A 55,429-nucleotide genomic window follows, 5' to 3' on the forward strand; every position below is an offset into this window, starting at 1 on the left:
GGAATTGCAAGCAGCATATGTATGTGATCCGGACATGCTTCTGCTTCTATTATTTCTACTCCTTTTTGTTCACATAACCTTCTTAGTATCTTTCCTATATCAGTTTTTATCTGACTATAAATCACCATTCGTCTATACTTCGGTGCAAACACTATATGATACTTGCAATTCCACTTGGAATGTGCTAAACTATTTATATCGTCTCGTTTCATGACGATACCTCCTTTGTTATTTTCAGTTTGGTTGGCAGACCATTACCATTATAACATGGGAGGTTTTCTTTTTCTACTCATAGCTAAAGCTTCTTTGAACCCCTGGCAGAGCCAGGGGTTTTCGGAATACAATAAAATCGGCACAAAAAGTGCCGATTATTTTATGATATTCTTTTTCCTTTGCCCTTTGAACGCTTTTCAATAGGCTTTTCCTTACCGCCCATGTCCTCGAAGATTCGCTCATCCTCATCGGGAGTATCGTCGATAAGCTCGGGGTTTATCTCTCCTATGCTTGTGTAATAAGGATTGATAACGTATTTCTGTATCACTGGATAGCTTATAAAGCAACTGAACAGACACAGGAATGCTGCTGGAAAGAACGGCAGCAGGAGCATGAATACAGGGAATACAAAGAACAAGAACACACCCATAATCGCAAGTGTCAGCAATGAAACGATAAAGATGATGAAATTCTGCTTCAATGCTACAAATGCGAGGGCAAATGAGTTCTTTAACAGATTTTTCAGAGATAATGTTGTTGCTATCATCATCGGGAAAATGTAATAATTCATTATCAATATAACAACGAACAAACTGAAAGCGATAACCATGGGTATGTACATTATCTTAGAGCCTGTCTGTATCGCGATAGCAGGATAGACCTGTAATGAAGAAAATGCCGACGCAAGAATAAGACAGTCAATAAAGCCTACTATAGCGGCGTTTTTGAAGTTGTCCTTGAAAGCTCCCCAGAAATCTCGCCATATAAAGGTGTGCTTTTCAATAACAAAGGCTTTTATTACCTTGGTCAATCCTGCTGTAGCAGGTCCGATGAATATTGCAAAAATTACCAACAAAACCACTGTGGATATTACAAAGCCGTTATAATTGTTCTTGAATATTGCCAGTGCAAATAAAATCAGCAGAAATGGCAAGAAAAATAACATATAAATAAAATTCAGCGCCAGAAGCTTCCAGAATTTTCTGCCAAGTATATCAAAAAACAGTGCAGCTCCTTTCTTTTTAGGAGCGTTTTTGGCTATACCTGAGCCTGCGCTGACATAATCCTTGAAAAAAATGCCCAATTAAAATTCCTCCGTTTTCTATCTGCTGAAAGAGCTGTAAAGATGTATGACAGCTCCGTCAGCCGCAGAAATTAGTATTGAAAATATAATAAGTACGATAAATCTGAGACAATACAGCTTGAAGCTTACGCTGTTTTCACTTTCGTCATATCTGTTCATGCAAAAAGCAAGGATAGCCCTTGAATTACGGACGGATTCCCTTACAGCTACAGCTGCAATAAAAGCTGCAGCAGAAGCTCTTGGCAAAAAGGTAAAAACAACAGGCAGCACAGCAGCTTTGCCGTAAATGACATACATCAGGGCTGCTGACACTCCTATACCTATCCCTCTGTACATGAGCAGAGCAAGTCCGCAGGCTCGTCCGAAAGCAAATAATCCTGCAAGATAGGCTGCGCCTAAAAACAGAAGCAGCGATACAAGAGTATGGAGCGAATCCCTCCATGAAAAGGACTTTGTATAAAGCATCTGATTTATCCATACAGAAGCCGAAAGCCGACTTTTTCCTGCGATAAAAGCTCCTATCGCTATGCCAATGATAACGAATATCATGTAAAAAAGCAAGCTTGTCCCGTCTTTTTTATTGTTGAACGTACTTATTTGTTTCATGCACATCATTCCTTTCACAGAAATATATGCGCATGATAATTATTTTAGACTTATTTTGAAAGCTCGTATGCTCTCTTTGTACAGCTGTCGCAGCAATTCTTTACTACGTCTGTAAGATTGCCCTCATACAGTCTGTCAAGACCTGCAAGAGTAGTTCCTCCCGGTGAAGATACCATTTTGATAAGCTCGTCAATAGTATATCCCGAATCGGTTATCATCTTTGCAGAACCGATAAGGCTCTGAGTAAAGAGCTCCTCAGCTGCTGCCTTGTCGATGCCTACCAAATCTGCATAGTCGATAAATCCCTTTGCAAAGAGGTAAATGAATGCAGGACTGCTGCCATTAATAGCGATTATCTCCTTCATCTTATCCTTTGAGATAACTGCTGCCTTGCCGCATATCCTGAAGATGTTGATAACCACTTCAAACTCTTCATCGGTAACGCGCTCGTTTCTTGAAAGTGCAGAAGCACCTTCGCCTAAAAGGAGAGGTGTGTTCGGCATTACAAGAACTACCTTTGCGTCGGGAATAGTTTTCTTTGCAATAAATTCGTCGCCAATACCTGCGGCAATAGAGATTATAACAGTATCCTTTGTGGTATGAGCGGATATTGCCTCAAGTACTCCCTCGATTATCTGTGGCTTAACTGCGAGAAATACATATTTGCAGTTCTCCATTATCTCCTTTTCTGAAGAACAGCCGCTTACTCCGTATTCAGCAAGAGCAGCAAGCTTTTCTGTACATGGATCAAATGCGAAAAGCTTTACCTCAGCTCCGAGAGTGCTTGTTGAGATTCCTTTCATTATTGCGGTGCCCATGTTTCCTGCACCGATAAAACCTATATTCATCATAGCTATAGCTCCTTATGTAATAATGCACTATTTATTATACATCACTTTGTACAAAAAAGCAAGTGTATTTTTTGCGTTATTCAATGATTAGCGGCGTTTTTTTGCGGCATTTATTGACTTTTTATAATTACAGTGCTAAAATTAGATTATTCAGCTGGCGGAGGAAACAAAAATGGACAGAAAGAAACCCAAAAACAACAAAATAACACGCTATTCCAATAGCGTTATCTATTATAAAAGTCTTTCATGCAGGGCAAGTATTTACGAGGACAGGCTTATAACTGATTTTTGTAAAAAGAACAGGATATCTAAAAGTATCTTTCTTGCTTCTGCGGCTATGTATTGCATAAACAACAATATAAGCGTAAAAGAACTGCTCAACAGTACTGCTACCTCCGAAAACTTTGATTTCAGAGACTATAAGGAAGATGAATATGAATTATGAATGCAAGCTGTGTCCGAGAGAATGCGGCGCTGACAGGACAAAGGAAAAAGGTTTCTGCGGTGCAGGAGATAAAGCTGTAGTCGCAAGAGCTTCTCTGCATAAGTGGGAGGAACCCTGTATTTCCTATAAAAACGGCGCAGGAACTGTTTTCTTTTCGGGTTGCAATCTTCACTGCTGTTTCTGTCAGAACAATAAGATAAGCAACGAGCTTTTCGGAAAAGAGATATCTGACGAAGAATTAGGAGATATTTTCCTGCGATTGCAGGACATGGGAGCAGATAACATAGACCTTGTTACTCCTACGCATTTTGTTCCGAATATTATAAATGCTCTTGATATGGTAAAAAGCAAGCTGTCTGTACCTGTAGTCTACAACTGCGGCGGCTACGAATCAGTTGAGACTCTAAAAATGCTCGACGGATATATTGATATCTATTTGCCCGATATGAAATACTTTTCCTCAGAAATATCTGCAAAGTACTCAAATGCTCCTGATTATTTTGAAAAAGCTTCAGCGGCAGTACTGGCTATGATAAAGCAGACAGGAGAGCTTAAATTCAACGACGAAGGCGGTCTTTTGAAAGGCACTGTAATACGTCATATGGTACTCCCCTCTCACAGACATGATTCCATGGAGATAATCAGGTGGATAGCTGAAAATACGGCTCCGAAAAATGTTCTTGTCAGCATAATGAACCAGTATACTCCCTTTGAATTTATTTCCGACAAATATCCCGAGCTTAAACGCCGCGTTACGAAAATGGAATACAACAGCGTTGTAAATCTTGCGGCTGAGCTTGGTATCAACGGCTTTACCCAGCAAAAAAGCTCGGCTTCACAGGAATATGTGCCTGATTTTGACCTTTCGGGAATATAAAAAGCTCCAAAACGGAGCTTTTTTAATTTTTGTGTCACAAATAGTGCTTCAAATGTGTTATATGTTATGAAACGTTTCAATCGAGGTGATAAAATGACTTATGACGAATCTGAAAAGCTGAAAAAGCTCTATGAAATATACGAGCAGCCCATGTACCGAATAGCCTACGCTGTTCTGCATGACGTGGGACTTGCCGAGGACGCTGTCTCAGAGGCTTTTATTCGTATCATGCATAAAATCGCAAAACTCGGTGACTGTCACAGCGAAAAGACAAAGGCGTATATCGTTAAGGTCATAAAAAGCACTTCCATAAACATCTATCGCAGGAATAAGCGGCGGTACAGCGAGGAAATCCCCATTGACGATGCCTTGCAAGTCGCCGACAAAGCTCAGCAATATTCTGACAACGGCTCAATGAACGAGATATTGGGCGTACTGAGCGAGACCGATAGAAAGATCGTCACTCTTCGATGTATCGAGGAACTGTCATGGAAGGAAGTTGCGGATAAATTATCCCTCACCGAAGCAAATGTAAGAAAACGCTTTGAACGTACGAAAAAGCGCTTAAAATCGAAAGGAGAGATCAACAATGAGAAATAAAGGTATACCTTCCAAAAAAGAATGGGACAAAATAGTTGATGAAGCCTTTTCATCAGACAAAAAGCATGATTTCTCCGTGAGGTATGAACTTCGCAGGGAGGACATACAGAAAGGAAATATTATGAAAAAGACAACAAATCATATCAAAAGGCGTTATATCAGTATGGTAGCAGCTGCGGCAGCCGTTGTTATAGGCGCTCCTATATCGATATATGCTATCTCAAGAGCAATTCCCACTTCGTCACCTATGGCGGAGGTAGAGAACGAGGAAGAGATAGCAACTCAGACAGTAATAACTCCCGAAGAACCTACAGAAGCCGAAGATGAAACAAAAGGTGTACTCCAGCTTGAAAAGAACGGCGAATATCAGTATATCCTTAGATTTACCCCTACTGATGAAGAAGCAAACGACGAGCAGAACTATGATGTTGAGTACACATTTCTGCCCGAGGGAACTTATCAGAGAGAACACGACTTCAAGTATGTTGTAGGAACAGGCGGAGGTATCACTCCTATTAAATACCGTGTATCAGCGGCTACACCTATGATTGAAAAAGTGGGCAGTATAGTAAAGCTTGACGATGTATCCAATGATGAAAAGACAGCTTATATATTCTACCGTCAGGAAAATATGTACTTAGGTGCAGAAGACACAAATTCATTCGGACGAGTTGTATGGATCCATTTCAAGGGAACAAACTTTATGCTTCAGCTGTACCTTACCGATGATATCTCAGACGATGACGTCCGCAGTGTTATTGACGGTGCTAAGCTTGTTCCGTCTGAGGAACAAGCAGCAGGTATATGGTTCAACAGAGAAGAATCTACCGATACCAATAGCGTTCAGCCTGCAACAAGCGGAAAGAGTATTGACGACTTTACTGTAGTAAGCGTTGGCGATACAGTCAAGGAAGAGCGTGAAGACGAAAATAATATCGAGATAACTGTTAATGACGCATGGGTTCAGGATAATTTCGACGGTATAACAACTGACGGCTGCGGCTGGGATGCGGATTACAGCGAATTTCTTGGCGAAGACGGCAAGATATATGAAACCTATTACTACGGTACTGTCGGAGACGGTATAAATACTATTGATGAAATTACAGATACTGTAAAGACACAAAAGAAAGTTATAGTTCTCGATTTGACATACAAAAACGTCGGGGACGAAGATATATTTGAGGATCGCGAAAACTGTAAGCTTGGCTGCAATATATTCCCAAGTCTGATCATAGCTCCCCAATGGGACTGCTACTGGCGTGTTAAAGCAAGCAATACAGATAAAATGCTTCTGAATCACAGCAAGCTTGCCTGCGAGGACTTTTTATCACTTGAATCAGATAATAAATCAGGTAAAAACGCTATAAATATCCCAGCAGGCGGCGAAACTCATGTAAGGATATCGCTTGTCGCTGATGCAGATGACCTTGATGATCTGTATGTAGACTATACAGGTCATGCGATGAATCATTCATACTATAAGAACTCGGAAAAATACCCGATATTACCTGTAAAGGATATCAAATAATATCAAAAGGCGATACATCAGTGTGTATCGCCTTTGTTTTACAAAAAAGCCGTCCGAATGGACGGCTTTTATAATTATACGTTGTAAATGATCTCGGAATAAGCCGGGATAGGCCACTTTGAAGCAGGCATATTGAGCTCTATCTCGTCTGCAATGCTTCTCATGATATCCATTTCAGCAAGCACCTTGTCGTGGAAGAATTCAGCCTGAGCCTGTATCTCCTTGACTGCGTTTGCTTCAGTGATACGAGCTTCGAGACGCTCTATTGAATCGTAGAAGCGGTCAGCAAGTTCATTGAGCTTCTTTGCTATCTTCTCATCTGTATTGCAGGTAAAGCCTATCTGCTTCTTTGTTGCGATAGCTTCACAGAGACTCTGAACGTGTTCCATGGTAGCAGGAAGAAGCTGCTTTCTTGCCATTTCTACCATTGTACGTGCCTCGATACGTACAGTCTTGGAGTACTTTTCAAGGTGTATCTCTGTTCTTGCAGCTACCTCGTTCTGGTTGTATATCTCAAACTTACGGAATATACGGATATTCTTTTCATCTGTGTAGTGAGGCATACAATCAACAGTTGAAGCGTAATTAGGAAGTCCTCTTTTAGCAGCTTCCTTAACCCACTCGGCAGAGTAGCCGTCGCCGTTGAAAATGATCCTTCTGTGATCTTTGATAACGCTCTTGAGAAGCTTTCTTACCTCTGCATCGAAGTTATCCTTGCCCTTGAACGGCTCAAGTATCTCAGTAAACTGGCTGAGCTCCTCACACATGATAGTATTGAGAAGTACATTCGGACAAGCAATATTATCGGAAGAACCAACCATTCTGAACTCAAATCTGTTACCTGTGAATGCAAATGGTGAAGTTCTGTTTCTGTCTGTAGAATCCTTAGGGAATGAAGGCAGTGCATCAACGCCTATTTTGAATGTACGTGTCTTTGTCTTGTACTCGCCGTCGTCCTCGATAGCCTGTAATACAGCTTCGAGCTCTTCACCGAGGAACATTGAAACGATAGCAGGCGGAGCTTCATCTGCACCGAGTCTGTGGTCGTTGCCTGCTGAAGCAGCTGACAGTCTCATAAGGTCAGCGTATTCGTCAACGCCCTTGATAAGAGCACAGAGAATTGTGAGGAACTGGAGGTTATCCATTGGAGTATCGCCGGGATCGAGAAGATTCTGACCGTCGTTTGTAGACATAGACCAGTTATTATGCTTACCTGAGCCGTTTACGCCCTCGAAAGGCTTCTCGTGAAGGAGACAAACAAGACCGTGCTTTAGAGCAACTTTTTCCATTACCTCCATAGCGAGCTCGTTCTGATCTGTACCGAGGTTAGATGTGGTAAAAATAGGAGCCATTTCGTGCTGTGCAGGAGCTACCTCGTTGTGCTTGGTCTTTGAGTAGATGCCAAGCTTCCAGAGCTCTTCGTCAAGGTCTGCCATATAAGCAGCAACTCTCGGACGGAGATTTGCGAAGTACTGATCGTCAAGATCCTGTCCCTTTGGCGGCTTTGCACCAAAAAGTGTTCTTCCTGTAAGGATAAGGTCTTCACGCTGGTCGAACTTTTCCTTATCTATGAGGAAATATTCCTGCTCTGCGCCTACAGTTGATGTTACTCTTGTAACTCTGTCGTTTCCAAAAAGCTTCAAGAAGCGAACAGCTGTCTTGCTGAGCGCCTGCATTGAGCGAAGAAGCGGAGTTTTCTTATCAAGGACTTCGCCTGTGTATGATACGAATACTGTTGGGATATAGAGACTTCCCTCTTTTACGAAGCAGTAGGAAGTAGGATCCCATGCGGTATATCCTCTTGCTGAGCTTGTTCTTCTGAGTCCGCCTGACGGGAATGATGAAGCGTCGGGTTCGCCCTTTACAAGAGCCTTGCCTGAGAACTCCATAATAGCCATACCATTAGGGGCAGGATTTATAAAGCAGTCATGCTTTTCGGCTGTAGAGCCTGTCATTGGCTGGAACCAGTGTGTGTAGTGAGTAGCGCCTCTTTCTATAGCCCATTCCTTGATAGTATTGGCAACAACATCTGCTGTTTCCATATCGGCAAGGGGCTCGTTGTTCTGCATTGTCCTTTTCAGTGCTTTATAGACATTCTTTGGAAGTCTTGTTTTCATTACTTCTTCATTAAAGACATTGCAGGCAAAAATCTCGGGAATATTAACTGACATATTCTTTCCTCCTCAGAGCATATCCGCTCCTAAATACAATACTCCATTATATTTTTCAATTATACCACTATGACGTCAATTTGTCAATATAACATGAACTCGGGCACTGTACTTTTTCTTCTTGATACAAAATATATGTACGCCGATGTTAAAAAAAGTATATTTTGCCATGCTAACACAAAAAATCCTCGGATCTCTCCGAGGATAATTCGTTATATTACAAAGTTAAGAGGCATACCGTTCTTCATTATTGCGTGGAGTTCACCCTGTATAAGGGGCATAAGGTAGTCATATGCAGGAGGAAGAACATTGTTTCCTTCCTCGTTGATCCACTCACGTGGGAAGAACTTTTCAGTATTTGCTGCTTTTGCTGCGTCTACAGTGTCAATTCTGTAGCTGTAGGGCATATTTGATTCTCTTACAAAAGTCATCATACAGCCTGATTTGCCATCAAGTCCTGCATTTACAGCTGCCATGCCAATAGCCTCTGCTGACTGTATATCCTCCAGTGAAGCAATGTGGGAGCTGCATCTCTGCATAACATTGAGCTCTATTGAACGAACCTTGCAGCCTATCTCAGCACCTACAAGCTTTTCAAGGAATTTGCCGATTCCTGCGAGATAGCTGTGACCGAACACGTCTTTCTGACCTGACTGATACTCTTCGGCAGCAAACTTGCCCTCAGCAGTCTTTACTCCCTCAGATACAACAACAATGACTGCACGGTGCTTCTTCATCTGCTCCTTGACATCTCTGAGGAAACCTTCAATACTGAACACAGCTTCAGGAAGATATACCAGATGAGGAGCGCTCTCGCCGTTTGCTCTGATACAGCATGACGCAGCAGCAAGCCAGCCTGCATGACGTCCCATAGTCTCGATAATAGTTACAGACGGTATACTGTAAACGTTACTGTCACGGGTTATCTCCTGAACGGTAGCGGCAACATATTTAGCAGCTGAACCGAATCCCGGGGAATGGTCGGTCTCGCAAAGATCGTTGTCTATTGTTTTTGGGATACCGATTATTTTTATATCATCAATATTGTATGCACGAAGATACTCTGAATACTTGGCAACGGTGTCCATAGAGTCATTACCGCCGATATAGAAAAAAATGCCTATATCACGCCAGCGAAGCACTGCTGTTATCTTTTCATAGATCTCAGTGCTTTCTGTATAGCTCGGAAGCTTTTTTCTGCATGAACCAAGAACAGCAGACGGTGTTCTGAGAAGCAGCTGATAGCTTACATCGCTGTCGATTTTTTCAGAAAGATCGACCATTTGGTCGTTAATGATACCCTCTATACCATTTAGAACGCCAAATATCTTATTTATCTTTCCTGATTTTTTTCCTGCATTGAAAACGCCTGCCAAAGATGCGTTTATCGCGCAGGTCGGACCTCCTGACTGTGCAACTGCAATATTCATATTCGTACATTAGCTCGGCAGTATTTGCCAAGCCGTCCCTCCCATAATATTAGCCATACGGCTTCAATTATATTATATCATGATGAATAGTATTTTTCAATAAGTATAAAATCCAAAAAAACGTAACATATAAGCGCAATATTTGAAAAATACAGCAATTATTGCACAATAGATATACAAAAGGTTATATTAGATTGAAATGCAACAGAGCGTTTTTGATACCGTCCTCTTCGATAGGAGATGTAATATATGAAACATATGGATAGATCTTCTCAGCTCCGCCCATTGCTATGCTGTTAGGTACTGCCTCAAGCATTGGCAGGTCGTTCATACTGTCGCCAATAGCATAGGCGTTATTCATTGATATTCCCAGCTTTTTCAAAACCATTTCTATGCCAGTAGCCTTTGAGTAGCCAAGGGGAACGTTTTCATAAAATCCGCCGCCGCGGTCTATTATCGAGAAGCTCTTTCCGATTTCTCGCGTAAAAAGCTCCATATCACTTTCAGGATTTACCCAGATCACGAATTTATCAAATCCAAAGTCATCGTCCTCTACCCTGCCGCTGATATCTATTCCCGAATCAACGAATACTTCCATAAACTCTTTCAGTCCGTCTGCTATCGGAGCTTTATCATCGAAAAAATAGCCCTCCGAATGCTCGTATACAGGAGTTACCCTGCATTTTCTCATGAGCTCGGCTATACTTCTGCACTCTTCCTGTGGGATAGTTCTTGAAAAAAGCACTTCTCCGCCGTATTCTATATAAGTTCCGCAGCCGCAAATGTAACCGTCAAATCCTAATTCTTTAACTCGCGGACTGATATTGAAAGCCGTTCTGCCCGAATTAATAAACGTTAGATTGCCTTTCCAGCGAGTAAGCTTGATAGCTTCACGGGTACTTTGAGGAATTACTGCTCTTGCGTCCTCAGTTACAAGAGTTCCGTCGATGTCGAAAAATATTATTGAACGCATAAAAACACTCCTTATCCATTAACAATAAACATTATATTACGAAATAAAGGCAATGTCAAGAAATTTCGGAGTTGCAAATAATACTGTAAAATGATATAATATACCTGAGGTGATGAGATATGCTCCACATTTACTATGGCAACGGAAAGGGAAAAACGACTGCCGCTGTCGGTTTAGCTGTTCGAGCAGCCGGTGCAGGCATGAAAGTCGGCTTTTTTCAGTTTTTGAAAAACGGGAGTTCTTCCGAAATAACTGTTTTAAAAAAATTAGATAGTATCGAAGTGTTTTGCTGCGATAAATGCAATAAATTCACTTTTTCAATGAACGAACAGGAGCTTGATGAAATAACGCAGCAGCATACTGAAATGCTCAAAAAAGCGGCTGAGTTACTTGAAAAAGGTGATATAAATCTTCTTATACTCGACGAGTTCCTTGACGCATATAATAAAAAGCTTATTGATATGGAATTTGCCGATTATTTTATCGACAATACAGTAAATAAAGGCGAAATAGTTATGACAGGCCGTACTCCGACTGAAAAGCTTAGAGAAACTGCTGATTATCTAACCGAAATGACAGCTTTAAAGCACCCTTATACCATGGGTATTTCAGCAAGAAAAGGCATAGAATACTAAAAACTGCCGCAATCATGCGGCAGTTTTTTATGTCATGTCTTTTAGCTCTTCAAATAAAGCTATATCCTCCGAATTCACCTTCAGATTAGTTATTATGGTCTTGCTGTCCCCCTCGGGAGGAATCACCTTGATCTCTATAACACTTCCCTCTCTCACTGAACCAACGGCTGCCTTGAAAAAGAGCGGAACCTTCGGGTGGTTTACTTTAAATCTATCGAGAAGAGATTTCAGCTTTATCAGATTCATTGGATTCATTGTTTTCACCTCTACTGTATTATATCACAGTTTCAGATGATTTTCAATCTGTTTTTTCAAGACTTCCTCTTTTGATAAGAAATTGCGCACATAAACCTGTGAATGCGCCTGCGATACAGCCTGCGGCAAGCAAAAAAGGATAAACAGAAAGCACAGCAAATGAACGCATTACCAGAACTGCAACTATCATTTGTCCGGTGTTATGCAGTATAGCACCTAAAATACTGCTAAGCCATATAAAATTCATCGATACGATACGTTTGATAAGAAGCATACCTGCAAGGCACATCACGGCTCCCGCCATACTGTACATGATAGCGGCGATATTTCCGCCAAAAATCGAGCCAAGTACCACTCTTGTGACAACAACTGCGGCTGTTTCTCTTGCAGAATACTTGTAAACCGCATAAACAGTGACAATATTTGCAAGTCCAAGCTTTACTCCTGGTATCGGGATAATATTCGGGATTTGCAGTTCTATTATGAATATAATGAGAGCAACAGCGGTCAAAAGTGCCAGTCTTGCTAATTTTTTTGCTTTCATACTATTCATTCTCCTTATCTGAAAATCTGATAACGAGCTTATGTGGCAGACACACTATCGGGATACTTTCGGAACGCAGAACTCCTGTCTTTACGCAGGTCTTATCCGGACAATCTGCGTCGATTATTGATATTTTGCCGTTTTCTATTTTTATATCATTCCATCCGCCGTCGGGGAATTCTACGCGGAAAGTCATGTTTTCTTCCTGTGACAGGTCAAATCTGTAAATTATCCTGTTATTCTGAACTACCTCTACGCAGGTGCTGTCCGACTTTTTCATGCCTAAAATAATAGCTATGACAGACGCAGAGAAAATCAATGCTATTGCCGCTATAAGAAGCTTATCGCTCTTAGTCATTATTTATCACCTCGGCAGTCATAGAGCTGATGTTCTGGAATTTATCTTTTATTCCGCCTGTATAAAGAATTCTTTCATCATCAGTCACAAAAATAAAGTCGTACCCTTGATAGCCCTTTATTATCTCCTTATATCCGCCTAAACCTGCAACAAAGAGCGCAGTTGACAGACAGTCGCAGTTAAGACCGTTTTCACCTATAACCGTTACTGAAACAAAGCCGTTTTCCGCAGGATAACCGTCGGCAGGATCAATAATGTGCCAGTATCTTTCACCGTCATCTCCTGTAAAGAACCTCTCATAATTTCCTGAGGTTATTACTGCTTTGTCGCTTATTTCCACAACGCACATATCTTTTTCAGGCGAAAACGGATCGCGGACTGCAACTTTCCAGTCACTGCCGTCGGGCTTGCTGCCCAATGTCTGTACATTGCCGCCAAGACTTACTATAGCCGAATCAACATCATGTGACTTGAATATTTTCATTATTTCATCGCCTGTATAGCCTTTTGCAAGAGCGCCAAGGTCGATTTCGGCATTCTCAGGAATAAATACTGTCTTATCATTAAGTTTTATTTGTCTGTAATCGACATTTTCAAGCAGACTTTCAAGCTTATACTCTTCAGGGATATGATATTTCTGTGTTGTGAATCCCCATTCTTTTAAAACAGGAAAGATAGTTATATCAAGAGCTCCGTTTGTGCTCTCCCCTATCTCTAATGCCTTATCAATAAGTACAGCTGTATCATCGCTGACAGCAGTCTCTTTTCCGCAGGAGTGGTTTATCTTCCAGATATCACTTTGATCCGAAGTCGCTGAAAGTTCGTTTTCAAGCTCATGTATGCGTTTTTCAGCTTTTTCAAGAGCAGGTCCAGCGTTTTTTCCGTAAGCTTTCAGCTCCATATATGTATCCATTGCAAATACATCGCGTGTTACTGCAATATTTTTATCATTGTTTGTTTTATCTGCACAGCCGCAAAAGATCGAGATAGCGGCAATTGCTGTGAAAACAAGATTTTTTCTCAAAGACATAAAAGTTCTCCTAATCAAAACTGTGCTAATTATAACACATCTTGTTAGTATTTGCAACCATTTTAGTAAACCAAGTGCAACAAAAAAAGCGGATCATATGATCCGCTTTTAAAATTACTTCTTGAGGAGGCTCTTTCCTGTCATTTCAGCAGGCTGTGGAACTCCCATGATATCGAGCATTGTAGGTGCAAGGTCTGCAAGTACGCCGCCTTCGATTAGCTCGCCCTCAACGCCTACAGCGATAAGAGGAACAGGATTTGTTGTATGAGCTGTGAACGGACTTCCGTCAGGCTCCATCATCTTGTCAGCATTACCGTGATCGGCTGTGATAAGAGCTGCGCCGCCCTTTGCAAGTATCTTGTCAACCATGCGGCCTACGCAGGTATCTGTAGCCTCGACAGCCTTTACAGCAGCGTCAAAGATTCCTGTATGACCAACCATATCGCAGTTTGCATAGTTGAGGATAATAACATCATACTTGTCAGAGTCAATTGCCTCGCATACAGCGTCGCATACTTCATAAGCACTCATTTCAGGCTTGAGGTCAAATGTGGGAACATCAGGAGACTTGATAAGGATCCTGTCCTCGCCCTCGAACTGTTTCTCCTCGCCGCCGTTGAAGAAGAATGTAACGTGTGCATACTTCTGTGTTTCTGCGATACGAAGCTGAGTTTTGCCAAGCTTTGCAAGGTATTCGCCCATTGTCATTTTGAGCTGCTCAGGTGGATAAGCTACAGATACATTAGGCATTGTAGCGTCATACTGAGCCATGCATACGAAGTTGACAGGGAAGAAACCGTTTCTTCTCTCAAATCCGCTGAACTCGGGATCAACGAATGAACGTGTGATCTGTCTTGCTCTGTCAGGACGGAAATTGAAGAAGATAACGCTGTCATCAGCCTTTATCTGAGCGCCGCCCTCGATTACTGTAGGAAGCATGAATTCGTCGGTAACTTCGTTAGCGTAGGAATTCTTGATAGCCTGTACAGGATCAGATTCCTTTACGCCCTCGCCGTAAACGAGAGCTGCATAAGCCTTTTCAACTCTGTCCCATGCATTGTCTCTGTCCATAGCGTAGAAACGTCCTGAGATAGTAGCTATCTTGCCAAGACCGATCTTTTTGAGCTCTGCAACTGCCTCTTCCATATACTCGGCAGCAGATGACGGAGGAACATCACGTCCATCAAGGAATGCGTGGATATAAACCTTGTCGAGACCATTCTTCTTAGCCATTTCAACGATTCCGTACATATGCTCCATGTGGCTGTGAACGCCGCCCGGTGAGAGAAGTCCCATAAGGTGCAGAGCACTGCCCTTTGCCTTACAGTTGTTCATAGCGTCAAGAATAGCCTTGTTATTGAAGAAAGTGCCGTCCTTGATATCCTTTGAGATCTTAACGAGCATCTGATATACGATACGTCCTGCACCGATATTGGTGTGACCTACCTCAGAGTTACCCATCTGTCCGTCAGGCAGACCAACATCAAGTCCGCTTGCGCCGATAATAGTATTAGGGCACTCTGCCATATACTTGTCAATGTTTGGCTTCTTAGCGGCAGCGATAGCGTTGCCGTATGTATCGGGATTATAGCCGAAGCCGTCCATGATGATAAGTGCTACAGGTTTCTTTGACATTCTAATTTTCCTTTCATACATAAGGGCGGAAGATATCCGCCCTCATAATTATAAGTTTTATCAGCCGTTTACAGCAGCCTGAACGATTACGTTGAAGTCCTCAGCCTTGAGTGAAGCACCGCCGATAAGACCACCGTCGATGTTTGGCTTAGCAAGAAGCTCAGCAGCGTTCTTAGCGTTCATTGAACCGCCGTACTGGATAGTTACAGCGTCAGCAGTTGCCTGGTCGAAGAGCTTAGCAAGCTGTGCACGGATAAATCCGCAAACTTCCTCAGCCTGATCAGGAGTAGCTGTAAGACCTGTACCGATAGCCCATACAGGCTCGTAAGCGATAACAACGTTCTTTATCTGCTCAGCAGTAAGTGACCAGAGGTCGAGCTTGATCTGACGAGCGATAACTTCCTCAGTAATGTTGCACTCACGCTCCCACTTGAGCTCGCCAACGCAAACGATAGGCTTGAGACCAGCCTCGAGAGCTGCAATAGTTCTCTTGTTTACAGTCTCATCTGTCTCGCCGAAGTACTGTCTTCTCTCGCTGTGACCGATAACAACGTACTCAACGCCGAGCTCTGTAAGCATATCAGCAGAGATCTCGCCTGTGAAAGCGCCGCTCTTCTCGAAGTGAACGTTCTCAGCACCGATTTTTACGTTGCTGCCTGCTGTTGTGTTGATAGCTGTTTCAAGGTTTGTGAAAGGAACACAAGCGATGACCTCAATCTTGCCTTCAGCGTTAGCAACAAGGGGCTTGATAGCCTCGAGAAGTGCTTTAGCCTCGGGGCGTGTCTTGTTCATCTTCCAGTTTCCTGCGATAATAGCCTTTCTTAATGACTTGTTCATGTTAATTAACTCCTTTGATCAAAATTTTATTTCATCATCATAATAAGGAAGCATATCCGGCTCTTTTTCATAAGTATTGTTTCCGTTATTGCAGCCTATCTTTATGCCTTTCTTTATTGGAGAAAGGAAAAATCCGAAGATGACGCCTGCGAAGAAACTGCAAATCGCAAACAGCCACACAGCGGTATTGCTGTTTCGGATTTCCTCAGTAAATTTGCAGGTGCAATTACATTTTTTCATATTATTTCCCTCTTTTCGGAAATAAAAGCAAGTATTTCTATCCAAAAAACAAAGCAAATTCCAATACAATGATCATCGCGGCTAAAAATAAGCAGGCCAGAGCTGCTGCTGTATCAAGCGGAGGCTTCGGAATAAATTCCTTAACTATTTTGGGATCATTCCGATTCACGTATATAAGAGCTTTGTTTCCGTATATCGTAAAACCACCGATGACAGCCGTATACTCGACATTATCAACGTAATACCGAACCTGATTTCCTTTAACTTCATTATTATCAAGAACATCGGCCTTTGTCCTGAGCCAGCCTGCATGAGAAGGCGGAAGATTGACCGTCTTTTTTAAAATGCTCCTTATGCCGTACCATAGCATCTTGAACATAAATACGTTCAAAGCTACTATTATACCTAAAATAAGCAGCGAACCGATTATATTTTCCATAGGATATTAATTCTGCAACAGAAATACGCTTTATCATATTAGCAATCAAGGGCGAATATCTCTATCCGCCCGATTGTTTAAAAGATTACTTTTCAGCGATAGCTGCAACACCTGGAAGCACCTTACCCTCGAGGTATTCCAGTGAAGCACCGCCGCCTGTTGAGATGTGGCTCATCTTGTCAGCGAAACCGAGCTGGATTGCAGCTGTAGCAGAATCGCCGCCGCCGATGATAGTTGTAGCGTCAGCCTGTGCAAGAGCCTCGCAAACTGCAACTGTACCCTTCTTGAGAGTTGGGTTCTCAAATACGCCCATAGGTCCGTTCCAAACAACAGTCTTAGCTGTCTTAGCAGCCTCAGCGAAGATAGCAGCTGTCTTAGGTCCGATATCAAGTCCCATCTTATCAGCAGGGATCTTGTCAGCGTCAACGTACTCTACGCTGATCTCTGCGTCGATTGGATCAGGGAATGAAGCTGCAACAGCTGTATCAACAGGAAGAAGGATCTTCTTGCCGAGCTTCTCAGCCTTTGCAAGCATTTCCTTACAGTAGTCAAGCTTCTCTTCGTCAACAAGTGACTTACCGATAGAGCCGCCCTGTGCCTTTATGAATGTGTAAGCCATACCGCCGCCGATGATAAGTGTATCGCACTTCTCAAGGAGGTTAGAGATAACGTTGAGCTTGTCAGCTACCTTAGCACCGCCGAGGATAGCAACGAAAGGTCTCTCAGGAACCTCTACTGCATTTCCGAGATACTGGATCTCCTTCTGCATGAGGTAACCAACTGCTGTCTCCTTAACGAACTTTGTAACGCCTGCTGTTGAAGCGTGAGCTCTGTGTGCAGAACCGAAAGCGTCCATAACGAATACTTCGCCGTCGATAAGGTCAGCAAGCTCCTTGGAGAACTGCTCGCCGTTCTTTGTCTCCTCGTCGCCGCGGAAACGTGTATTCTCAAGAACAACTATCTCGCCGTCCTTCATAGCTGCTACAGCCTTCTTAGCGTTCTCGCCTACAACTGTATCATCAGCTGCGAAAATAACGTTTGTCTTAACGAGCTCGCCAAGTCTCTTTGCTGCGGGAGCAAGTGAGAACTTAGCCTCAGGACCGTTCTTTGGCTTGCCGAGGTGTGAGCAAAGAACTACCTTTGCACCGTTCTCAACCAGCTTATTGATAGTTGGGAGAGCAGCCTGGATTCTGTTATCGTTTGTGATAACGCCGTCCTTCATAGGAACGTTGAAATCAACTCTTACGAGTACCTTTCTGCCCTTAACGTTAATGTCTTCTACAGTAACCTTGTTTAATCCTGCCATGGGTATGACATCCTTTCGTAATAAAATACATTCTTAGCTGTTGTTATATTATTAACAACGTACATTTCTATTTTACACTATTTTGAAATATTTTGCAAGCTTTTCCGTAATATTTTTCTTGTCAAACATGAAAATTTTTTGTGACCGAGCAATTTTATGAAAAATGCCCTGTTTTATCCAACAGGGCATTTCGTATTACTTGAATACTGCAAGCAGGAATCCTGCTGCGATAGCAGAACCGATAACGCCTGCTACGTTTGGTCCCATAGCGTGCATGAGCAGGAAGTTTGAAGGATTTGCCTTCTGACCTTCCATCTGTGATACACGGGCAGCCATAGGTACAGCAGAAACGCCTGCCGAACCGATAAGCGGATTGATCTTGCCGCCTGTTACAGCGTACATGATCTTACCAACAAGAAGTCCGCCGACTGTTGAGAAGCAGAATGCTGTAAGTCCGAGAACAACGATCTTGATAGTTTCCAGTGAGAGGAATCTGTCAGCAGCAGTTGTAGCACCAACGGAGATTCCGAGGAATACTGTTACGATGTTCATAAGAGCATTCTGAACTGTGTCGGAAAGTCTCTCTGTAACTCCGCACTCTCTCCAGAGGTTGCCAAGCATAAGACAGCCAACGAGAGGAGCTGTTGAAGGAAGAAGCAGGATAACGAACATTGCAACGATTATAGGGAAGATTATCTTCTCTGTCTTTGATACAACACGAGTCTGCTCCATTTTTACCTCTCTCTCCTTCTTTGTGGTAAGGAGCTTCATGAGAGGCGGCTGTATCATTGGGATAAGAGCCATATATGAGTAAGCTGCGATAGCGATAGGTCCGAGAAGATGAGGTGCAAGTCTTGTTGTAAGGAATATCGCCGTAGGGCCGTCGGCACCGCCGATGATACCGATAGAAGCGGCTTCGTTTCCTGTAAAGCCGAGGCATACAGCTCCGAAGAATGCAAGGAATACGCCCATCTGAGCAGCAGCTCCGAGGAGAAGGCTCTTAGGATTGGATATGAGCGGACCGAAGTCTGTCATAGCGCCTACGCCGAGGAATATCAGTGAAGGATAGATACCTGCCTTAACACCTATGTAGAGGATATCGAGAAGTCCTCCGTTGCGCATGATAGCACCATAGCTGTGATAATCTTCGTGGTCGTGATTAAGGAAATTATCCCATAGATTAACGTGATAGAGAGCGTCTGAAGTGTCTCCGCCTGTGAAATACGAAAGATTTACGAGGAGACAGCCGAATGCGATACCAACGAGAAGAAGCGGTTCAAACTTCTTCTTGATACCGAGATAGAGAAGGACGCAGGAAACAGCTATCATTATAAGGTTTTTCCAGCCTCCGTCAATGAGAAAGCTGTGAAATCCTGAGCTTTCCCAAAGAGTTTTAAGGGTTTCAAGAATGTCCATTTTCTGTCCCCCTTATGCAATAACAACAAGAGGTGCGCCAGTATCTACAACTGAACCCTTGCTTGTAACTACCTGAGCAACTGTACCGTCCTTAGGAGCAACGATCTCGTTCTCCATTTTCATAGCCTCAAGTATGATAAGGATCTGTCCTGCCTTTACTGTATCGCCCTGAGCAACGTCAACTCTGAGGATATTACCAGGCATAGGAGCAGTTACAGTCTCGCCTGCTGCGAGATTTACAGGAGCAGCAGGTGCAGCCGCAGGAGCGGGAGCTGCTGCCGGAGCAGCGGCAACAGGTGCAGCAGGAGCTGCCTGTGCAGGAGCAAGTGCATCATATTCATCAAGAAGAACAGCCTTTCCCTGCTCTACCTCGACCTCATAGGTTTTACCGTTAAGTGTAACTTTATACTTCATGATTATTTGACCTCCTTAATGGAAATAAAGTGCAGCTCGTTGAGCGGCTTCTGCATTTTGTCAGCAACGATTGCCATTATCATTGCAGCTTCCTTATCAGGAACGTCAAAGAGCTTGACATGACCTGCTGAACCCGGTGCAAGCGGAAGTTCAGCCTTTGTTTCTGCTACAGGCTCGGCAGGAGCAGCTTTTTTAGCAGCAGCCTTGGCTTTAGCGTCCTTGGATTTGAAAATTGCACCTGTGCAGTAAAGAACTATCATAAGAATAACGAGTCCCGAAAAAACGACAGCATAGCCAAAAACTGCGGTCAATGCAGCGTCACCGATGGAAAGCTCATCAGCTGTTTCAGCTGCGGCAGAAATAAGCATATTATCAAACATACCTCTGCCTCCTTACATTTCCTCGATAGTGTAAACAGCTTCATTTTCTTCCTTAGCCTTGCGGTCGTTAAGGAACTTGACAGTCTGATCAGGATAGCAGATGTAGCTCATTACATCTTCCTCGCTGCGGCAGAGATCACCGAGAGCTTCTCTTGCTGCTGTGAACTCTTCGCCTGTGCGCTTCTGATCCTCGATACGGCAGTCAACAGCTTCGCTGTCTCCAAGAACCTTCTCAACAAGCTCCTGTGCGATAGGTGCAGGAGGATTGCCGTACTCGCCCTTGATGTAATTCTTTATCTCTTTTGAGATATTCTTGTATCTTTCGCCAACAAGGACGTTTGTTACAGCCTGATTACCAACCATCTGTGAAAGAGGTGTAACCAGCGGAGGATAACCCATATCAGCTCTTACCTTCGGAATTTCAGCGAGAGCATCGTCAAACTTATCCATAGCGTGCATATCGGTAAGGTTAGCGATCATGTTTGAGAGCATACCGCCCGGGACCTTATATACGAGAGCCTGAGCGTCTGTAGCAAGGCTCTTTGGATTGAGCTGACCGTTGTCAATGTACTTCTGCTTGATAGGCTTAAAGTAATCATTTACCTTATTGATGATATTCTCGTTAAGACCTGAATCTATACCGTACTGGCTGAGAGCATAGTACATTGTCTCGGTTGCAGGCTGTGATGTACCGCCTGAGAAGCATGATGTAGCTGTGTCGATTACGTCGATACCGGACTCGATAGCCTTAGTAAGTGTCATGTATGCCATACCTGTTGTACAGTGAGTATGGAGAATAAGAGTCATATCGCCGATAGCGTCCTTGATACCCTTGATAAGGTGCTCCGCCTCGTATGGAGACATTGTACCTGCCATATCCTTGAGACAAATTGTATCGAAGCCCATTGTCTTGAGCTCCTTACACATCTCGATATACTTGTCAACAGTATGTACAGGGCTCTGTGTGTAAGAGATACAGCCTGAAGCGATAGTCTTTTCTGTTGCATACTTCTTAGTAGCATTCAGTGCTGTCTCGATATTTCTGAAGTCGTTAAGTGCATCAAAAATACGGATAACATCAATACCGTTCTTTATTGAAAGCTCTACGAACTTCTCAACAACGTCATCGTGATAGTGCTTATAGCCCAGAAGGTTCTGACCTCTGAGAAGCATCTGGAGTCTGGTATTCGGAAGATTCTTTCTGAGATTGCGAAGTCTCTCCCATGGATCCTCACCGAGATAACGCAGACAAGAGTCAAATGTAGCTCCGCCCCAGCACTCGATAGAGTAATAACCAGCCTTATCCATATCGGAAAGGATACCCTCATAATCCGAATAAGGCAGACGTGTTGCCATCAATGACTGATTGGCGTCACGCAAAACGGTTTCTGTCAGTTGCACTTTTTTCATGTACAAGCCTCCTCAAAAATAACTCTGCATAGCAGAAAAAATTTATATAGATAATAAACCACGGGATCAATTGCATACCCTGCAAAAACCCCAATCAAAATTTATTATATCACAGTGAAAAACAAATTTCCACTACTTTTTCCAAATTTATAATTATTTTTTTATTTAAACAAATTCTGCTTGCATATAAATAAAAAGACCTGCACGAAGCAAGTCTTTTATTGCTATTTTATTGTGTCGATGTACTCTTTTATTGCACTTTCAGCCTCCTGTACACGCTTTCTGAATTCGGCTGCTGATATTCTCATTGCTCCGTTGCCCAGAATTATCATCTGTTCAATTCCGTCAGATGTGGCAACGCGTACTCTGTGCTTCTTGGAAAGCTCATGGCTCACCTTTTCAATGTATGAATCCGCTGTTTCAGATTCTTTTGTGTAAACAATGTTAATATTGCAGTACTTTTCGATATCGCGGTGCTTGCCCTTAACGCGGTAGGCATCAAAAACAAGGATAAGCTCACTGCCGTTATATCCCTGATAATTGCACATTCTGTGGATAAGTTCGGCTCTTGCGGCGTCAAGATTTTCTTCGGCGATCTTTTTTAGGTCGTCCCATGCAAAAATAATGTTGTATCCGTCAACAAGCAGATAATCAGGACCTTCATACTGCGGAAGTCTTACTTTTTTGTCCTCGATGGATACAGCTTTTGTTTTCTTGAAGGCTCTTACTGGATCGCTGTTTATTTTGCCGTAGGTCATTTCAAATATCGCCATGAGCTCTTCGTCACTTACAGCTTTTTCTATGAATTTAGCGGCTTTTACACTTCTTTGCTCATCGCTTTCGTTTTCTTTATTATTGCTTATAGAGAGCGGCAGGTGCATATGCTCATACACCTCATCCCACTTCACAACATAGCCTGCACCATGAGAGCAGAAAATGGAATCTGCGCTGTTTTCAATATCGCTGTCGCAGTCATAGCCGATTCGAGCAATGACTGCGTCTGTGTTATGACATTCCTTGTAGCCGCTGAGTGCAAATGAGATACTTCCCTTTCCGTGAGTATAGGCAATAAGCTCGGAGCGATAATCGTTTATCTCGGAAACAGGAGCGTTTCCGCGGATAATGGACATTTCGCCGTGACTTTCGGGAGCTTCAAATTCAGCGCACATATGCTGCAAATCTGATATAGCCTTACCGACATTGTCTGTGGGAAGCTCTATCTCATAATCGTAGTAAGGTTCAAGCAATACCGACTCCGCAAGACGAAGTCCCTGCCTTACTGCTCGATAGGTCGCCTGTCGGAAGTCTCCGCCCTCGGTATGTTTGAGGTGAGCCTTTCCTGCAACAAGTGTAAGCTTCATATCGGTTATCGGAGAACCTGTCAGGACGCCTATATGAGTTTTTTCAGTAAGATGTGTCAGGATAAGCCTCTGCCAGTTACGGTCAAGCTCGTCCTCAGAACATACAGTATCAAAGCTCAGACCGCTCCCCCTCGGCATAGGCTCGAGAAGGATATGAGCTTCGGCATAATGACGGAGCGGCTCGTAATGACCGACTCCCTCAACAGGAGCTTTTATTGTTTCCTTATAAGTAACTGCTCCGTTTTCAAAAGAGACTGTATATCCGAAACGCTCCGAAATGAGCTTAACAAGCACTTCCAACTGTACAGCCCCCATTATCTGGATATGGATATCCCTATTCTGCTCATTCCAGCAGATATGGAGCTGAGGATCTTCGTCTTCAAGAAGCCTGAGCTCTTTAAGCACGTCAAAAGCATTTTTATCATCAGGGTAAATAACACGGTATGTCATCACGGGCTCGAATAATACATCGTCAGAATCACGCTCCGAACCTATACCCTGCCCTGCGAATGTACCCACAAGACCGGTTACAGCACATATTTCGCCTGCTTCTGCAATATCAGCTGTTCTGAATTTTTCACCTGTATAGAAACGAATGGAGCTTACCTTGCACTTTTGTTCGTTACCGTCACTGTCCAAGTAACAAAGCTCGTCTCTCATCTTGAGTGAACCGCCTGTTATCTTCATATGAGTAAGGCGGCTGCCTTTGGGATCATAGGAAATTTTATATATTTTTGCTCCGAAATCGTTTTTATACTGCTTTTCACAGGTATATTCATCAAGAGCTGTCAAAAATTCGTCAACTCCCTGCATTTTCAGTGCAGAACCGAAAAAACAAGGAAAGATACGTCTTTCGCTGACAGCCTGTATGATATCGTTTTTGTCTACAGTACCGCTTTCGAGGTATTTTTCCATAAGCTCTTCACTGCAAAGAGAAGCATTTTCAGCAATATCCTCGTCGTCCCCCGTAAAATCAACGATATTCTGAGACAAACGGCTTCTGAGGTCGTTTATTACAAAGCTTTTTTCTGCGCTTATGAGGTCCATTTTGTTTACGAAGATAAAAACAGGGACTTCATACTTCCTGAGCATATTCCATAAGGTAGAGGTATGGCTTTGTACGCCGTCAGAGCCGCTTATCACCAATATAGCGTAATCAAGAACACACATGGTACGCTCTGTTTCTGCAAGGAAATCAACGTGCCCCGGGGTATCGAGAAGTGTGATACGCGAATCATTTGCATAAAGCTCAGCCTGTGCCGAAAAAATAGTGATACCTCGTTCGCGCTCGATAGAATTGGTATCAAGAGCTGTATTGCCGCTGTCAACACGTCCTAAATTACGGATACTTCCTGATTTATAAAGCATTGCCTCAGCAAGAGTAGTTTTACCCGAATCGACATGAGCTGTTATGCCGATTGTTATCTTTTTCATCGTATCACCTCACATTATAAGAGTATTCTATCATAAAAAACGATTTTTGTCCATTTAATAATAATGATTCATCACATAAAAACAGCTAAGTGAATATAATATCAGCAAATATTATCATTTAAAGGTGGACTATGAGATATCGAAAAAAATCAGACCGAGCACACTGCCGACTGTTCATATTTCTGCTTTCAGTCGCTATGATAGTTTTTATCGCTTTGCTAAAAACTGAAAAAAGCATAAAACCTGTTGCTGAATTGCAGGCAGAGCATATCGCTCAGAAAACTGCCGCTCAGGTAATTGAAAAGACAGTTTCGGACTATCTTGAAGCAAATAGATTTACATACAGCGATTTTGCCGCAGTTTTATACGACAATGAGAAAAAAGTCTCCGCAATCGAAACTCTCCCTTATAACATAAACAAAGTACAGTCAGAACTGGGAGCATTAATAAATAATAATCTTGAAAAAAGCAGCAGTAAATCTACTGAAATCCCTGTTGGTTCTCTGATGAATTCAAATATCTTAGCAGGAAAAGGTCCGAAAATCAATATCAAGGTCTCGCCTGTAGGCTCAGCGCAGATAAAAATAAAAAACGATTTTTCAAGTGCAGGGCTAAATCAGACCTGTCACAGAATTTCAGCAGTCATAAACGTAAAAATGACATCATCAGTTCCACTGTACAGCTTTGCTACAAGCACAGATTTTGAGTTTGTGCTTGCTGAAAACGTCATAGTCGGCAATGTTCCCGACCTTACACCGTATAATATAGGGTAAATAATTATTTGTTTCCCTCAGCACAAACCCATTTCATGCCGTCGCAAGTATGGATATTAATATCCTTAAAGCCTGCATTTTCAAGGAGAGTACGAAATTCTGCAAGTGTCGGATTATAAAGCCGATATTTCTCTATACCCTCGATATCGGTTTCGTCAAGCTCTGCGTCACCGTTTATATCAGCAACAATAAGGAATCTTCCGGCTTTGGCAAGAACGCGGTACACTTCCTTTAAATTTTCCTGCGGATCAGGCCAGAAATAAAAGCTTTCCACGGTAATTATCTTATCAAAGGAGTTATCGTCAAACGGCAGCTTCTCAACAGAAGCTTCAATAACGCTGACTTTTCCACATTCAACATCTTCTGCATTGTGCTGTGTTGAAAGTTTTACCGACAGTATCGAATAATCAACACCGTAAATCTTGCCCTTTTTCAGCTTTTCTGATATTTTTCTTATGGTTTCACCGCCGCCGCAGCCTATATCCAGAACCTTATCCTCTTCTTTGAACTCGAAGAAGCTCAAAGACCATTCTGTCACAGGAGAATGATGCTCATTCATGCCGGCAAGCATTTCTTCACCTGCTGCGCCATGCGGCTTTCTCGGATCGCCTAACTCGGTTATTGATACTTTTTTATCGCTCATGCTAATTCTCCTTTTGACTAAATGTCATTCTCCAACCTAAAAAGGCTGACGTTAAACGACAGCCTTTTATTGTTATTATTCTACTGTAACGCTCTTTGCAAGGTTTCTCGGCTTATCTACATCGTAGCCCTTAGCAACAGATACATAGTATCCGAGAAGCTGTAATGGGATAACTGAGAGACTTCCTGCAAAATGGCAATCAGTCTGTGGGATATATACTGTAAAGTCAGCGAGATCCTCCATGCTGTAGTTGCCGTATGTTGTGAGTCCCATAAGTGAAGCTCCGCGGCTCTTTACCTCGACCATGTTGCTTACTGTCTTCTCGTAAAGATCCTGCTGAGTAAGTACACCGATCACAGGTACACCTTCTTCGATAAGACTGATAGGACCGTGCTTGAGCTCGCCTGCTGCATATGCCTCGGAGTGGATATAGCTTATCTCCTTCATTTTAAGACTTCCCTCAAGACCGATAGCGTAGTCGATACCACGTCCGATAAAGAATGCGTCCTTGGCACCTGCAAGCTTATTTGCGTACCACTGGATACGCTCCTTATCTTCAAGTATCTTCTCTATCTTATCAGGGATAGTGTAAAGCTCTTTAAGGAGCTCCTCACACTTTTCTTCTGTCATCTCTCCGCGTGCTACAGCAAACTGGAGAGCGAGGAGATAACCAGCGATAAGCTGAGTGCTGTATGCCTTTGTAGTAGCAACAGATATCTCAGGACCTGCAAGTGTATAGAATACGTTGTCAGCTTCACGAGCGATCGAAGAACCAACAACATTAACGATACCGAGTGTCATGATTCCCTTAGCCTTAGCCTCTCTGAGTGCTGCAAGGCTGTCAGCGGTCTCGCCTGACTGGCTGATAACGATAACAAGGCTGTCCTTTACAAGAGTCATCTTTCTGTATCTGAACTCAGAAGCAAGCTCAACTCTTACAGGGATAGATGTGAAGTCCTCAATAACATACTGAACTGCCATACCAACGTGATAAGCACTTCCGCAGGCAACAATGTATATCTGGCTTACCTTCTGCATTTCCTCATCAGTAAGTCCTACATCAGAGAAATCGATCTTCCCGTCCTTGATAACTGAATTGATAGTATCACGTACAACCTTTGGCTGCTCGTGTATCTCCTTGAGCATGAAGTGCTCAAAGCCGCCCTTTTCAGCTGCTTCAGCGTCCCACTTTATCTCTGTGAGAGGCTTTGTTATTTCCTCACGGTCAATATTGAAGAAAGTTACAGCGCCCTTTTCAAGCTTGGCGATCTCCATGTTGCCGATGTAGTAAACGTTTCTTGTGTATTTAAGGATAGCAGGAACATCAGAAGCAACATATGTCTCGCCGTTGGCGATACCGATTATCATCGGGCTGTCTTTACGTGCTGTGTATATCTCGCCGGGATAATCCTTGAACATTACGCATAATGCGTAAGAACCTCTGATTCTTATCATTGCACGTGCAATAGAATCAACAGGACCAAGACCGTACTTCTTGAAATAGTAATCGATAAGCTTTACAGCAACCTCTGTATCAGTCTGAGAATTGAAAGAATAGCCGCTCTTTACAAGCTTTTCTTTAAGCTCCTGATAGTTCTCGATGATACCATTGTGAACAGCGATAACGTTCTCATCATCACTGCTGTGTGGGTGTGCATTAAGAGCAGACGGCTCACCGTGAGTTGCCCAACGGGTATGACCAATACCGCAGTCACCCTTTACAGCGTCACCGTTATTTGTCATCTCCTTGAGAACTTTAAGCTTGCCCTTAGCCTTTACGACCTCAGTATCCTTTTCGCCGTCACGAACTGCGATACCTGCCGAGTCATATCCTCTGTATTCAAGCTTTGAAAGTCCGTCAAGCAGAATAGGTGCTGCCTGGGTGCTTCCTGTAAAGCCAACGATTCCGCACATAGTTCAATTTCCTCCAATGTATATTATTTAATAATTATTTGTATATCAATAAATTATATTGAAAACAGCATATCATATTTATTATATATCAAAGAAGTTGTTTTGTCAACTCAAATATTGCGGTGAATTATAATTATTTACGGTAAATTTAAGGATTAATAAAAAGCTGGTGATTTGAAGCTGCTTTCAAAGAGCCATAAAAATTACATATAAAAGCTGCGTGACCAGAAGATCACACAGCTTTTACTTACTTTATGTAATTACTTTACAATATCATCATCAGTGAAAGGATCGCCGCACTCAGGGCAGAACTTAGGAGGATTCTTAGGATCCTCAGGCTCCCAGCCGCACTTATCGCACTTGTAGAGTGGTGCGCCCTCGGGCTTCTTCTTTCCGCAGTTAGAGCAGAATCTTCCCTTGTTTACTGAACCGCAGTCGCAGGTCCAGCCGTCAGGAGTAAGAACTACAGGCTTTGGCTTGCCGCAGCCTGCACAGAACTTGCCTGTATTTGTCTCGCCGCACTCGCACTTCCATGAATCAGCTGCTGGAGCTCCGCCGCCAACAGGTGCCTGCTGTGCCTGATTCTGCTGAGCCATGCCAAATAAGCTCTGAGCATTCATGCCGCCTGCCTGCTGAGCCATTCCCATACCGAAAAGTCCCATAGCAGCGCCGTTTGGATTGCTTGCAGCATTCTGCATAGCCTGTGCCTGAGCTTCAACAAGAGTTGCAGCTGCATTGCCGGGATCACGGTTCCAAGCTCTGTCCTCGAATTCCTGAATACGCTTCATATCAGCGTCGCTTACTGTTGCTGAAAGGATGCTTACAGACCAGATCTTGAGACCTCTCTTTTCGAGCCATACAGGATTTACCTGTGTCTCGAATGCCTGCTTTACCTCGTTCTGCTTGCCGGGAAGCTCATCATATCTGATACCTGTTGCTGAAATAGCAGCAAATGCAGGCTGGAGAGCGTCAACAAACTCGCCTCTGAGCTGGTTGTCGAGTTCTGCACGTGTGTATCTGTCAGTAACGTTGCCGCATACATTTACGTAGAAAACTACAGGATCAGCTATTCTGTAAGAATAGATACCGTTGCAGCGAACGCCTACTGTAAAGCTTCTGCCGAGATCGGGATATGTCATTCTGAAAGGAACAGGATTCTGTGTACCGAACTTATTGTCAACAAGCTCCTTCATGTTGAAGTAATAAATTCTCTGATCCTTAGCAGCTGTACCGCCGTGCTTGATACGATCCCACATTTCCTTGAAGGTTTCCTTGAGACCTGCACCGAAGCTGCTTGAGAAGATGCTTGGAGAAGTGCCTGTTTCGTACTTGTAAACGCCCGGCTCGGTAGCAATTTCAGTTACTACGCCCTGATCAACCATGATCATAGCCTGACCTTCGTGTACAACGATACCGCTTCCGTCTGAAATAACATTATCATTTCCCTTTGTGTTGGAAGAATGTTTGCCAAGCTGCTTCTTTCCTCTTACGACAAGAACGTCGCTCGGAATCGATTCACAAACGAAGAATTCCAGCCATGTATCAGCCAGTGTTTGACTTGCTGCTACGAGACCTGCTTTGATAAGACCCATAATTATAGCTCCTTTCGGGAAATAATCCCTATAAATATTTCGCGGAAAATAGCTGTTTTCCGTCATTATCCTGTTAGTGTCCAAACCAACATGATGTAATTATAACATATTTTAAGAAAAATTGCACTACCTTTTAGCAATTTTTTACGGATTTCAATATATTTTTATTTTTTAACTATATTAATCCCATTCCTTCCAGATATCAGGACAATAACCTATAGTAGCTTTTTTGCCGTTTCTAACTACAGGAGTACGAATTATCTGTGGTTTTTCAAGGATCTTCTCCTCTTTGTCCTCGTCGGAAAGATATTGTAAAAGTGCCAGTAAGTCCTTATCCTTGTGTTCGGTGTTTATAAGCTTATCTGTTCCGCCTACAGCCTGCTTGACATTATTGAACTCGCCGCGGCTCATGCCTTTTTCCTTCATGTCGATAAACTGATACTTTACTCCTCTTTCCTTGAAGTAACGCTCAGCTTTTTTACTGTCAAAGCACTTTTTTGTTCCGAAAATCTGTATATTCATTGTCAATTATCCTCCGCAAAAGCAAGATCCATATCATCAGCCTCACGGACAAGCCTGAACTCTATGCTGTGCAGGTCGAGTCCGTTCTGAGCAAAATAAAGCCGTATAGCTGTAAAGCGTGAGAAAAACGGTATTTCACAGTTCAATGCAACGGGCTTTCCGTCTGTTCCGTTCCATGTAAGAGTTCCGCTTGCTGTACCCATAGCAAAGATAGTAACAGGTATCTGTGCCAGCGGACTCTGAGTTGATGAAGCTGTAACAGTAACGTCATACCAGCCCTGCTTGTTGATTATAAGCGCAAATGAGTGATTCTTGCCCTTTTCGCTTCTTATGCCAGTGAGATCAAGCTTTAAAGAATCGCCAACTTCGTAGAATACCACAGGTTCATCAGAAGCTTCATCGCCTTCACTTCGGTTTATTATTTCAACCGTGTCTTCTTCGCCCATGATACGCTTCATAGCGTGAGTGTCAATGATAAATCCAAGGATGTTCATAGCGTTTCGCTGAAGCTCTGCTCTTGTAAGATTTCCGTCTTTTAAAGCTGCTTCGATATCATTATCAACGCATGAGCTATCTGAACAGACCATATATACATCATTCTGAGCTCTTGCCATAGGAACATAATAGCTTCGCTGCGGCTCTTTGCCTCTATAGTTGACATTTGCCCACCAGTCCGTCATCGTAAAACCGTTGAAGCCCCATTCGTCACGGAGCACTGTTGTATTCAGATCAAAGCTGCCTGCAGTCCACAGACCGTTTATTGCGCCGTATGTGGTCATGACAGTCTTAGCCTTTCCGACCTTAACAGCAATTTCAAAGCTTTTAAGGTATATTTCGCGCAAAGCTCTTTCGGAAACTACGGAATCAAGAAAATGTCGGTTCGTTTCCTGATTATTCGCGCAGAAATGCTTGATAGTTCCCGTAACGCCTACTTTATGAAGTCCTTTCAGCTCCGAAGAAGCCATATGTCCCGTAAGGAACGGATCTTCCGAGAAATACTCGAAGTTTCTGCCATTAAGCGGGTGACGATGAATATTCATTCCTGGACCGAGGAGACAATCTACTTTATTAGCTATCATCTCAGTTCCCATGAACTCAAAAAGCTCTTCCACAAGCTTACGATTGAATGTAGATGCTATGAGAGTACCGTTAGGCAGGCTGAAAGCCTTTGTTCCACAGTCAAGTCTCATACCCGACGGTCCGTCTGAGCAGCAGCCTGCAGGGATACCGAATTTCACAAGAGCGTCGGAAACTCCGCCGAATGCAGAAGCCGTACCGGCTGTAACACGGGGACTTCCCATACCCTCGCCGCGAATTATACATGACAGATCATAATCTGAAAGCTGAGCCACAAACTCCTCCATAGTGTACTTTCCGTTCTTGACATCGGCAAGCTTGATACCCTTATCGCCTGTGTAAGCTATCTCAGCAGGCAGATTGTCAAGTCTGCGCTTTTCCTCGTTAATTTTACTGAGAGGAGCCTTTTCCATGACGTATGAAACACCGTTAGCTGAGGAAACAGCCCTGATCCTGTCAAATTCGGCAACAGGTGCAAGAGCCCGAGAGCATTGTTCAATGATTATATCGTTTTCGACCTCATAAGAGCATTGCAACGAGCAGTTCCTTACGCTGTTTCCAATATGAAAGATATATTTTCCCTTTTCAAGAATCCAGCAGTTTCTGCGATCTGAATCGTCATATGAAGCAAGGTCACTGTGTTTTACCCTTATCTCCATAGAATGAGCTTCGTTAGGAGCAAGCTCATATGTTTTCTCAAAGGCACAAAGTACCATTCGCGGCTTGCCAAGGCTTCCCTGAGGTGCTTCGCAGTAGACCTGAACCACTTCTTTGCCCTTAAATTTACCTGTATTCGTAACAATTACACTAATTATTGTTTCGGTTCCTGTATTTTTGACATCAGTCATCTTAATATCAAATGTCGTGTAGGACAATCCGAAACCAAAAGGATAAAGCACTTTTTCCTTTGCAAATGTCTCGAACCAGCGATAGCCTACGAAAATATCTTCCGTATAAACAGCCTTGTTCTTGTCGCCAAAATACTTGTCAGAGGGATAATCTGATATTTTATAAGCGATAGTATCGGGAAGCTTGCCTGACGGGCTTACCTTGCCAGTCAGAACAGCCGCTGTGCCTGTGCCGCCTGTCATACCGCCCTGCCATACGTACAATAATGAATCAGGAGAGCATTCAAGTATCTGTTCAAGGTCTATAAGTCCGCCGACATTGAGCAGAACAACGACCTTTTTGAAGTGTTTTCTCACCTTTTTGAGCATATCAAGCTCGATTGAAGTAAGCAGATATGAACCCTCTTCAAGTCGAGCGTCCTGTTCTTCACCTGCAGTTCTGCCTATTATAACAATGGCTGTATCACTTAAAGAAGCAGCTTCTTCCGCTATGCTCTCATCAAGCGGCATTTCTTTCTGGTTCCAAGGCTCTCCGCCCCAGCCGTCGCCCTGGTCAAAGGGATTTTCCTCGTCCCAACAGCGATATATATCATATAGCTTTTCGTTTATCTTTACGCCTGCTTCAATAAGTCCGTCAACAATTCCTGTGACCTTTGATACATTTACCATACCGCCCGAGCCTGTGCCACTCTTATAATAATGAAGCTGTATGCGTCCAAAAACAGAAACCGTTTTACTCATATCAAGGGGCAGTGCATTGTTATCGTTTTTCAGCATAACAATACCTTCTGCAACGGTCTCTGCGGCTTTTTCAAGATATTTATTCCAATCGAGAGTTCTTTTCATAGCTATTACCTCACTGTGAAAAAATATTATGAATACATTATATCAAATTAATCATATCATTGCAAGGACTTTAGTCAAAATTATACAAAAAATTCATTTTTATAAAAAAAGCGAGGCATTTGCCTCGCTCTCTATGTATTTATCAGCCAAAGTATCTCTTGAGAAGTCCTTCAAAAGCCTTGCCGTGACGTGCTTCGTCCTTTGCCATTTCATGAACTGTGTCGTGAATAGCGTCAAGATTGAGCTCCTTAGCTTTCTTTGCAAGCTTCAGCTTGCCCTCTGTAGCGCCGTGCTCAGCAGCAACTCTCTTTTCGAGATTTTCCTTTGTTGAAGAAGAAACGGCCTCTCCGAGAAGCTCTGCAAACTTAGCAGCGTGCTCAGCCTCCTCGTATGCAGCCTTTTCCCAGTAAGCGCCGATTTCGGGATATCCCTCTCTGTAAGCTACTCTTGCCATTGCAAGATACATACCTACCTCTGTGCACTCGCCGCTGAAATTAGCTCTGAGACCGTCGAGTATCTCCTGGTCTGTTACAGCCTTTGCAACACCAAGCTCATGCTCGCAGGCAAATACAAGCTTGTCCCCTGTTTCCTTTTCGATGAATTTAGAACCAGGAACACCGCACTGTGGACATTTTTCTGGTGGTTCGTTTCCTTCGTGAACGTATCCGCAAACTGGACATACATAAGTTTTCATAATAATTACCTCCATTGTTTTGAATTATTTTTAGTCCGAGCTAAGCTGTAAGCCTTGCGATATGGACATTTTAAACGGAATGCTTTACTCTGTCACGCTCCTCGGCACGCTTGCCGTTGTTGAATCGATCAAGGGTACCTACGAGATATCCTGTTATTCTTCTGATCCTGTCAAATGGCACATCTTGTGCAAAATCGTAGCGGAGATCAACGTATTCACCGTCGGTCTTAACTGTCATGCCAAGAATCTCTCTGTCGCTGTACTTCTTCTTGCCATAGTCGATATAGGCATTTATCTCGTCCTGTGAGAGCTGTTCGCCAATTACATTGATTTTCATAATATTTTGACCTCCATAAACATAGTATTGACATTTGTCTGAATATATTGTATCATAAAAGAAGTCAAAAATCTGTTGCATATGCAACATCAGGAGAGTTTTTTATGTTACCAGAAGATAACGTATTATTTAAAGGTATTGAACGGGATGACTGCCACCGTATGATAAGCTGTTTTAACGCAGATATAAGAAAATTCAAGTCAGGCAGCAGGATAATGGATTATTCCGATAATCCCGACAAACTGGGAATAGTTCTGAACGGTATTGCTGTTATGGTCAGGTACGATGCAAACGGAGTACGCTCTATTATGGAATCTCTCGGTGAGCAAAGCGTTTTCGGCGTATATTTTACATTTACAGCGTCACAGCGCAGCGGAATCGAAATAGCTGCCGAGACAGACTGCGAGGTCATGTTCGTAAGACGTTCCGAAATTACAAAAAGATGTGAAAACGCCTGCCAGTGTCATTCCCGTGTAGTTGAGAATCTCCTTGACCTTATGTCAGAAAAGGCAATATCACTGAATGAACGTATCGAAGTCCTCAGCCAGCGCAGTATTGAGGATAAGCTTATAAGCTGTCTCAGTATAATCGAAGAAAAAACTCCGAAAGGAAAAGCACCGCAGATACCTTTTTCAACTACTGCCCTTTCGGACTATCTCTGCGTCAACAGAAGCGCATTGCAGCGCGAGATATCAAGATTAAAAAAAGCAGGTGTACTTACTATATCAAAGCGTAAATTCAAATTACAGCATACCATTGACCGCGATATTTAAAATAACAATTTCGTCACATCAGAAAATATATGTTGACTTTTCGCTATCGAAGTGATAAACTAATAAATGTTGATTTTTAATTGAAAGGAACAAAATAAACTATGATATGGGAGATAATCAAAACAATCATTCTCGGTATCGTCGAAGGAATCACGGAATGGCTGCCTATAAGCAGTACGGGACACCTTATCCTTGTAAGTGAGTTTCTGAATCTCGATAAATCCGAGGACTTCAAGGAAATGTTCGATGTTGTCATTCAGTTCGGAGCAATAATGGCTGTTGTTGTTATTTTCTGGAAAAAGCTTTGGCCATTCGGAAAGAAAGACAACGCTCACCCGTTTAACAAATCCCCTTTCGGTCAGATGATAAAGACCGACATCTTTATGATGTGGTTCAAGGTGCTTGCAGCCTGCATTCCTGCCGCTGTTGTGGGACTTCTTCTTGACGACTGGATAGATGAGCATTTCTACAATCCGTGGACTGTTGCAGTTGCCCTTATCGTATTCGGTATTGCATTTATCATTGTTGAAAACTGGAACAAAGGCAAAGAGCCAAAGATAAAAACTATCTCAGAGCTTACATTCAACGCGGCTTTGATTATCGGAGCCTTTCAGCTTATAGCAGCTGTTTTCCCGGGAACATCACGTTCAGGAGCAACTATAGTAGGTGCACTTCTCATAGGCATTTCCCGTACAGTTGCCGCTGAGTTCACATTCTATCTTGCAATCCCCGTTATGTTCGGTGCAAGTCTCCTTAAACTTGCTAAATTCGGCTTTGATTTTACAGGAAGCGAGCTTACGGTTCTTCTTGTTGGCTGTGTAGTTTCCTTCCTTGTATCGGTATTTGTTATCAAATTCCTCATGGACTATATAAAGAAGCATGACTTCAAGGTATTCGGCTGGTACCGAATAATCCTCGGTGCTCTTGTGCTTATCTATTTCGGCGGAAAAGCCCTTATAAAATGACTAAAGGCAGCTCATTGAGCTGCCTTTTTATTATGCTTCGTCAAATGAATCAAGGTCAATGCCTGCAAGAAGCTCTTTAAGCTCTGCAAGCTCATCAGCTGTAAGAGTAACCCCCTTGCCCATTCTTGAATGGTCGGGTGCCCACTCACGGATATCATATTTTGGATCGTGCTCGTTCCAGCTTACCATATTAAGCTCCTTAGTCCAACCCTTTGCGTTTTCGGAAAGAACACCTATCTTTTCTGTAATTTCATATTTAAGCTCTGCCATTGTCAGTTCTCCTTTCAAAATTTGGCTGTTTACCATTCAATTTAGTATTATAACATAAAACATAATAAAAAGCAACAGCCACGGAGAAAAAAATTCAAATAGATACTCTTAGAAAATCAAGCGCCTTACTGTAAAGCTGTCTCGGGCGGCATCTCTCTGATATCAGCGCCTCTGCAAAGGCTACAGCGTCTTCGATATTACGTGAAAAATCAGGAATGCACTCCTTTTCACCGCTTTTTCTGTCGATAACCTCTACGCCATATGTAATGAATTCATCTCCGTACATAAAAAGTCTGCCGCTGAGAACTCTGTAAGCTACCTTGTTATCACCGAAAATCTCCATATATACGGTCTTGTCTCTTACCTCATGTGTTATTCTTCTTACTATCCCGAACATATTTGTGCTCCTTTCATTTTCTGTTCCGTCATAAGACAATACTATTATAACATCGACAAAGCGCATTGTGAACGGGTGTTTTTTTGTAAAACAGAAAGCATTAAGCGGCATTTTGACGAAAAAACTCGCCCATAAGGCGAGTTTTTATTATTCCATATCATTTATCTGCATATATATCCTCTGCATTTGTATGTCTGTCTGAGCTATCCGCTCGGCACATTCCCGAAGCTCCTCGGATATCTCGGGAGTTATCTCGGAAGACGTCTTGTATTTGAGCTGATGCTCCAGACTTGCCCAGAAATCCATAGCAATAGTCCTTATCTGTATCTCAACAGGAGCGTATTCCTTATGAGTTGACAGATAAACAGGCACATTCAGTATCATATGATAGCTCCTGTAGCCGCTTGGCTTGGGACTTTTTATATAATCCTTGCGCTTTATGACTGTAAAATCATCACGCCTGCTCAGCATTTCAACTATTGCATATATGTCCGATATATAATAGCAGGTAACTCGGATACCTGCAAGGTCAAGAAGATTCTTCCTTGCGGCGTCGGTAGAAATAGGAAGTCCCTTTTTCTGAAGCTTTCCTATTATGGACTGTGGTGATTTAAGTCTGCTTTCAATATTATGGATAGGATTACGCTGGAATTTCACGCTGAATTCGTTATCAAGTATGTTAAGGTGAGTCCTTACGACTTCGATAGCCGAGTCATAAAGGTGCTGTAACTGCAAAAAATCATAAAAAACATGAGAAAACATTTCTTTCATTGACTCACTGTTATCAGTAAGTGCAGGAAGATTATCAAATGCTTCTATAATGAAGTCCTTTTCGCTCATATGTATCCTTCCTTTCTGTCTTTAGTCTGTGTTATCCTCGCCCTCGGTATATTCAAAGCGCTCAGTACCGTTTTCGGCTTTGCTGAACTGTGTTTTGTAAAGCTCGGAGTAAACGCCTCCCTTATTAACAAGCTCGCTGTGTGTGCCTCTTTCAGATATAACGCCGTCCTTGATGACAAGTATCTCGTCTGCGGCAAGAATAGTCGAGAGCCTGTGCGCTATGAGAATACTTGTTCTCGAGGATATAAGCGGCTCAATAGCGTCCTGTATTTTCTGCTCCGAAATAGAATCAAGAGCAGATGTAGCTTCGTCAAATATCATAAGTGCAGGATCTTTAAGCAGCACACGAGCTATGGAAATACGCTGTTTTTCACCGCCAGAAAGCTTCAATCCTCTGTTTCCCACTACAGTATCCAGACCTTTTTCCTGCTTTTCGATAAATTCGTAGATATTTGCCTGCTTGCAGGCTTCGATAAGCTCCTGCTCCGAAGCGTCAGGCTTTGCATAAAGCAGATTTTCACGGATAGTACCGTTAAACAGATATGTCTCCTGACTTACTATGCCTATATGCCTGCGAAGATACGCAAGGTCAAGCTTTCGCACGTCGATTCCGTCGAACAGAACACTTCCTGCCGTGACATCGTAAAGTCTTGGAATTAGATTTACAAGAGTGCTCTTACCTGAGCCTGACGGTCCTACAACAGCTATACACTTGCCGCTTTCAAGGGTAAAGTTGATATCGCTGAGTATCTGACGCTCCTTATCGTAATAGAAGCCCACGTTTTTGAACTCCACTTCGCCATCAGGCTCTTTGTCGGGAGTTACAGCGTCGGGAGCATTCTCGATCTCAACCGGCATATCAAAATACTCAAATATTCTTGTAAACATAGCCATGGAGCGTATCCAGTCGACCTGTATGTTAAGAAGCTGATTCACAGGTCCGTACATTCTTCCGAGAAGTGCTACAAGGACTGTAATATCGCCCACAGTAAGGTCTGAATCGTATTTCATCATCAAAATACCGCCTGCAAGATAAATAAGCATAGGGCCTATGCTTGAAAAAGTCGTAAGTGCTACTCTGAACCAGCGTCCTGCCATGCCCTCGCGGATATTCAGCTTTATCATCTTGCGGTTGACGTTCTCATATTTATCATATTCGGTCTTTTCCATGCCGAAAAGCTTTACAAGGAGCTGTCCGCTGACAGACATTGTTTCGTTGAGTATGCCGTTTATCTCGTCGCTGCAAGCCTGAGACTCCTTGGTTATGGACCAGCGAGTCTTTCCTGCACTTCTTGTAGGGATAGCAAACAACGGTACAACAAGTATGCCGACAATTGCAAGTATCCAGTTTTGTCGGAACATAACTATCATTGCAACGATTAGAGTTATGGAATTAGACAGAATACTTGTAAGAGTATTGGTGATTATCTGCTGAACTCCCGATATATCGCTGGTCATGCGGGTTATGATATCGCCCTGATTATTGGTCGTGAAGAATCTCTGGGACATCTTCTGCAAGTGGGCATACATCTTGTTTCGCATATCATAGGTTATATGCTGAGCTATCCATGTATTCATGTAGCTTTCCAGCACTCCTATTAGATTTGCTCCGAGAGTTACCGCAAGAGACATAACAATAAAGAATATAAGCTTCTTTAAACTTCTTCCTATAAGTCCCTCGTCGATTATCTTACCTGTAAGTACAGAAGGAAGAAGGGTAAGTGTAGACGAAATGATTATAGCTGCAAGAACTAACAGCATTTGTTTCCAATAAGGCTTTAAATATGAAAATATCCTCTTTAAAAGCTCTTTTGTGACTTTCGGACGGTTCTTCTTCTCTTCCTCGGTAAGATAGCCCATTCCGCGCGGTCCGCCAACAGGAGGCATATGTATCAACTCCTTAAAACTATTCCTTCTTTTCTGAAGCTGCCTTTCCGTCCATTGCTTCAACTATCTTGTTTACAGCACCGTAATAATCTTCTTTTGCAGTAAGCTCGTTTGCCTCTTTCAGTGCTGTATCAAGCGCCTTGGGTATCTTTTTATCGGAATAAGCTAATATCTTTTTGCTTTTGGTATCTATCATCAGCATTATTCCGTCTCTGTCTATGTATTTGCGTTTATAATACGTCTTTAATATCTCTTCGTTAGGAGTAGACGAGTTATTCTTTGAATCTAAAAGCGTTATATCCTCCTTGCATGAAGCAAGTGCCTTTTCCAGAGTTTCGGACTGCTCATACTCAAAAAGCTGAATATTATCAGCTATATGAGCAGGACAAAGCTCGCCCAGCTGCAAAAGGCGCATGATACCCTTTCGGTAATCTCCGCTCATAAATTCCTTTGTAGCCCAGTAAACAGCGTTTTCCTGCTCCTTATCGCTTATATTGGTAAAGCAGTTCCCTGTTTTGAATACAATATCCTCATTTGTGGCGTTATTTATAAGGATTATCAGACCGCTGCCCTTTGCTTCATAAATATCGGCAAATGCGTCAGCGGCGTAATCGTAGGGAGATTTATCCCCAAGGTCATTTACAGTCAGAACCGCCGCATTTATAAGCTTTTCGTTATAAAGCCAGCCTGCATAGTCATTGCAGGCTTTTACAGCCTCGGGACTTAATATGCCTGCCTTATCAAATACATAAGTCCCCTCGGCAGCTCTTACCTCACGCTCAGTAAAGGGCTGGCTTGTTGTTTCAACTTTACTCTTGGGCACATAATAAGTGGTACTGCTCTTATGCGAGCAGCTGCATATTGTAAGTCCGATAGCAGCCGCAAAAACTGCTGCGGATAAAAATTTTTTCAAAAAAATCATTCCTTACTCTTGTAATTACTATTATATTTTAGTATAATTTAATAGAAAAATCAAGTACAACCGTTCAACAAATTTCAAAAAAGGAGTTGTAATATGGATTATCGCGTACAAGGCAGAGATATTATCGTACATGAACCAGACCTTGACCTCGATGAGACTCTTGACTGCGGACAGGCTTTCCGCTGGAAAAAGATACCGTCAGACTATGAATGTACATATGAGGGCTTTTTTATAAACGATAAGCTGATGATATCTCAGGAAAGCAAGGGCAATTTCATCTTTCACGATACTTCCGAAAACGATTTTGTCTCAAAATGGATAAGATATTTCGACTTTGAAACTGATTATTCCGAGCTGAAACGCTGTTTCTCCGAGGACGAAACACTGTCAAAAGCCTGTGAATTCGCTCAGGGTATACGCCTGCTGAGACAGGACAGTTGGGAATGCCTTATTTCCTTTATTATTTCCCAGAATAATAATATTCCCCGCATAAAAGGCATAATTGACCGTCTTTGTGAACATTATCACGGTAAATTCCCTGAGCCAAAGCAGTTAAGCTATGAAACTGAGGATAGTCTGTCTTACCTAAGAAGCGGTTTCCGTGCAAAATATATCTTAGACGCCGCAAGCAGGACTGCAAACAGCGAAATCTCACTTGATAAAATAGCCGCCCTTCCCATAGACGAGGCACGTACTGCTTTGAAACAAATAAAGGGCGTAGGTCCAAAGGTCGCAGAATGTGTGCTTCTTTTCGGAATGTACAGAACAGAAGCCTTTCCTGTTGATGTGTGGATAAAGCGCGTTCTTGCTCAGTACTACCCGAACGGTTTCCCTGAATTTGCCAGAGAAAAAGGCGGTATAGCTCAGCAGTATCTTTTCCATTACATAAGAAACATCGCAAAACAGGGCGAATAAACCGATAAAAGCTGTCAATACTCCCAATAAATAACTATTGAGGAGATTTTATGGTTAAAGGCGTAAATAAGAATATCATTGAGATCAATAATCCTGACAGTCTTTATTTTGAGAAAGCTGTGCTTTATGTAAAACCAAATGTCACGATTTTTCCGGAGGTTTTAAAACGAAAAGAGACTGAAAGGCTTCTTAACAGGCTTCTCCCTGATACCAGAACAGGAAAAAACAGACGTATAAGAAAGTATATCATTTCTTCCCTGCTCATAGCTTTATGCCTGCTGATTTTATTATTAATGGGCTGATTTAAACATCTTCAAGTAAAGGAGTCCGAGTATGGAACATCACGAAAAGAAATTCAGAAACAAGCTTTCAAAAAGAATAATATCCACACCGACTCCTGCCGCAAAAAGTGCTTTTTTCTATATACAGGAGGCAGGCTGTACTATGAAAGAGGACGCATATGCCGTTAATCGCCGTGAACTGGACCTGTTTCTTATTGGCGCTGTTGTCAGCGGACGTGGCGAGCTGACAGTCGACGGTGAAAACCTCACTCTTGTAAAGGGAGATTGCTTTTTCATAGACTGCCGCAGGCCACATTCCTACAAAAGCTCTGATTCCGAGCCGTGGGAACTGATGTGGATACACTTTAACGGCAGCACCTCCCAGCAGTACTATGACTTCTTTGCTTCAAATTCAAAAAATATATTCAGACCGCCTTTTTTCGATAAAGTCGTTTCTGATATAAGCAAAATAATCGAGCTTCACGAAAAAAACGAGCAAAATGCGGAGCTTTTTACCTCGAAATATATTGTTGACCTGCTTACTATTTCCCTTACAGTCAATAACAGCCAGCAGCAGTACGATTCTGCTTTAAAACAAAAGCTTGCCGCTGTAAACAGCTACATAGAAGACCATTTTACCGAGGATATTTCCCTTGAAAAGCTTTCCTCGGAGTTCTATATCAGCAAATACTATTTGACCCGTGAATATAAGCATATCTACGGAAAAACTATCTTCCAGCATATAATAACCGCACGTATCAACTACGGCAAGAAGCTTCTGCGCTTTTCGGATAAATCCGTTGAAGAAATAGCTCATCTTTGCGGCTTCAACGACCAGAGCTATTTTGCAAGGCAATTCAAAAAGTCCGAAAATCTTACCTGCTTTTCCTACAGAAAGATGTGGCGTGACTGAATATATAATAAAAAAGAGAGCGTAAGCTCTCTTTTTTTATGACCAGACCGATAAGCCGAGTTCTGTCGTGTGCGGTAATTTATCTACGCTTACCGTCGCCGATAAGCTCAAGCCGTCATTACCTGTTATCCGCCGAGCCGACGTTAAGATAACAGGCACCAATAGACGTTGCATCGGATAGGGTTTACATAGCAGTACTGTCTCCAGTACTCTGGTGAGCTCTTACCTCGCCTTTCCACCATCACCGCCATAAAGACGGCAGTATATCTCTGTTGCACTTGCCCTAAGGTCGCCCTCGGCTGCCGTTAGCAGCTACCCTGCTCTGTGATGCTCGGACTTTCCTCGTAAACTAAAACGTTTCCGCTACCGCATAGTCTGCTCATCTGATATAATACCATTTTTTTGCGAAAAAGTCAAGTTTCTACCTTTTCGCCGAGCTTGTAGCCAAGTATATCGGCTATTTTTCTTACATCAGAGGCTTTCATCGCCTTTATCTTGAAGCGTCTGTGCTCCTCTCCCTCGAACCATATGCTCATGGCGCATCTGCCGCTCATAGCCTGCAAAAGATTCTGTTCAAGCTCTATCTTGACTATTTTTTCGCGCTCTGAAACTACAGTATGGAAACGAGTCCAGGCAGAACAGCGTATCATTATCTTGTCGTCGTAAAGTGCGACTCCGCTTGTGAGAAGAGCTACAAACTTCACGATTATGAACCATACCGCAGGAATTTCCAGCATGACAGCCACGAAGAATGAAAGCTCTGAAAAGCGTGGGAACAGCTTTGCCAGCCAGTCGTGAGACGGTATTATCAGCGAAGCCACAACAAGCGGGATAAGCAGGTATGAACCGATACCTGCCGGCTGAGCGCTGTAATCGTTCTTTATACCGCTGTATATGCCGATGACCTGTAAATTACTGCCCAGCTTTTTTTCAAGCTTTACAGGCAGAAGCACAGGAAGTCTGTTCTTTGAAGAACCATAGCCTGCACAGCTTATGTTGACAGCAACTGCCTTAAACAGCTTCATTATCAGATTTTGCCGCAGGTCTGTATAATTTATATGAGAATTTTTTATTCTGTATTCCTTGCGGTCAATTATACCGTAAGCGACCTTCATGCAGTTCTTGTCACAGTCTATGCTGAATCTTCCGTATCTGAAAAGATTTACAAGAAAAGAAAGAAACCACGAAGCGATAAAGAACACGCCTACAAAAATTGCCGCTGTTGGTATCTTTAATACCAGCTTTTCGGTAAGCTTTGCTGTCTCTGTGGTCAAAATATTCAAGGAACGGCTGATGATATCATAGGCGATATCTCCGCCCTTGAAGAAAAATGTAGCAAGATAGATAGTTCCCGAAAATCCGCTGGAAAAGAACACAGAGAAAAGCAATACCGAAAGCGATGTGGGCTGCGGTATGCCGTTTATCTTCTCGTTTTCGTTTATATCAGGCATATGATGCATTATTGCGTTCCGCGTCTTTTTGCTTACAAGAAGCTTTAAGTCCACGGTCTTGAATATGCCTGCACGGGTATCACACCTGAACCGCATAGCTCTGAAAGGAGCCATATAAAAAGGTCTTTCAATGGTGACAGAGCTTACGTTCTTAAACGGTATATAGGTATTTACGCGGACGAATACTCCGTCACGATGTACAAGCTCCTCCTGTGTGAAGTCTATTCGTGAAAAGAACCAGCGCACAAAACCAAATATAATGATAGCTCCAAGAACAGCTATGTCGAACCATGCGCCCTTTACCCAGCTGTAGAGCCAGTTTTTGTCGAAATGATAAGTGTAGACTCCGCGAAGCAAGGGAAAAATAAGGAGCCATATATTTTTTGCGGAGTATTTCAGTATTTTCAGAGGATGTTCATGGTACATACCTGTCCCCCTTTACACTGATGCTGCCGGAAAGCCTTATTATCTCCTTGGCGTCTGACTGTTTTAAAAAAAGCAGTCTCAGCTGTCCGCCGTAAACGAAGAATATTATGAAATTGAATCCCGTATACTGAGAAAAAGGACTGCTGATAATTGTAGTATACTGGATAGACGAATAACGTACAGATTGATGTACCTTTATAAAAACGCCGCTGCTTTTCATAACTTCTGTTTCAGTGGCAGTGTATTTTATGGAAGAAAAATACAGAGGGAGATGAATGAACATTTCAAAACAGCCAATAGAAACTGCTGATATCATTATGATAAATACTATTTTCTCGACGGGAATAAAATATTTAGCCGCAAAAATAATAATAACGACTGCCGCGGTTATTAAAATCCTCAGCGTTGACAGACAATGTCTGTCAGGTGCATACTGCTTCATTCTCAGCCCCCTCTCGCATTAAGATCAAGTTTTCTCAATGGTTTCTCTTTATTATATCACAAATATTATTTATTGTAAAACTAAAATTAAAAACAAATTGTAAACTTTACAAGGAGCATAAGACGATATGCTGGAAAAGGTCAATTCTTATGTATGGGGCGTCGTGCTGATATCTCTGCTTCTGATGACAGGTGCATTATATACTTTTAAATTACGGTTCATACAATTCAGAATGTTCCCCTATTTCATAAAAAACGTGAAAAAAGGAGGAAATAATGGGCAGTTTCGTACTATTTGTATGTCGCTGGGGACTGCAATGGGAACGGGAAATATCACAGGCGTAGCTTCCGCAATATCAATAGGAGGTGCAGGAGCTGTATTCTGGATGTGGATATCCGCATTTTTCGGAATGGCAACAGTTTACGCAGAAAACAGCCTTTCAGCACAGTTTACCGATAAAAAAGTCCGCGGAACCATGGCTTACATAGAAAAAGGGCTCGGAAGCAAGTGTTTAGCCGCATTCTTTTCGATATGCTGTATACTCGCTTGTTTCGGCATGGGCGGTATGGTACAGATAAATGCCCTTTCGGAAAGTATGAGAAACTGTACCGATATCCCGCCTTTTTTTCTGTCATTAGTATTGTTTTTACTGATATATGCGATAATAAGCGGCGGTGCAAAGCGAATCGGCTCAGCCGCACAGATTCTCCTGCCTTTTGCAACAGTGCTTTATACAGTGCTGTGCATATTTGTTATAGCAAAATACAGCGAAAAACTGCCTTATGTCTTTTCGCAGATAATAAATGAAGCTTTCGGCATAAAGCAAGCCGCAGGGGGAATATCGGGGTATGCCCTTTCAAAAGCTGTTTCTGCCGGTATTCGCCGAGGCGTATTTTCTAATGAAGCCGGTCTGGGAAGCTCTCCTATACTTCACAGCTCCGCCGAAAACGCCAATAACTCGGCAATGCAGGGGATAAGCAGTATGCTTGAGGTCTTTATCGACACAAAGCTCTGCTGTACCCTCACAGCGATAGTTATTCTCTGTGCCTCAGATGATAATACGGTCAGAACAGCTTTTTTTCATGTCATGGGCGTTAAAACCGATATTTTTCTCGCGGTAATAATGGCCGTTTTTGCATTGTGCACCGTTATAGGCTGGTATTACTGCGGTGAAACTGCTTTTAAATATCTTTTCAAAAGCAGAAAAGCTGCCATATTCGCTTTTACTTTCTCTTTGACAGCTTCGCTCGGAGCAATATTCAAGGCTGAAAGCATATGGACTATATCCGACATATTTAACGGATTAATGGCTTTTCCGAATCTTTTGGCGCTTTTATTGCTGTTTAAACACGTCAAAAGCGAATAAAAGTCCGCTTCTGCGCCAATAAATAAAATGTGACCTGTTTCATGTCCGATGACTGATTTCACTATACAATAAATTCAACTCTCCGTAAAAATTTATTTATTTTGCCTAATGTTGGATTAGTCACACTTTTACTCTTGACAGAGGTCTTATGATTATGTATAATTATATTTGAATAGTTATGCTTGGCAGATTATGCCAAAATACTTTTGATAAGGCTTTTATGGCGAAAAATCGTCATTAAGATATAAGACCGCAAGGCGATATACGGTCAACAGCTTCGGGATAATAATGTTATCAGGTCACATATACCAACAGGTTTGGCTCAAATTCAACGAGCTTGTACGTTTGCCTGCTTGATGTGGTCAGTATTTTTATCGCTATTTTGATGATAACATATATTTTACATTCGATATGAGTATAGGTTTATTTTTACGCAATGTAATATTTCGGAGTTTTTTTACATATCATAGAGACCTTCACTGCGTTCATGTGAAAGTCTTCCCTATTTTTGAAAGCGAGGTCATATAGTGAACGAAAAAGAAAAAAATAATGCAAAGAAGGCTGCTGCCCCTAAGAGGACATACAGAAGAAGAATTTCTCCAAAAGAAAAGCCTGCAAAGGATACTGCTGTAAAGGCTGAAGCCGCTGCTTCAAAGCCAAGAACGAGAACAAGACAGCCCAAGGAAGTTAAAAAGACTCCTGTAAAGATCATTCCTCTCGGCGGACTTAACGAGATCGGCAAGAACATGACCGTATTCGAGTGTTCCAACGATATGTTCATTCTCGACTGCGGACTTGCCTTCCCTGACGCTGATATGCCCGGCGTCGATATCGTTATCCCTGATTTTACCTATGTTGAGCGAAACAAGGAAAAGGTAAGAGGTATCGTTATAACTCACGGACACGAAGACCATATCGGCGGACTTGCTTATCTGCTCAAAAAGATAAACGTACCTGTTTATGCTACAAGGCTTACTATCGGACTTATTGAGGGCAAACTCAAGGAACAAGGACTCTACGGAAAGGTGAACCTCAACATCGTTGAGCCTAAAAAGACCGTAAAAATGGGCTGTATGGCTGTTGAATTCATCAAGGTCAACCACTCTATCCCTGATTCGGTAGGTATGGCTATCCATACTCCTGCGGGAGTTATCGTTCATACAGGCGACTTCAAGGTGGATTACTCCCCTATTGACGGCAAAATAATCGACCTTGCACGCTTCGGCGAGCTTGGAAGCCGCGGAGTTCTCGCTCTTATGGCTGACTCAACAAACGCTGAACGCCCAGGATATACTCATTCAGAGAGAACTGTCGGTGACTCCTTCGACAAGCTTTTCCAGAAGGGCGAGGGCAAGCGTATAATCATCGCTACATTCTCATCTAATATACACCGCGTTCAGCAGATAGTGAACTGCGCCGCAAGATACGGACGAAAAGTCGCTGTATTCGGCAGAAGCATGGTAAATGTAATCAATACAGCTATCGAGCTTGGATATCTTGACGCTCCTGACGGAATATTCATCGACATTGAAATGATGAACCGCTATGCAAGCGAGCAGATAGTTCTTATAACCACAGGAAGTCAGGGCGAGCCGATGTCAGCTCTTACCAGAATGGCTATGAATGACCATAAAAAGGTCAACATTACGCCTATGGACTTCATTATCATCTCTGCAACTCCTATCCCCGGCAATGAGAAATTCGTTACCAGAGTAGTAAATGAGCTTATGAAATCAGGCGCAGAGGTAGTTTACGAGGCTATGTACGAAGTTCATGTTTCGGGACACGCTTGTCAGGAAGAGCTGAAGCTCATGCAGTCGCTTACAAAGCCAAAGTTCTTTATCCCTGTTCACGGCGAGTACAAGCACCTTAAAAAGCACGCCGACCTGGCGCTCCAGCTCGGTATGCCAAAGGATAATGTTATAATCGCTGAAATAGGCAATGTCATCGAAACAGACGGCAGCACTATGAAGGTCGTATCACAGGTGCCTGCAGGACGTGTTCTCGTTGACGGTCTCGGCGTAGGCGATGTAGGCTCGATCGTTCTCCGTGACAGAAAGCACCTTGCTCAGGACGGTCTCATCATTATCGTTATCGGTATCGAGAGAAGCAGCAATGAGATAGTTGCAGGTCCTGATATCATATCACGTGGATTTGTTTATGTCCGCGAATCAGAGGAACTCATGGACGAAGCAAAGGGACTTCTCACAGATACCCTTGCTAACTGCTCCGCAAGTGAGCTCAGAGAATGGAATTCACTTAAAGGCAAGCTTCGTGACGCGCTTTCTGACTATATTTACCAGAAAACAAAGCGCAGTCCTATGATACTGCCTATTATCATGGAAACATGATAGGCTGTGCCTGAGTCTTAACGCTCAGGCAGGCATATCCGAAAGGAGCTTAAATTTGAAAAAGAAATTTCCGGCAGTTCTGATGATGCTCCATGTTTTGGTGCTTGGAGTGCTTATCCCGACGTATCTGCTGATAGACCGCAAAAATACAGTGCTCAATGCACTGATACTATCCGTGGTCGCACTTATATTAATTTGTGTTATCTATACTATAATATACTCCAAGAATTCAATGCGGCGCATTTCTAAAATGAATCAGCACCTTGAAAGCTCCGCCGCTGAATTTATGAATTCTCTCCCCGCTCCTGTGGCAGTTATCGACGAAAGCAGACAATTCGTCTGGTATAATCAAATATTTGCTGAAAAAATAGGTCTCGGACAGGACGTATACGGACTTGAGCTTGAGGGCTTCGTCAAAATAGACATGAATATGCTTCTAAAGGAAGGCTCGGCTATATGTCCCATGAACGGCTCGATATACAATGTCACAGCCGAAAAATTCGACAAGAACGATATGTCCTTCCTTGTACTGTATTTTCACGACGATACAAGCTACTATACCGTCAGGAAGCGAATGGAGGAATCACATCCCAATGTTGTCATCATTAATATCGACAACTATGACGATATAATGCAGAATGCTAAGGAAAGCGAAAAGGCGCAGGCTTCTGTTGAGACCGAAAAGCTCATCGAAAACTTTATGAGCAAGACCAACGGCTTTATAAAAAAGACCTCGTCAAACACTTTCTATGCAATAATAGAGAATCATCATATAAATGAGATAATCGACAGCAAGTTCAAGATACTTGACGCTGCAAGAAACATCAAGATATCTGGAAAATATTCCCTTACATTCTCCATAGGCGTAGGTCAGGGAGCTTCTTCCCTTGCTGAAAGCGAGAAATTCGCCCGTCAGTGCCTTGATATGGCTCTCGGACGCGGCGGCGATCAGGCTGTAGTAAAGACTGACAACGGCTACCGCTTCTTCGGAGGCGTATCAAACGGTGTAGAAAAGCGTTCACGCTCCAAAACACGTATCATTGCAAACGCACTTCAGGATCTTATAATGAACAGCGACAAGATATTCATTATGGGACATAGATTCGGCGACCTTGACTCTGTAGGAGCTGCCTGCGGTCTTGCGGGAGCTATCTCACTCGTTGGCAAGCCTGTATATATCGCTGTTGACCGTACTAAAAACCTTGCTACGAACCTCATCGACATTGTAGACGAGGAAACTGAGGGCGAATTGTTCATAACTCCTTCGGAAGCTGAGGGCATGATCGCACAGAACGATCTGCTCATTATCGTTGATACACACAACAAGGACTATGTGGAAAGCAGGTCTCTCTATGAAAAGGCAAAGAATGTGGTAGTTATTGACCACCACAGAAAGAATGTCAACTTCATTGACAATGCTGTCATCTTCCACCACGAGCCCTATGCTTCATCTGCTTCGGAAATGGTCACAGAGCTTCTTGAATACTTCAATTATGACGGCGATGAAAAGCTAAGGAACTGTCACGCTGACGCTCTCCTTGCAGGTATCATGCTTGATACAAAGAATTTTGTTATGCGTACAGGCGTCAGGACCTTTGAAGCAGCCGCTTTCCTGAAAAAGCTCGGAGCTGATACAGTTGCCGTAAAGCTTCTGTTCTCCAATTCAATCGATTCATACAGGAGAAAAACTCAGATTGTGGCATCTGCGAAGATACATAACAACTGTGCTATCGCCGCCGCTGATTTCAAGTCAGACGATATACGGCTTGTAGCTCCGCAGGCTGCTGACGAGCTCCTTGGTATAACTGATGTAGACGCATCATTTGTTATCTACAAAACAGGAAACACCCTCAATATCTCCGCAAGATCTCTCGGTGCGCTCAACGTGCAGGTAATTATGGAACAGCTTGGCGGCGGCGGTCATCAGACTATGGCTGCAACACAGCTTGAAGGCACTTCCGTTGAGGACGCTGTAAAATCACTTATATATGCAATAGATGAATGCCGTAAAAATGCGGATAATACTCACTAAGAAAGGTTGGAATCACCAATGAAGGTAATTTTTTTACAGGACGTTAAAGGTTCAGGAAAAAAAGGCGAATTAAAGAACGTTGCAGACGGATATGCACGAAATATGCTTCTCCCCAAGGGATACGCCGTTGAAGCAACTCCAGAAAATATGAACAAGCTGGAGGGAGCTCAGGCTTCTGCACAGCACAAAATAGACGTTGATGTACAGGCTGCCAAGGACGCTGCTGCAAAGATCAAGGGCAAGAAAGTCGAGATCGTTGCAAAGGCAGGTTCAAATGGCAAGCTCTTCGGCTCGGTAACTGCTGCAAACGTAGCCGACGCTTTATCACAGCAGCTCGGCGTAAAAGTCGATAAGAAAAAGATAGTTCTCAGCACCGATATCAAAAATTTCGGTTCTTATACAGCAACTGTAAAGCTCTATAATGGTATTGCAGAGACTATCGACGTTGAAGTCAGCGAAGGCTGATAGGTGCGTAATATGGACGAAAACGATATCCTGCTCTCCGCCAGAGAACTGCCACACAGTATCGAGGCGGAGCAGTCTGTTTTAGGAGCGATAATCTCCGATCCGCAGGTTCTGTCTGACGTGATCGAGCTCATAAAGCCCGAATACTTCTACAATGACCAGCATAAGGCGCTGTATTCAATAATGCTGCAAATGAACTCCATGAGCCTGCCAGTTGATATCGTGACGGTACTCAACGAGGCTGAAAAGCAGCACATATTTGAAAGCCCTGCCGAGGGAAGACGCTATCTCGCAGAGATAGGAAATCTTCTCCCCTCAACTGCAAATATCGAAAGCTACTGCAAAATCGTTGCAGATAAGTATTTCCTCAGAAGTCTCAGCTATGTGGCAAGAACTATACTTGAAGAGATACAGTCAGGCGAGCAGAACGCTCAGCTTCTTCTTGACGCGGCTGAACAGAAAATTTACGATATCCGTCAGGGGCGCGACGTAAGAGGACTTGTTCCACTCTCTGAGGCTATTTCCGAAGCTTATGACCGTCTTGGCAAGATATCAGGTCCCGATAAGGAAAAATATGTAGGTGCAAGGACAGGCTTTACTCTCCTTGACAGCATAACCTCGGGACTTAACAAGTCAGACCTGATAATCATAGCCGCCCGTCCTGGTATGGGAAAGACCTCGTTTGCTATGAATATTGCAACGAATGTTGCAAGACGAGCTGAAAAAGAGGTAGTTACTTTCAATCTGGAAATGTCAAAGGAGCAGATAGCTACAAGAATCCTCTCTACAGAAGCTCTTGTAGAGTCAAATACGCTCCGAAACGGCAGAATATCAGGTGATGACTGGGTAAAGCTCGCAACAAGCGCAGGCTATCTCAGCACACTTCCCCTTTATATCGACGATACAGCGAGCATGACTGTTCAGAAGATGAAAGCTAAGCTCCGCAGGACTAAAAACCTCGGACTTGTCATCATCGACTATCTTCAGCTCATGGAATCAACCTCAAAATCGGATAACAGAGTTACCGTAATCAGTGAGATAACCCGTCAGCTAAAGGTAATGGCTAAGGAGCTCAATGTTCCTGTAATACTGCTTTCACAGCTCTCCCGTGCTGTTGAGAGCCGTACAGATAAGCGCCCAATGCTGTCAGACCTCCGTGAATCGGGTTCTATTGAGCAGGACGCTGATATCGTGCTTTTCCTCTACCGCGACGCTTACTATAACAAAGAAAGTCAGCGGCAGAATATATCCGAATGTATCGTGGCTAAAAACCGTCACGGCGAAACAGGCACTGTGGAGCTCATCTGGGACGGACAGTATACACGCTTCTCAAATCCCGATTACAATGCTCCACCCGAGAATATATGATGCTGACTAAGGTTTATAAATTCATCAATGACAATAATATGATATGCCGCGGCGATACAGTCGTATGCGGACTATCAGGCGGTGCGGACAGTGTTGCGCTTCTCATTTCTCTATCGGAGCTCAGCGAAAAACTTGGGATAAGCGTTGAAGCACTTCATGTCAATCACTGTCTCCGCGGAGCAGAGAGCGACGGTGACGAACAATTCTGCCACGAACTGTGTGCAAGGCTGAATGTGCCATTTAAGGCTATATCCTGTGATGTCAGGTCATATGCGGAACAGTATTCCCTTTCGACGGAAGAAGCCGCAAGAAAACTCAGATATGATATTTTCATGGAGCATTCAAAGGGCAAAAAGCTTGCTACAGCACATAATGCCAACGATAATCTTGAAACAGTCATACTGAATCTCGCCCGCGGCACGGGCATCAAAGGACTCGCAGGAATACCAATAGTCCGCGGAAATATCATAAGACCGCTTCTTACCGTCACTCGTAAGGAGATCGAAGATTTTCTCGCCAAGCGGTCACAGCCCTATGTTACGGACAGCACAAATCTGTCTGACGATTACACCCGTAACAAGATAAGGCACAGGATACTGCCGCTCCTTGCTGAGATAAACAGCTCGGCAGTTGAAACATCTATTAATTCAATAAATACAGTCCGCGAGGAAAATGCGTTTATCGAGGAGCAGACTGACGAAGCAATGAACAAATGCCGAATCAAAAATGCTCTGAATGGACTTGGCAAGTATCCGCCGATAATCAGAAAGCGCTGTATATCAAGGCTTCTCAGTGAAAATAGACTTCCCTACTCGCACAAACGGCTTGAAGAAGCAGACACCGCTCTTATGGAAGGCGGAAAGATAAATATTTCCGGTGATATTTATCTCATAGGTTCAGATGATTCTATAGAGCTGAAAAAAATATCTCCGCAGGCAAAAGATGTCACAGAATCGCCGCTTATCATCGGTATAAACCGAATTTTCGATAACTGCGAGCTCATTTGTGAAATTATCGAATGTGAAAATTTGAAGAAAATTGAAGCTGTTCACAAAAAATCCACATTTTATCTCCTCGATTATGATAAAATAAATGGAAGGACTATTTTAAGAAGCCGAAAGTTCGGTGACAAAATAAGGCTTAGCGGAAGAAGCTTTACTTCTTCGATAAAAAAGCTGATAAATGAAACTATTGATGCTGAATTACGTCCTACGCTTCACTTCATTGAAGATGAAGAAGGTACAATTTTTGCGGAGGGCATAGGTATAGCCGACCGCGTTGCACCTGATAATAATACAGTCAGATGTCTTAAAGTTTCAGTAGAAAGACACTAAAGAATGGAGAGGATAATTTGACACCTAAAAAAAGCAAGGGAGTTTTCACCTACCTTATCGTTATTACCATTGCTGTTCTTTGCCTTGTTCTTATAAGCTCAAAGCTCAATGCCAATACCGATAAAACTGAGTATACTGAGATAATCAGTTACTTTGACAAGTACGATGTTTCATATTACGAGCTTGACCTCGGTACAGGCGAACTCACCTACAGGATCAAAGACGAAGATAAAGACAGGCATTATACGGTTCCTAACGTTAATATCTTCCTTGAGGACACAAAGGATTACCGTAAGAATTACAATGCCACACATGATATGCCTCTTGAACAGGACTATATCAAGATAACAGACAGAACATGGCTGTATTCGCTTATTCCTGTTATACTGACTATACTTCTCGGTATAGCTATACTGTACTTCATGATGAAGCAGGGCGGCGGCGGCGGAAAGTACGCAACCTTCGGCAAGGCAAACCTTAAAAACGGAGCAAGCGGACGAAAAGCTACTTTCAAGGACGTTGCAGGTGCTGACGAAGAGAAACAGGAGCTTATCGAGATAGTTGACTACCTCAAAAATCCTAAGAAATATACAGACCTCGGTGCAAAGGTGCCTAAGGGCGTACTCCTTCTTGGACCTCCCGGTACAGGTAAGACGCTTCTTGCCCGTGCAGTTGCAGGCGAGGCAGGCTGTCCGTTCTTCCCTATCTCGGGTTCTGATTTCGTGGAAATGTTCGTCGGTGTCGGTGCTTCACGTGTAAGAGACCTCTTCGAGCAGGCTAAGAAGCACGCTCCTGCTATTATATTCATTGATGAGATAGACGCTGTAGGACGTCACAGAGGCGCAGGTCTCGGCGGCGGACACGATGAGCGTGAGCAGACACTTAACCAGCTTCTTGTTGAAATGGACGGATTCACAGGCAACGACAGCGTTATCGTTCTTGCCGCTACAAACAGACGTGATATCCTCGATCCTGCTCTCCTTAGACCAGGTCGATTCGACAGACAGATAGTTGTCGGCTACCCTGATGTCAAGGGACGTGAGGAGATACTCCTCGTTCACTCAAAGAACAAGCCCCTTGGTCCTGACGTAGATATCAAGCGTATCGCAAGAACCACCCGTGGATTTACAGGTGCAGACCTCGAAAACGTTCTCAATGAAGCAGCTCTCCTTGCTGCAAGAAACGACAGACTCTCTATCACAGAGGCTGATATCGAGGAAGCTACTCTTAAAGTTATTGCAGGTCCTGAAAAGAAATCAAGGATCGTTACTCCCCGTGACAACTTCATTACCGCTTATCACGAAGCAGGTCATGCAGTTGCATCTTATAACCTCAAAACACAGGATAAGGTACATCAGGTAACCATAATCCAGCGAGGCATGGCAGCTGGTATGACTATATACCGTCCTGAAACAGACGATCAGCATCTGTCAAGAACTGCAATGTTCGAGAACATCATCTCCCTACTCGGCGGACGCTGTGCAGAAGAGCTCTTTACAAATGATATCTGTACAGGTGCTTCAAACGATATCGAGCGTGCAACTTCAACTGCAAGAAAAATGGTCACAAAGTACGGTTTTTCAAGCAAGCTGGGCACTGTAGTTTACGGCTCTGATAATGACGAGGTATTCCTCGGTAAGGATTACGGTCATACAAAGAACTACAGCGAAACTGTAGCTGCTCAGATCGATGAGGAAGTAAAGTCTATCATCGACAAGGCATACGCAAATTGTCTTGAAATACTCAAGGCTAATGCAGATAAAATGCATCTCCTTGCAAAATATCTGCTCAAGTATGAAAAGATCGACGGTGACGACTTTGAAAAGCTTATGAGAAACGAGCTTATAGTTGATGTGTCTGATATCCCGGACGAGATACCACCATACGAAAAGGCTGATATTGCTGAAAATGACAGCACTTTATAAGAAAATTATCCCGAAGAGCTGCTCTTCGGGATTTTCTTTGGCGCTTTAGCGAAACTAAACCCCCAGTTCTACTGGGGGAATAAAAATGCTTTAGCAAAAGCTTAAAAATAACCTCCAAGTATGATAGAATAGTAAAGGTTTGGCGACCACATTACTATCTGAGATACAAGGAGGTTATTAACAATGAAAAATGAAATAAAGCATACAACCCACTCCACATACAGATGTCAGTATCACATAGTGTTTGCGCCGAAATACAGAAGAAAAGCTATATATGGACAGTTGAAGGCAGATATAGGGCAGATACTCAGAAAGCTGTGCGAACAAAAAGGAGTAGAAATAATAGAGGCAACAGCAATGACAGATCATATACATATGCTGGTAA

The 55,429-nt window shown here is 43.0% G+C and carries 54 protein-coding genes and 1 other RNA gene; 19 read left to right on the forward strand and 36 right to left on the reverse strand.

Annotated features, from left to right (window positions below):
• The 4 genes from tnpA (T497_RS0110610) to proC form a co-directional block, all read right to left on the reverse strand.
• On the reverse strand, positions 1–212 hold a 212-nt coding region (gene tnpA / locus T497_RS0110610), incomplete at its 3' end, for an IS200/IS605 family transposase (protein WP_028515598.1).
• Positions 213–373: 161 nt separating this feature from the next.
• On the reverse strand, positions 374–1,297 hold the full coding sequence (locus T497_RS0110615; protein WP_028515599.1) for a DUF624 domain-containing protein: 924 nt from the start codon (positions 1,295–1,297) through the stop codon (positions 374–376).
• An 18-nt stretch (positions 1,298–1,315) separates the two neighbouring features.
• On the reverse strand, positions 1,316–1,903 hold the full coding sequence (locus T497_RS0110620; protein ID WP_028515600.1) for a hypothetical protein: 588 nt from the start codon (positions 1,901–1,903) through the stop codon (positions 1,316–1,318).
• Positions 1,904–1,953: 50 nt separating this feature from the next.
• Entirely contained in the window at positions 1,954–2,754 is an 801-nt protein-coding gene (gene proC, locus T497_RS0110625) for a pyrroline-5-carboxylate reductase (RefSeq protein ID WP_028515601.1), read from the reverse strand.
• A gap of 172 nt (positions 2,755–2,926) precedes the next feature.
• Here proC and T497_RS0110630 point away from each other — a divergent pair, with 172 nt between their 5' ends.
• From T497_RS0110630 to T497_RS0110645, 4 genes are all read left to right on the forward strand, one after another.
• Complete coding sequence (locus T497_RS0110630) at positions 2,927–3,199, forward strand: hypothetical protein (RefSeq protein ID WP_028515602.1); 273 nt, start codon at positions 2,927–2,929, stop codon at positions 3,197–3,199.
• Positions 3,189–4,076 carry a radical SAM protein gene (locus tag T497_RS0110635; RefSeq protein WP_080693358.1) on the forward strand — a complete coding sequence of 296 codons (888 nt, stop codon included), beginning with the start codon at positions 3,189–3,191 and terminating at the stop codon, positions 4,074–4,076. Before T497_RS0110630 ends, T497_RS0110635 begins: the two co-directional genes overlap by 11 nt.
• A gap of 93 nt (positions 4,077–4,169) precedes the next feature.
• Complete coding sequence (locus tag T497_RS0110640) at positions 4,170–4,676, forward strand: RNA polymerase sigma factor (protein ID WP_028515604.1); 507 nt, start codon at positions 4,170–4,172, stop codon at positions 4,674–4,676.
• The gene (locus T497_RS0110645) at positions 4,666–6,207 is read left to right on the forward strand and encodes a hypothetical protein (RefSeq protein ID WP_028515605.1); all 1,542 of its coding nucleotides are present in this window, start codon (positions 4,666–4,668) and stop codon (positions 6,205–6,207) included. Before T497_RS0110640 ends, T497_RS0110645 begins: the two co-directional genes overlap by 11 nt.
• A 74-nt stretch (positions 6,208–6,281) precedes the next feature.
• On the opposite strand, the gene T497_RS0110650 is transcribed toward T497_RS0110645, so the two are convergent.
• The 3 genes from T497_RS0110650 to T497_RS0110660 all read right to left on the reverse strand — a co-directional run bounded on the left by T497_RS0110650 (position 6,282) and on the right by T497_RS0110660 (position 10,781).
• A complete protein-coding gene (locus T497_RS0110650; RefSeq protein WP_028515606.1) occupies positions 6,282–8,378 on the reverse strand; it encodes a glutamine synthetase III in 2,097 nt (698 codons plus the stop codon).
• Positions 8,379–8,590: 212 nt separating this feature from the next.
• Positions 8,591–9,808, reverse strand: a complete 1,218-nt coding sequence (locus tag T497_RS0110655; protein ID WP_028515607.1) for a 6-phosphofructokinase — start codon at positions 9,806–9,808, stop codon at positions 8,591–8,593.
• A 184-nt stretch (positions 9,809–9,992) separates the two neighbouring features.
• The gene (locus tag T497_RS0110660) at positions 9,993–10,781 is read right to left on the reverse strand and encodes an HAD-IIB family hydrolase (RefSeq protein WP_028515608.1); all 789 of its coding nucleotides are present in this window, start codon (positions 10,779–10,781) and stop codon (positions 9,993–9,995) included.
• Positions 10,782–10,900: 119 nt separating this feature from the next.
• On the opposite strand from T497_RS0110660, the gene T497_RS0110665 reads away from it, so the two are divergent.
• A complete protein-coding gene (locus T497_RS0110665) occupies positions 10,901–11,416 on the forward strand; it encodes a cob(I)yrinic acid a,c-diamide adenosyltransferase (RefSeq protein ID WP_028515609.1) in 516 nt (171 codons plus the stop codon).
• A 27-nt stretch (positions 11,417–11,443) separates the two neighbouring features.
• Here T497_RS0110665 and T497_RS0110670 read toward each other — a convergent pair whose 3' ends face one another.
• The 14 genes from T497_RS0110670 to T497_RS0110735 form a co-directional block, all read right to left on the reverse strand.
• Positions 11,444–11,671: a hypothetical protein gene (locus T497_RS0110670; protein ID WP_028515610.1), complete on the reverse strand. Its 228-nt coding sequence runs from the start codon at positions 11,669–11,671 to the stop codon at positions 11,444–11,446.
• A 43-nt stretch (positions 11,672–11,714) separates the two neighbouring features.
• Entirely contained in the window at positions 11,715–12,215 is a 501-nt protein-coding gene (locus T497_RS0110675) for a Gx transporter family protein (RefSeq protein WP_028515611.1), read from the reverse strand.
• 1 nt (position 12,216) lies between these two features.
• Complete coding sequence (locus tag T497_RS0110680) at positions 12,217–12,573, reverse strand: NusG domain II-containing protein (protein ID WP_028515612.1); 357 nt, start codon at positions 12,571–12,573, stop codon at positions 12,217–12,219.
• Positions 12,566–13,603 (reverse strand): FAD:protein FMN transferase, encoded by a 1,038-nt coding sequence (locus tag T497_RS0110685; protein WP_028515613.1) that lies wholly within the window; start codon positions 13,601–13,603, stop codon positions 12,566–12,568. The genes T497_RS0110680 and T497_RS0110685 overlap by 8 nt, the downstream gene beginning before the upstream one ends.
• Positions 13,604–13,717: 114 nt before the next feature.
• Positions 13,718–15,238 carry a 2,3-bisphosphoglycerate-independent phosphoglycerate mutase gene (gpmI, locus tag T497_RS0110690; RefSeq protein ID WP_028515614.1) on the reverse strand — a complete coding sequence of 507 codons (1,521 nt, stop codon included), beginning with the start codon at positions 15,236–15,238 and terminating at the stop codon, positions 13,718–13,720.
• A 60-nt stretch (positions 15,239–15,298) separates the two neighbouring features.
• Complete coding sequence (gene tpiA, locus T497_RS0110695; protein ID WP_028515615.1) at positions 15,299–16,075, reverse strand: triose-phosphate isomerase; 777 nt, start codon at positions 16,073–16,075, stop codon at positions 15,299–15,301.
• Between the two features lie 18 nt (positions 16,076–16,093).
• The gene (locus tag T497_RS0110700; protein WP_028515616.1) at positions 16,094–16,315 is read right to left on the reverse strand and encodes a hypothetical protein; all 222 of its coding nucleotides are present in this window, start codon (positions 16,313–16,315) and stop codon (positions 16,094–16,096) included.
• Between the two features lie 37 nt (positions 16,316–16,352).
• A complete protein-coding gene (locus tag T497_RS0110705) occupies positions 16,353–16,754 on the reverse strand; it encodes a hypothetical protein (RefSeq protein ID WP_028515617.1) in 402 nt (133 codons plus the stop codon).
• A gap of 85 nt (positions 16,755–16,839) precedes the next feature.
• Positions 16,840–18,060 (reverse strand): phosphoglycerate kinase, encoded by a 1,221-nt coding sequence (locus T497_RS0110710; protein ID WP_028515618.1) that lies wholly within the window; start codon positions 18,058–18,060, stop codon positions 16,840–16,842.
• Positions 18,061–18,255: 195 nt separating this feature from the next.
• Positions 18,256–19,476 (reverse strand): sodium ion-translocating decarboxylase subunit beta, encoded by a 1,221-nt coding sequence (locus T497_RS0110715; protein WP_028515619.1) that lies wholly within the window; start codon positions 19,474–19,476, stop codon positions 18,256–18,258.
• 12 nt (positions 19,477–19,488) lie between these two features.
• Positions 19,489–19,890 carry a biotin/lipoyl-containing protein gene (locus T497_RS0110720; protein ID WP_028515620.1) on the reverse strand — a complete coding sequence of 134 codons (402 nt, stop codon included), beginning with the start codon at positions 19,888–19,890 and terminating at the stop codon, positions 19,489–19,491.
• Between the two features lie 2 nt (positions 19,891–19,892).
• The gene (locus T497_RS0110725; RefSeq protein ID WP_028515621.1) at positions 19,893–20,270 is read right to left on the reverse strand and encodes an OadG family transporter subunit; all 378 of its coding nucleotides are present in this window, start codon (positions 20,268–20,270) and stop codon (positions 19,893–19,895) included.
• 12 nt (positions 20,271–20,282) lie between these two features.
• A complete protein-coding gene (locus tag T497_RS0110730; RefSeq protein ID WP_028515622.1) occupies positions 20,283–21,680 on the reverse strand; it encodes a pyruvate carboxylase subunit B in 1,398 nt (465 codons plus the stop codon).
• A gap of 224 nt (positions 21,681–21,904) precedes the next feature.
• Complete coding sequence (locus tag T497_RS0110735; protein WP_028515623.1) at positions 21,905–24,475, reverse strand: translation factor GTPase family protein; 2,571 nt, start codon at positions 24,473–24,475, stop codon at positions 21,905–21,907.
• A 131-nt stretch (positions 24,476–24,606) separates the two neighbouring features.
• On the opposite strand from T497_RS0110735, the gene yunB reads away from it, so the two are divergent.
• Entirely contained in the window at positions 24,607–25,248 is a 642-nt protein-coding gene (yunB, locus tag T497_RS0110740; protein WP_051530628.1) for a sporulation protein YunB, read from the forward strand.
• Positions 25,249–25,252: 4 nt separating this feature from the next.
• On the opposite strand, the gene T497_RS0110745 is transcribed toward yunB, so the two are convergent.
• The 7 genes from T497_RS0110745 to nrdD all read right to left on the reverse strand — a co-directional run bounded on the left by T497_RS0110745 (position 25,253) and on the right by nrdD (position 33,721).
• The gene (locus T497_RS0110745) at positions 25,253–25,891 is read right to left on the reverse strand and encodes a class I SAM-dependent methyltransferase (RefSeq protein WP_028515625.1); all 639 of its coding nucleotides are present in this window, start codon (positions 25,889–25,891) and stop codon (positions 25,253–25,255) included.
• 75 nt (positions 25,892–25,966) lie between these two features.
• On the reverse strand, positions 25,967–27,805 hold the full coding sequence (gene glmS, locus T497_RS0110750) for a glutamine--fructose-6-phosphate transaminase (isomerizing) (RefSeq protein ID WP_028515626.1): 1,839 nt from the start codon (positions 27,803–27,805) through the stop codon (positions 25,967–25,969).
• A gap of 260 nt (positions 27,806–28,065) precedes the next feature.
• On the reverse strand, positions 28,066–29,397 hold the full coding sequence (locus T497_RS0110755) for an SPFH domain-containing protein (RefSeq protein WP_028515627.1): 1,332 nt from the start codon (positions 29,395–29,397) through the stop codon (positions 28,066–28,068).
• A gap of 180 nt (positions 29,398–29,577) precedes the next feature.
• Positions 29,578–29,919 (reverse strand): arsenate reductase family protein, encoded by a 342-nt coding sequence (locus T497_RS0110760; protein WP_028515628.1) that lies wholly within the window; start codon positions 29,917–29,919, stop codon positions 29,578–29,580.
• 2 nt (positions 29,920–29,921) lie between these two features.
• Positions 29,922–32,690 (reverse strand): glycoside hydrolase family 3 protein, encoded by a 2,769-nt coding sequence (locus T497_RS0110765; protein WP_028515629.1) that lies wholly within the window; start codon positions 32,688–32,690, stop codon positions 29,922–29,924.
• Positions 32,691–32,832: 142 nt separating this feature from the next.
• The gene (locus tag T497_RS0110770; RefSeq protein WP_028515630.1) at positions 32,833–33,384 is read right to left on the reverse strand and encodes an NADH peroxidase; all 552 of its coding nucleotides are present in this window, start codon (positions 33,382–33,384) and stop codon (positions 32,833–32,835) included.
• 70 nt (positions 33,385–33,454) lie between these two features.
• Positions 33,455–33,721 (reverse strand): anaerobic ribonucleoside-triphosphate reductase, encoded by a 267-nt coding sequence (gene nrdD, locus T497_RS0110775; RefSeq protein WP_028515631.1) that lies wholly within the window; start codon positions 33,719–33,721, stop codon positions 33,455–33,457.
• Positions 33,722–33,825: 104 nt separating this feature from the next.
• Here nrdD and T497_RS0110780 point away from each other — a divergent pair, with 104 nt between their 5' ends.
• Complete coding sequence (locus T497_RS0110780) at positions 33,826–34,494, forward strand: Crp/Fnr family transcriptional regulator (protein ID WP_028515632.1); 669 nt, start codon at positions 33,826–33,828, stop codon at positions 34,492–34,494.
• 101 nt (positions 34,495–34,595) lie between these two features.
• Positions 34,596–35,459, forward strand: coding sequence for an undecaprenyl-diphosphate phosphatase (locus T497_RS0110785; protein WP_037324934.1), 864 nt, complete (start codon positions 34,596–34,598; stop codon positions 35,457–35,459).
• A 30-nt stretch (positions 35,460–35,489) separates the two neighbouring features.
• Here T497_RS0110785 and T497_RS0110790 read toward each other — a convergent pair whose 3' ends face one another.
• The 5 genes from T497_RS0110790 to T497_RS0110810 form a co-directional block, all read right to left on the reverse strand.
• Positions 35,490–35,729: a YdbC family protein gene (locus T497_RS0110790; protein ID WP_028515634.1), complete on the reverse strand. Its 240-nt coding sequence runs from the start codon at positions 35,727–35,729 to the stop codon at positions 35,490–35,492.
• 94 nt (positions 35,730–35,823) lie between these two features.
• Positions 35,824–36,126 (reverse strand): hypothetical protein, encoded by a 303-nt coding sequence (locus tag T497_RS0110795; RefSeq protein ID WP_028515635.1) that lies wholly within the window; start codon positions 36,124–36,126, stop codon positions 35,824–35,826.
• 147 nt (positions 36,127–36,273) lie between these two features.
• Positions 36,274–36,966, reverse strand: a complete 693-nt coding sequence (locus T497_RS0110800) for a GTP pyrophosphokinase (RefSeq protein ID WP_028515636.1) — start codon at positions 36,964–36,966, stop codon at positions 36,274–36,276.
• 21 nt (positions 36,967–36,987) lie between these two features.
• A complete protein-coding gene (locus T497_RS0110805) occupies positions 36,988–38,853 on the reverse strand; it encodes an ABC transporter ATP-binding protein (protein WP_028515637.1) in 1,866 nt (621 codons plus the stop codon).
• 19 nt (positions 38,854–38,872) lie between these two features.
• On the reverse strand, positions 38,873–39,766 hold the full coding sequence (locus T497_RS0110810; RefSeq protein WP_028515638.1) for a TPM domain-containing protein: 894 nt from the start codon (positions 39,764–39,766) through the stop codon (positions 38,873–38,875).
• A 102-nt stretch (positions 39,767–39,868) separates the two neighbouring features.
• On the opposite strand from T497_RS0110810, the gene T497_RS0110815 reads away from it, so the two are divergent.
• From T497_RS0110815 to T497_RS0110825, 3 genes are read left to right on the forward strand one after another with little or no spacing between them, the layout of a single operon-like run.
• The gene (locus T497_RS0110815) at positions 39,869–40,690 is read left to right on the forward strand and encodes a DNA-3-methyladenine glycosylase family protein (protein ID WP_028515639.1); all 822 of its coding nucleotides are present in this window, start codon (positions 39,869–39,871) and stop codon (positions 40,688–40,690) included.
• A gap of 50 nt (positions 40,691–40,740) precedes the next feature.
• On the forward strand, positions 40,741–40,992 hold the full coding sequence (locus T497_RS0110820) for a hypothetical protein (protein WP_028515640.1): 252 nt from the start codon (positions 40,741–40,743) through the stop codon (positions 40,990–40,992).
• 31 nt (positions 40,993–41,023) lie between these two features.
• Positions 41,024–41,884 carry an AraC family transcriptional regulator gene (locus T497_RS0110825; protein WP_028515641.1) on the forward strand — a complete coding sequence of 287 codons (861 nt, stop codon included), beginning with the start codon at positions 41,024–41,026 and terminating at the stop codon, positions 41,882–41,884.
• Positions 41,885–41,919: 35 nt separating this feature from the next.
• Here the strand turns inward: T497_RS0110825 and rnpB are convergent.
• From rnpB to T497_RS0110835, 3 genes are all read right to left on the reverse strand, one after another.
• Positions 41,920–42,266: RNase P RNA component class A (gene rnpB, locus T497_RS17615), an RNA gene on the reverse strand.
• A 31-nt stretch (positions 42,267–42,297) separates the two neighbouring features.
• Positions 42,298–43,761, reverse strand: a complete 1,464-nt coding sequence (locus T497_RS0110830; protein WP_028515642.1) for a PH domain-containing protein — start codon at positions 43,759–43,761, stop codon at positions 42,298–42,300.
• A complete protein-coding gene (locus T497_RS0110835) occupies positions 43,751–44,203 on the reverse strand; it encodes a PH domain-containing protein (RefSeq protein ID WP_028515643.1) in 453 nt (150 codons plus the stop codon). Before T497_RS0110835 ends, T497_RS0110830 begins: the two co-directional genes overlap by 11 nt.
• 127 nt (positions 44,204–44,330) lie before the next feature.
• Between T497_RS0110835 and T497_RS0110840 the strand changes: the two genes are divergently transcribed.
• The 8 genes from T497_RS0110840 to tnpA (T497_RS0110875) form a co-directional block, all read left to right on the forward strand.
• Entirely contained in the window at positions 44,331–45,569 is a 1,239-nt protein-coding gene (locus T497_RS0110840) for an alanine/glycine:cation symporter family protein (RefSeq protein WP_028515644.1), read from the forward strand.
• Between the two features lie 524 nt (positions 45,570–46,093).
• Positions 46,094–47,920: an RNase J family beta-CASP ribonuclease gene (locus T497_RS0110845; RefSeq protein ID WP_155266899.1), complete on the forward strand. Its 1,827-nt coding sequence runs from the start codon at positions 46,094–46,096 to the stop codon at positions 47,918–47,920.
• A 55-nt stretch (positions 47,921–47,975) separates the two neighbouring features.
• Complete coding sequence (locus T497_RS0110850) at positions 47,976–49,952, forward strand: DHH family phosphoesterase (RefSeq protein ID WP_028515646.1); 1,977 nt, start codon at positions 47,976–47,978, stop codon at positions 49,950–49,952.
• An 18-nt stretch (positions 49,953–49,970) separates the two neighbouring features.
• Positions 49,971–50,417, forward strand: coding sequence for a 50S ribosomal protein L9 (gene rplI / locus T497_RS0110855; protein ID WP_028515647.1), 447 nt, complete (start codon positions 49,971–49,973; stop codon positions 50,415–50,417).
• A gap of 12 nt (positions 50,418–50,429) precedes the next feature.
• A complete protein-coding gene (gene dnaB / locus T497_RS0110860; RefSeq protein ID WP_028515648.1) occupies positions 50,430–51,785 on the forward strand; it encodes a replicative DNA helicase in 1,356 nt (451 codons plus the stop codon).
• The gene (gene tilS, locus T497_RS16610) at positions 51,785–53,119 is read left to right on the forward strand and encodes a tRNA lysidine(34) synthetase TilS (protein WP_037324939.1); all 1,335 of its coding nucleotides are present in this window, start codon (positions 51,785–51,787) and stop codon (positions 53,117–53,119) included. The genes dnaB and tilS overlap by 1 nt, the downstream gene beginning before the upstream one ends.
• A 17-nt stretch (positions 53,120–53,136) precedes the next feature.
• The gene (ftsH, locus tag T497_RS0110870; RefSeq protein WP_028515649.1) at positions 53,137–55,044 is read left to right on the forward strand and encodes an ATP-dependent zinc metalloprotease FtsH; all 1,908 of its coding nucleotides are present in this window, start codon (positions 53,137–53,139) and stop codon (positions 55,042–55,044) included.
• 183 nt (positions 55,045–55,227) lie between these two features.
• Positions 55,228–55,429 (forward strand): IS200/IS605 family transposase (gene tnpA / locus T497_RS0110875; protein ID WP_028515650.1); only part of this gene is annotated, 202 nt, incomplete at its 3' end.

Origin of the sequence: Ruminococcus flavefaciens MA2007 (genome assembly GCF_000621845.1) — a bacterium.
GTDB lineage: Bacteria > Bacillota > Clostridia > Oscillospirales > Ruminococcaceae > Ruminococcus > Ruminococcus flavefaciens_E.

Excerpts from the sequence above, each read along its gene's own strand:
- T497_RS0110620 (WP_028515600.1), bottom strand. The coding sequence starts at position 1,903 with ATGAAACAAATAAGTACGTTCAACAATAAAAAAGACGGGACAAGCTTG.
- proC (WP_028515601.1), bottom strand. The coding sequence starts at position 2,754 with ATGATGAATATAGGTTTTATCGGTGCAGGAAACATGGGCACCGCAATA.
- T497_RS0110630 (WP_028515602.1), top strand. The coding sequence starts at position 2,927 with ATGGACAGAAAGAAACCCAAAAACAACAAAATAACACGCTATTCCAAT.
- T497_RS0110635 (WP_080693358.1), top strand. The coding sequence starts at position 3,189 with ATGAATTATGAATGCAAGCTGTGTCCGAGAGAATGCGGCGCTGACAGG.
- T497_RS0110640 (WP_028515604.1), top strand. The coding sequence starts at position 4,170 with ATGACTTATGACGAATCTGAAAAGCTGAAAAAGCTCTATGAAATATAC.
- T497_RS0110645 (WP_028515605.1), top strand. The coding sequence starts at position 4,666 with ATGAGAAATAAAGGTATACCTTCCAAAAAAGAATGGGACAAAATAGTT.
- T497_RS0110650 (WP_028515606.1), bottom strand. The coding sequence starts at position 8,378 with ATGTCAGTTAATATTCCCGAGATTTTTGCCTGCAATGTCTTTAATGAA.
- T497_RS0110655 (WP_028515607.1), bottom strand. The coding sequence starts at position 9,808 with ATGAATATTGCAGTTGCACAGTCAGGAGGTCCGACCTGCGCGATAAAC.
- T497_RS0110660 (WP_028515608.1), bottom strand. The coding sequence starts at position 10,781 with ATGCGTTCAATAATATTTTTCGACATCGACGGAACTCTTGTAACTGAG.
- T497_RS0110665 (WP_028515609.1), top strand. The coding sequence starts at position 10,901 with ATGCTCCACATTTACTATGGCAACGGAAAGGGAAAAACGACTGCCGCT.
- T497_RS0110670 (WP_028515610.1), bottom strand. The coding sequence starts at position 11,671 with ATGAATCCAATGAATCTGATAAAGCTGAAATCTCTTCTCGATAGATTT.
- T497_RS0110675 (WP_028515611.1), bottom strand. The coding sequence starts at position 12,215 with ATGAAAGCAAAAAAATTAGCAAGACTGGCACTTTTGACCGCTGTTGCT.
- T497_RS0110680 (WP_028515612.1), bottom strand. The coding sequence starts at position 12,573 with ATGACTAAGAGCGATAAGCTTCTTATAGCGGCAATAGCATTGATTTTC.
- T497_RS0110685 (WP_028515613.1), bottom strand. The coding sequence starts at position 13,603 with ATGTCTTTGAGAAAAAATCTTGTTTTCACAGCAATTGCCGCTATCTCG.
- gpmI (WP_028515614.1), bottom strand. The coding sequence starts at position 15,238 with ATGTCAAAGAAACCTGTAGCACTTATCATCATGGACGGCTTCGGCTAT.
- tpiA (WP_028515615.1), bottom strand. The coding sequence starts at position 16,075 with ATGAACAAGTCATTAAGAAAGGCTATTATCGCAGGAAACTGGAAGATG.
- T497_RS0110700 (WP_028515616.1), bottom strand. The coding sequence starts at position 16,315 with ATGAAAAAATGTAATTGCACCTGCAAATTTACTGAGGAAATCCGAAAC.
- T497_RS0110705 (WP_028515617.1), bottom strand. The coding sequence starts at position 16,754 with ATGGAAAATATAATCGGTTCGCTGCTTATTTTAGGTATAATAGTAGCT.
- T497_RS0110710 (WP_028515618.1), bottom strand. The coding sequence starts at position 18,060 with ATGGCAGGATTAAACAAGGTTACTGTAGAAGACATTAACGTTAAGGGC.
- T497_RS0110715 (WP_028515619.1), bottom strand. The coding sequence starts at position 19,476 with ATGGACATTCTTGAAACCCTTAAAACTCTTTGGGAAAGCTCAGGATTT.
- T497_RS0110720 (WP_028515620.1), bottom strand. The coding sequence starts at position 19,890 with ATGAAGTATAAAGTTACACTTAACGGTAAAACCTATGAGGTCGAGGTA.
- T497_RS0110725 (WP_028515621.1), bottom strand. The coding sequence starts at position 20,270 with ATGTTTGATAATATGCTTATTTCTGCCGCAGCTGAAACAGCTGATGAG.
- T497_RS0110730 (WP_028515622.1), bottom strand. The coding sequence starts at position 21,680 with ATGAAAAAAGTGCAACTGACAGAAACCGTTTTGCGTGACGCCAATCAG.
- T497_RS0110735 (WP_028515623.1), bottom strand. The coding sequence starts at position 24,475 with ATGAAAAAGATAACAATCGGCATAACAGCTCATGTCGATTCGGGTAAA.
- yunB (WP_051530628.1), top strand. The coding sequence starts at position 24,607 with ATGAGATATCGAAAAAAATCAGACCGAGCACACTGCCGACTGTTCATA.
- T497_RS0110745 (WP_028515625.1), bottom strand. The coding sequence starts at position 25,891 with ATGAGCGATAAAAAAGTATCAATAACCGAGTTAGGCGATCCGAGAAAG.
- glmS (WP_028515626.1), bottom strand. The coding sequence starts at position 27,805 with ATGTGCGGAATCGTTGGCTTTACAGGAAGCACCCAGGCAGCACCTATT.
- T497_RS0110755 (WP_028515627.1), bottom strand. The coding sequence starts at position 29,397 with ATGGGTCTTATCAAAGCAGGTCTCGTAGCAGCAAGTCAAACACTGGCT.
- T497_RS0110760 (WP_028515628.1), bottom strand. The coding sequence starts at position 29,919 with ATGAATATACAGATTTTCGGAACAAAAAAGTGCTTTGACAGTAAAAAA.
- T497_RS0110765 (WP_028515629.1), bottom strand. The coding sequence starts at position 32,690 with ATGAAAAGAACTCTCGATTGGAATAAATATCTTGAAAAAGCCGCAGAG.
- T497_RS0110770 (WP_028515630.1), bottom strand. The coding sequence starts at position 33,384 with ATGAAAACTTATGTATGTCCAGTTTGCGGATACGTTCACGAAGGAAAC.
- nrdD (WP_028515631.1), bottom strand. The coding sequence starts at position 33,721 with ATGAAAATCAATGTAATTGGCGAACAGCTCTCACAGGACGAGATAAAT.
- T497_RS0110780 (WP_028515632.1), top strand. The coding sequence starts at position 33,826 with ATGTTACCAGAAGATAACGTATTATTTAAAGGTATTGAACGGGATGAC.
- T497_RS0110785 (WP_037324934.1), top strand. The coding sequence starts at position 34,596 with ATGATATGGGAGATAATCAAAACAATCATTCTCGGTATCGTCGAAGGA.
- T497_RS0110790 (WP_028515634.1), bottom strand. The coding sequence starts at position 35,729 with ATGGCAGAGCTTAAATATGAAATTACAGAAAAGATAGGTGTTCTTTCC.
- T497_RS0110795 (WP_028515635.1), bottom strand. The coding sequence starts at position 36,126 with ATGTTCGGGATAGTAAGAAGAATAACACATGAGGTAAGAGACAAGACC.
- T497_RS0110800 (WP_028515636.1), bottom strand. The coding sequence starts at position 36,966 with ATGAGCGAAAAGGACTTCATTATAGAAGCATTTGATAATCTTCCTGCA.
- T497_RS0110805 (WP_028515637.1), bottom strand. The coding sequence starts at position 38,853 with ATGCCTCCTGTTGGCGGACCGCGCGGAATGGGCTATCTTACCGAGGAA.
- T497_RS0110815 (WP_028515639.1), top strand. The coding sequence starts at position 39,869 with ATGGATTATCGCGTACAAGGCAGAGATATTATCGTACATGAACCAGAC.
- T497_RS0110820 (WP_028515640.1), top strand. The coding sequence starts at position 40,741 with ATGGTTAAAGGCGTAAATAAGAATATCATTGAGATCAATAATCCTGAC.
- T497_RS0110825 (WP_028515641.1), top strand. The coding sequence starts at position 41,024 with ATGGAACATCACGAAAAGAAATTCAGAAACAAGCTTTCAAAAAGAATA.
- T497_RS0110830 (WP_028515642.1), bottom strand. The coding sequence starts at position 43,761 with ATGTACCATGAACATCCTCTGAAAATACTGAAATACTCCGCAAAAAAT.
- T497_RS0110835 (WP_028515643.1), bottom strand. The coding sequence starts at position 44,203 with ATGAAGCAGTATGCACCTGACAGACATTGTCTGTCAACGCTGAGGATT.
- T497_RS0110840 (WP_028515644.1), top strand. The coding sequence starts at position 44,331 with ATGCTGGAAAAGGTCAATTCTTATGTATGGGGCGTCGTGCTGATATCT.
- rplI (WP_028515647.1), top strand. The coding sequence starts at position 49,971 with ATGAAGGTAATTTTTTTACAGGACGTTAAAGGTTCAGGAAAAAAAGGC.
- dnaB (WP_028515648.1), top strand. The coding sequence starts at position 50,430 with ATGGACGAAAACGATATCCTGCTCTCCGCCAGAGAACTGCCACACAGT.
- tilS (WP_037324939.1), top strand. The coding sequence starts at position 51,785 with ATGCTGACTAAGGTTTATAAATTCATCAATGACAATAATATGATATGC.